The 44,912-nt window shown below is 72.3% G+C and carries 39 protein-coding genes and 1 tRNA gene; 25 read left to right on the plus strand and 15 right to left on the minus strand.

Features of this window, described 5'->3' with window-relative positions:
- Positions 1–25: 25 nt before the first annotated feature.
- The 5 genes from VFZ92_RS38715 to VFZ92_RS38735 are packed head-to-tail and all read right to left on the minus strand — an operon-like array spanning position 26 to position 4,767.
- Entirely contained in the window at positions 26–883 is an 858-nt protein-coding gene (locus tag VFZ92_RS38715) for an amidohydrolase family protein (protein ID WP_414720110.1), read from the minus strand.
- On the minus strand, positions 883–1,842 hold the full coding sequence (locus tag VFZ92_RS38720; RefSeq protein ID WP_330882440.1) for an aldo/keto reductase: 960 nt from the start codon (positions 1,840–1,842) through the stop codon (positions 883–885). The genes VFZ92_RS38715 and VFZ92_RS38720 overlap by 1 nt, the downstream gene beginning before the upstream one ends.
- A gap of 11 nt (positions 1,843–1,853) precedes the next feature.
- Complete coding sequence (locus VFZ92_RS38725; protein WP_330882442.1) at positions 1,854–2,606, minus strand: SDR family oxidoreductase; 753 nt, start codon at positions 2,604–2,606, stop codon at positions 1,854–1,856.
- Positions 2,603–3,913, minus strand: coding sequence for an enolase C-terminal domain-like protein (locus VFZ92_RS38730; protein WP_330882444.1), 1,311 nt, complete (start codon positions 3,911–3,913; stop codon positions 2,603–2,605). Before VFZ92_RS38730 ends, VFZ92_RS38725 begins: the two co-directional genes overlap by 4 nt.
- A gap of 2 nt (positions 3,914–3,915) precedes the next feature.
- The gene (locus VFZ92_RS38735) at positions 3,916–4,767 is read right to left on the minus strand and encodes a fumarylacetoacetate hydrolase family protein (protein ID WP_330882446.1); all 852 of its coding nucleotides are present in this window, start codon (positions 4,765–4,767) and stop codon (positions 3,916–3,918) included.
- Positions 4,768–4,987: 220 nt separating this feature from the next.
- On the opposite strand from VFZ92_RS38735, the gene VFZ92_RS38740 reads away from it, so the two are divergent.
- Positions 4,988–8,326, plus strand: a complete 3,339-nt coding sequence (locus tag VFZ92_RS38740) for a S8 family peptidase (protein WP_330882448.1) — start codon at positions 4,988–4,990, stop codon at positions 8,324–8,326.
- A 74-nt stretch (positions 8,327–8,400) separates the two neighbouring features.
- Positions 8,401–9,342: an N-acetylglucosamine kinase gene (locus tag VFZ92_RS38745; RefSeq protein WP_330882450.1), complete on the plus strand. Its 942-nt coding sequence runs from the start codon at positions 8,401–8,403 to the stop codon at positions 9,340–9,342.
- Between the two features lie 4 nt (positions 9,343–9,346).
- Here the strand turns inward: VFZ92_RS38745 and VFZ92_RS38750 are convergent, their stop codons facing one another.
- Entirely contained in the window at positions 9,347–9,985 is a 639-nt protein-coding gene (locus VFZ92_RS38750) for a DUF3159 domain-containing protein (protein WP_330882452.1), read from the minus strand.
- Between the two features lie 135 nt (positions 9,986–10,120).
- Between VFZ92_RS38750 and VFZ92_RS38755 the strand changes: the two genes are divergently transcribed.
- Genes VFZ92_RS38755 through VFZ92_RS38780 form a run of 6 tightly spaced genes read left to right on the plus strand, consistent with a single transcriptional unit; the run spans position 10,121 to position 16,958 of the window.
- Entirely contained in the window at positions 10,121–11,365 is a 1,245-nt protein-coding gene (locus VFZ92_RS38755) for an ROK family transcriptional regulator (RefSeq protein ID WP_330882454.1), read from the plus strand.
- Positions 11,366–11,382: 17 nt separating this feature from the next.
- Positions 11,383–12,723, plus strand: coding sequence for an ABC transporter substrate-binding protein (locus tag VFZ92_RS38760; protein WP_330882456.1), 1,341 nt, complete (start codon positions 11,383–11,385; stop codon positions 12,721–12,723).
- Between the two features lie 10 nt (positions 12,724–12,733).
- Positions 12,734–13,732, plus strand: a complete 999-nt coding sequence (locus VFZ92_RS38765) for a sugar ABC transporter permease (RefSeq protein ID WP_330882458.1) — start codon at positions 12,734–12,736, stop codon at positions 13,730–13,732.
- Positions 13,732–14,625: a carbohydrate ABC transporter permease gene (locus VFZ92_RS38770; protein ID WP_330882461.1), complete on the plus strand. Its 894-nt coding sequence runs from the start codon at positions 13,732–13,734 to the stop codon at positions 14,623–14,625. The genes VFZ92_RS38765 and VFZ92_RS38770 overlap by 1 nt, the downstream gene beginning before the upstream one ends.
- Positions 14,622–15,893: a 6-phospho-beta-glucosidase gene (locus VFZ92_RS38775; protein ID WP_330882463.1), complete on the plus strand. Its 1,272-nt coding sequence runs from the start codon at positions 14,622–14,624 to the stop codon at positions 15,891–15,893. Before VFZ92_RS38770 ends, VFZ92_RS38775 begins: the two co-directional genes overlap by 4 nt.
- Positions 15,894–15,944: 51 nt before the next feature.
- Positions 15,945–16,958 (plus strand): N-acetylglucosamine kinase, encoded by a 1,014-nt coding sequence (locus VFZ92_RS38780; protein ID WP_330882465.1) that lies wholly within the window; start codon positions 15,945–15,947, stop codon positions 16,956–16,958.
- 130 nt (positions 16,959–17,088) lie between these two features.
- Here the strand turns inward: VFZ92_RS38780 and VFZ92_RS38785 are convergent, their stop codons facing one another.
- Complete coding sequence (locus VFZ92_RS38785) at positions 17,089–17,514, minus strand: hypothetical protein (protein WP_330882467.1); 426 nt, start codon at positions 17,512–17,514, stop codon at positions 17,089–17,091.
- A gap of 286 nt (positions 17,515–17,800) precedes the next feature.
- Between VFZ92_RS38785 and VFZ92_RS38790 the strand changes: the two genes are divergently transcribed.
- Positions 17,801–18,568: an SGNH/GDSL hydrolase family protein gene (locus VFZ92_RS38790; RefSeq protein WP_330882469.1), complete on the plus strand. Its 768-nt coding sequence runs from the start codon at positions 17,801–17,803 to the stop codon at positions 18,566–18,568.
- Between the two features lie 644 nt (positions 18,569–19,212).
- On the opposite strand, the gene VFZ92_RS38795 is transcribed toward VFZ92_RS38790, so the two are convergent.
- Positions 19,213–22,029, minus strand: a complete 2,817-nt coding sequence (locus VFZ92_RS38795) for an AfsR/SARP family transcriptional regulator (protein WP_330882471.1) — start codon at positions 22,027–22,029, stop codon at positions 19,213–19,215.
- A gap of 188 nt (positions 22,030–22,217) precedes the next feature.
- On the opposite strand from VFZ92_RS38795, the gene VFZ92_RS38800 reads away from it, so the two are divergent.
- From VFZ92_RS38800 to VFZ92_RS38810, 3 genes are all read left to right on the plus strand, one after another.
- Complete coding sequence (locus VFZ92_RS38800) at positions 22,218–23,237, plus strand: ADP-ribosylglycohydrolase family protein (protein WP_330882473.1); 1,020 nt, start codon at positions 22,218–22,220, stop codon at positions 23,235–23,237.
- Between the two features lie 261 nt (positions 23,238–23,498).
- Positions 23,499–24,104 carry a TetR/AcrR family transcriptional regulator C-terminal domain-containing protein gene (locus VFZ92_RS38805; protein WP_330882475.1) on the plus strand — a complete coding sequence of 202 codons (606 nt, stop codon included), beginning with the start codon at positions 23,499–23,501 and terminating at the stop codon, positions 24,102–24,104.
- Positions 24,105–24,158: 54 nt separating this feature from the next.
- A complete protein-coding gene (locus VFZ92_RS38810) occupies positions 24,159–24,731 on the plus strand; it encodes a TetR/AcrR family transcriptional regulator (RefSeq protein WP_330882477.1) in 573 nt (190 codons plus the stop codon).
- On the opposite strand, the gene VFZ92_RS38815 is transcribed toward VFZ92_RS38810, so the two are convergent.
- The 3 genes from VFZ92_RS38815 to VFZ92_RS38825 are packed head-to-tail and all read right to left on the minus strand — an operon-like array spanning position 24,728 to position 27,356.
- The gene (locus VFZ92_RS38815; RefSeq protein WP_330882479.1) at positions 24,728–25,480 is read right to left on the minus strand and encodes an FAD:protein FMN transferase; all 753 of its coding nucleotides are present in this window, start codon (positions 25,478–25,480) and stop codon (positions 24,728–24,730) included. The two genes, VFZ92_RS38810 and VFZ92_RS38815, sit on opposite strands and share 4 nt — an antisense overlap.
- A 2-nt stretch (positions 25,481–25,482) precedes the next feature.
- Entirely contained in the window at positions 25,483–25,977 is a 495-nt protein-coding gene (locus VFZ92_RS38820) for an FMN-binding protein (protein ID WP_330882482.1), read from the minus strand.
- A gap of 11 nt (positions 25,978–25,988) precedes the next feature.
- Positions 25,989–27,356: a ferredoxin reductase family protein gene (locus VFZ92_RS38825; RefSeq protein ID WP_414720109.1), complete on the minus strand. Its 1,368-nt coding sequence runs from the start codon at positions 27,354–27,356 to the stop codon at positions 25,989–25,991.
- 147 nt (positions 27,357–27,503) lie between these two features.
- Between VFZ92_RS38825 and VFZ92_RS38830 the strand changes: the two genes are divergently transcribed.
- Positions 27,504–28,202, plus strand: coding sequence for a response regulator transcription factor (locus tag VFZ92_RS38830; protein ID WP_330882484.1), 699 nt, complete (start codon positions 27,504–27,506; stop codon positions 28,200–28,202).
- Positions 28,199–29,593 carry a sensor histidine kinase gene (locus tag VFZ92_RS38835; protein ID WP_330882486.1) on the plus strand — a complete coding sequence of 465 codons (1,395 nt, stop codon included), beginning with the start codon at positions 28,199–28,201 and terminating at the stop codon, positions 29,591–29,593. The genes VFZ92_RS38830 and VFZ92_RS38835 overlap by 4 nt, the downstream gene beginning before the upstream one ends.
- Here VFZ92_RS38835 and mgrA read toward each other — a convergent pair.
- Together mgrA and VFZ92_RS38845 are read right to left on the minus strand one after the other, a co-directional pair.
- A complete protein-coding gene (gene mgrA / locus VFZ92_RS38840) occupies positions 29,579–30,604 on the minus strand; it encodes an L-glyceraldehyde 3-phosphate reductase (protein ID WP_330882488.1) in 1,026 nt (341 codons plus the stop codon). The two genes, VFZ92_RS38835 and mgrA, sit on opposite strands and share 15 nt — an antisense overlap.
- Before the next feature lie 289 nt (positions 30,605–30,893).
- Positions 30,894–30,969 (minus strand) — tRNA-Thr (locus VFZ92_RS38845).
- Between the two features lie 386 nt (positions 30,970–31,355).
- On the opposite strand from VFZ92_RS38845, the gene VFZ92_RS38850 reads away from it, so the two are divergent.
- From VFZ92_RS38850 to VFZ92_RS38865, 4 genes are all read left to right on the plus strand, one after another.
- Entirely contained in the window at positions 31,356–32,678 is a 1,323-nt protein-coding gene (locus tag VFZ92_RS38850; RefSeq protein WP_330882490.1) for a threonine/serine ThrE exporter family protein, read from the plus strand.
- An 83-nt stretch (positions 32,679–32,761) separates the two neighbouring features.
- Complete coding sequence (locus VFZ92_RS38855) at positions 32,762–34,198, plus strand: trehalose-6-phosphate synthase (RefSeq protein ID WP_330882492.1); 1,437 nt, start codon at positions 32,762–32,764, stop codon at positions 34,196–34,198.
- A gap of 50 nt (positions 34,199–34,248) precedes the next feature.
- Positions 34,249–36,780 carry a trehalose-phosphatase gene (gene otsB, locus VFZ92_RS38860; protein WP_330882494.1) on the plus strand — a complete coding sequence of 844 codons (2,532 nt, stop codon included), beginning with the start codon at positions 34,249–34,251 and terminating at the stop codon, positions 36,778–36,780.
- Between the two features lie 129 nt (positions 36,781–36,909).
- Entirely contained in the window at positions 36,910–37,041 is a 132-nt protein-coding gene (locus tag VFZ92_RS38865) for a hypothetical protein (protein ID WP_330882496.1), read from the plus strand.
- A gap of 6 nt (positions 37,042–37,047) precedes the next feature.
- Here VFZ92_RS38865 and radA read toward each other — a convergent pair whose 3' ends face one another.
- Entirely contained in the window at positions 37,048–38,421 is a 1,374-nt protein-coding gene (gene radA / locus VFZ92_RS38870) for a DNA repair protein RadA (RefSeq protein ID WP_330882498.1), read from the minus strand.
- A gap of 202 nt (positions 38,422–38,623) precedes the next feature.
- Positions 38,624–39,391, minus strand: coding sequence for a hypothetical protein (locus VFZ92_RS38875; RefSeq protein WP_330882500.1), 768 nt, complete (start codon positions 39,389–39,391; stop codon positions 38,624–38,626).
- A gap of 294 nt (positions 39,392–39,685) precedes the next feature.
- Between VFZ92_RS38875 and VFZ92_RS38880 the strand changes: the two genes are divergently transcribed.
- The 7 genes from VFZ92_RS38880 (at position 39,686) to rlmB (ending at position 44,872) form a co-directional block, all read left to right on the plus strand.
- The gene (locus VFZ92_RS38880; RefSeq protein ID WP_012782996.1) at positions 39,686–40,174 is read left to right on the plus strand and encodes a CarD family transcriptional regulator; all 489 of its coding nucleotides are present in this window, start codon (positions 39,686–39,688) and stop codon (positions 40,172–40,174) included.
- Positions 40,175–40,202: 28 nt separating this feature from the next.
- Positions 40,203–40,895 (plus strand): 2-C-methyl-D-erythritol 4-phosphate cytidylyltransferase, encoded by a 693-nt coding sequence (gene ispD, locus VFZ92_RS38885; RefSeq protein WP_330882505.1) that lies wholly within the window; start codon positions 40,203–40,205, stop codon positions 40,893–40,895.
- Positions 40,892–41,356, plus strand: a complete 465-nt coding sequence (gene ispF / locus VFZ92_RS38890; RefSeq protein WP_330882507.1) for a 2-C-methyl-D-erythritol 2,4-cyclodiphosphate synthase — start codon at positions 40,892–40,894, stop codon at positions 41,354–41,356. Before ispD ends, ispF begins: the two co-directional genes overlap by 4 nt.
- The gene (locus VFZ92_RS38895) at positions 41,356–41,742 is read left to right on the plus strand and encodes a PPOX class F420-dependent oxidoreductase (RefSeq protein ID WP_330882517.1); all 387 of its coding nucleotides are present in this window, start codon (positions 41,356–41,358) and stop codon (positions 41,740–41,742) included. The genes ispF and VFZ92_RS38895 overlap by 1 nt, the downstream gene beginning before the upstream one ends.
- Before the next feature lie 65 nt (positions 41,743–41,807).
- Entirely contained in the window at positions 41,808–42,455 is a 648-nt protein-coding gene (locus VFZ92_RS38900) for an HAD-IA family hydrolase (RefSeq protein WP_330882509.1), read from the plus strand.
- Positions 42,456–42,501: 46 nt separating this feature from the next.
- Complete coding sequence (gene cysS / locus VFZ92_RS38905) at positions 42,502–43,896, plus strand: cysteine--tRNA ligase (protein ID WP_330882511.1); 1,395 nt, start codon at positions 42,502–42,504, stop codon at positions 43,894–43,896.
- A gap of 4 nt (positions 43,897–43,900) precedes the next feature.
- Positions 43,901–44,872 carry a 23S rRNA (guanosine(2251)-2'-O)-methyltransferase RlmB gene (gene rlmB, locus VFZ92_RS38910; protein ID WP_330882513.1) on the plus strand — a complete coding sequence of 324 codons (972 nt, stop codon included), beginning with the start codon at positions 43,901–43,903 and terminating at the stop codon, positions 44,870–44,872.
- Positions 44,873–44,912 lie beyond the last annotated feature (40 nt).

Here is a 44,912-nt window from a genome sequence, read left to right on the forward strand (position 1 = left end):
GGGCCCGCCCCCCCACGACCCCGCGTCAGCCGGTCCCGTCCTGCGGTGCCAAGCCGTAGACCCCGGTCGCGGTGCCCGCGAAGACCATCGCGCGCTCGGCCCCCGACAGCTCGCCGGTCAGCTCCCGCGCCGCCGCCACGACGTCGGCGTACTCCGCCGCCAGCAGGCACACCGGCCAGTCCGACCCGAACATCAGCCGCTCCGGCCCGAACGCGTCCAGCACGACCTCGAAGCACGGCCGCAGGTCGTCCACCGTCCACCGGGCCCAGTCGGCCTCCGTGACCAGCCCGGACACCTTGCACGTCACGTTGTCGTGCGCCGCGAGCGACCTGATCGGCTCGATCCAGCCCTCCAGGTCGCCGGACGCGATCGGCGGCTTCGAGCAGTGGTCCACCACGAACCGCACGTCCGGCAGCGCGGCGGCGGTCCGCCGCGCCGCGGTGAGCTGGCCCGGCAGCGTCAGCAGCTCGTACACCAACCCGGCCCGGCCCACGGCGGCCAGCCCGCGCCGGACGTCCCCGCGGCACAACCACTCCGGGTCCGGCTCGCCCTGCACCTGGTGCCGGACGCCCCGCAGCCACGACCCGCCGCGCGCCTCCGCCAGCCCGGCGAGGGCGTCCGCCACGTCCGGCGCGGTCAGGTCCGTCCAGCCGACCACCGCGCCGACCAGCTCGGAGTCCTCGGCGACGGCCAGGAGCTCCGGCGTCTCCTCCGGCACGGTGACGGTCTGCACCAGCACCGTCCGCGTGACGCCGGAGGCCTTCGCCCGCTCGTCGAGGTCGGCCACGCCGAAGCTGCGGCGCAGGACCCCCATCGGCGGATCGGTGATCCACCCCTGGTCCCGCACGTCCAGGTCCCACAGGTGGTGGTGCGCGTCGACGATCACGGAACCGGCACCTCCGCGCCGAGCAGCCCCTCGTCCCGCAACGACGTCCACAGCTCGGCCGGGATCGGCGCGGCGAAGCTCGCCGCGTTCGACCGCATCTGCTCCGCCGTCCGCGCCCCGATCACGACGCTCGCGACGGCCGGGTGCCCGAGCGCGAACCGGATCGCCACCCGCGGCAGCGCGACCCCGTGCCCGTCGCACACCGCGGCGATCCTCCGGGCCCGGTCCAGCACCTCGGCGGGCGCGTCGGCGTAGTCGTACTTGGCGCCGTCGGGCACCGAGGGGCGCGACAGCAGGCCGGAGTTGAAGACGCCCGCGGCCACCACGGGCACCCCGCGCTCCAGGCACAGCGGCAGGAACTCCGGCAGCGCGGTCTGCTCCAGCAGCGTGTACCGGCCCGCCAGCATCACCACGTCGACGTCGGTCTCGCGGATGAACCGGGCGGGCATCCGCCACTGGTTCATGCCGACCCCGATCGCCCCGACCACACCCTGCTCGCGCAGCTCGACCAGCGCGGGCACCCCCTCGCGGGACGCCTGCTCCCAGTGGTCGTCCGGGTCGTGCAGGTACACGACGTCGACGTGGTCGGTGCCCAGCCGCTCCAGCGACGACTCCAGCGACCGCCGCACGCCGTCCGCGCTGAAGTCCCACACCCGCCGGGACGTCGCGGGCACGGCGAACCCCTCGGCCAGGTCGTCGCCGCCGCCGTCGAACGGCTCCAGCAGCCGCCCGACCTTGGTGGAGACCACGTACTCCGACCGCGGCCGACCGGCGAGGGCCTCGCCGAGCCGCCGTTCGGACAGCCCGAGCCCGTAGTGCGGGGCGGTGTCGAAGTACCGGACCCCGCTGTCCCACGCCGCGTCCACGGCCGCGTGCGCCTGGTCGTCGGAGACCTCGCGGTACAGGTTGCCGATCGGTGCGGCACCGAACCCCAAGCGCGACAACGAAACCTTCACGGTGAACTCCTTCAGGGCGTGGGCCTCAGCCGCAGTCCGTGCATGCCGCCGTCGACGGCGAGGATCGTGCCCGTCGTCGACCCCGACAGCGGCGAGGCCAGGTACGCCACGGCACCGGCGACCTCGTCGGCCGACACGAGCCGACCGTGCGGCTGGCGGGCCTCCAGCGAGGCGCGCTCGGCGTCCGGGTCCGGCGCGGCGTCGAGCAGCCGCCCGATCCACGGGGTGTCGGCGGTGCCGGGGGCGACCGCGTTGACCCGGATGCCCTCGCGCACGTGGTCCGCGGCCATGGCCAGCGTCAACGCGTGCACCGCGCCCTTGCTGGCCGAGTACAGCGCGCGCTGCGGCAGCCCGGCCCACGCCGCGACGGAGCAGGTGTTCACGATCGCCGCGGACGGCGACTCGCGCAGGTGCGGCAGCGCCGCCCGCGACACCCTGACCATGCCGAGCACGTTCACGTCGAGCACCCTGCGCCACTCGTCGTCGGAGTTCGCCGCCACGTCGCCCTGCGCGCCGATGCCCGCGTTGTTCACCACGACGTCGATGCGGCCGAACTCCTCGACGACGGCGGCCACGGCGGCCCGCACGCCCTCGTCGTCGGTCACGTCCGCGGTGAGGCCGAGCAGCGGGGCCCCGACGCCGTCGGCGTCGAGGTCCAGGCAGGCCACCCGCGCGCCGCGCGAGGCGAGCAGCGTCGCGGTCGCCAGGCCGATCCCGGACGCGCCACCGGTCACCACGGCGACCAGGTCGGTGAAGTCGGTCATGACGCCTCCGTTGCCAGGGCCGTCCACACCGGACCGTCGGGGTAGCGGTAGGCGGCCAGCGTCTCGTCCTTGAGCCGTGCGGAGAACCCCGGCAGGGTCGGTGCGAGGTACCGGCCGTCGCGCACCACGGCCGGGTCCAGGAAGTGGTCGTGCAGGTGGTCGACCCACTCGATCACGCGGTCGTCCATCGTCCCGGACACCGCCGCGTAGTCGAACATCGACAGGTGCCTGACCAGTTCGCACAGCCCGACCCCGCCCGCGTGCGGGCACACCGGGACGCCGAACTTCTTGGCCAGCAGCAGGATCGCGACGTTCTCGTTCACGCCCGCGACCCGGCACGCGTCGAGCTGGAGCACGTCGAGCGCTCCGGCCTGGAGCAGTTGCTTGAACACCACGCGGTTCTGCACGTGCTCGCCGGTCGCGACCTTGATCGGCGCGACCGCCCGAGCGACGGCCCGGTGGCCGAGGACGTCGTCCGGCGAGGTCGGCTCCTCGATCCAGTACGGGTCGTACGGCGCCAGCTCGCGCATCCAGTCGACGGCCGTGCCGACGTCCCAGCGCTGGTTGGCGTCGACCGCGACGCGGACGTCCGGGCCGACGACCTCGCGGGCGAGCTTCATCCGCCGCACGTCGTCGCCGAGGTCGCCGCCGACCTTGAGCTTGATCATCGAGAAGCCGTCGGCGACGGCCTGCCTGGCCAGCCCGGCCAGCTTGTCGTCGGAGTACCCGAGCCAGCCGGGCGAGGTCGTGTAGGCCGGGTAGCCGTCGCGCTCCAGCAGCGCGATCCGCTCGTCCCGCCCCTCCTGACCGGCGCGGAGCAGCTCCAGCGCCTCGGCGGGCGTGAGCGCGTCGGAGAGGTAGCGGAAGTCGACCAGCCCGACGACCTCCTCCGGCGTCATCGCCGCCAGGAACCGCCACAGCGGCAGTCCGGCCCGGCGCGAGGCCAGGTCCCACGCGGCGTTGACCACCGCGCCGACGGCCATGTGCACGACGCCCTTCTCCGGGCCGAGCCAGCGCAGCTGCGAGTCGCCGATCAGCTCGGCGGACAGGGCGGCGAGCGCGGCGGCGTCCTCGGGGACGGGCCTGCCGACGACGTGCGGGGCGAGCGCGCGGATCGCGGCGGCCTGCACGTCGTTGCCCCGGCCGATCGTGAACGCGAGGCCGTAGCCGTCCGGGCCGTCGTCGGTGCGCAGCACCACGTAGGCGGCCGAGTAGTCCGGGTCCGGGTTCATCGCGTCCGAGCCGTCCAGCTCGCGGGAGGTCGGGAACCGGATGTCGAGCACGTCGAGCCCGACGACGGCGGCCATGCTCAGGCCTGCCCGAACGTTTGCTTCTGCCTGCCCAGTCCCTCGATCTCCAGCTCCACCACGTCGCCCTCCCGCAGGTACGGCTTCGGGTCCGGCTGGCCGAGCGCCACGCCCGCGGGCGTGCCGGTGTTGATGAGGTCACCCGGTCGAAGGACCATGAACCGGCTCAGGTAGCGCACGACCTCGGCCACCGGGAAGATCATGTTCTTGGTGGAGGAGTCCTGCCTCGGCTCGCCGTTCACCCACAGCCGCAGGTCCAGCCGCTGGGGGTCGGCGACCTCGTCGGCGGGCACGAGGAAGGGGCCGAGCGGGTTGAACGTCTCGCAGTTCTTGCCCTTGTCCCACGTGCCGCCGCGCTCGATCTGGAACTCCCGCTCGGACACGTCGTGCGACAGCACGTACCCGGCGACGCAGGCCAGCGCGTCGGCGTCGGACTCCACGTACCGCGCGGTCCGGCCGATCACGACGCCCAGCTCGACCTCCCAGTCGGTCTTGACCGACCCGCGCGGGATGAGCACCTCGTCGTACGGGCCCACGATCGTGTCGGCCGTCTTGAGGAACACGACGGGTTCGGCGGGGATGGCCGCGCCGGTCTCCTCCGCGTGGTCGCGGTAGTTGAGGCCGATGCAGACCACCTTGCCGGGGGCCGCGATCGGCGGCCCGACGCGCAGGCCCGCCTCGTCCAGCACGGGCAGCTCACCCGCCGCCAGCGCGGCCCTCGTGGCGCCGACGCCACCCGCTTCGAGGAACCGGCCGTCGACGTCCGCGGTGAGCGGCGCGAGGTCGTACGTGCTGCCGTCGTGGCGGACCGCGGGACGTTCGGATCCCGGTTCTCCGAGACGCAAGAACTGCACGGCTGTTCCTCCTCGTCGTGACGCAATACATCGGATGTATAGCTCGCAGGGACGGTTCCCGTCTAGACCAGAGCGGCGAAGTCGTCCGATGAATGGTCCTCCAGCACGGTCACCTGCACAGGACCAGAGGCCCATCAACCCCCCGTTGGGAGGAACACCGTGCGACTGAAGGCCGGAGCGGTGCCCTCCAGTCCGCCCCGCCGCCTGACGAAGGAAGGTCATGAACAACCACCGGACCCCCCGGTCCGCCGGAGCGCTCGCGACCTCGGCGCTGCTGGTGGCGGCCCTCCTGCACACCACGCAGGTCGCGTCGGCCGCCCCACCGGCCCCGACGGCCGTGTCCGTGCCCGCCGCCACGGGCGAACCCCGGCCGGGGGGCACGTCCGAGCAGGTCGGCGGGTCGCTGACCACCGCGACGGGCACCGTGACCGCGTTCGTCGAGCTGACCGAGGCCCCGGCGGTCGACACCTCCAACGCCGCCAGGGCCAGGGGTGAGAGCGGCGAGCAGGCGGGCACCGCCGCGAAGGAGGCGAGGCGGCGCAGCGACGCCGCCGCCGACCGTGTCGTCGACGTGCTCCGCGGCCGGGACGCGGCGGCGAAGCGGGTCGCCAGGACGTCCAACGCCGTCTCCGGCGTGGTCGTCACGGCCGACGCCGCCGAGATCCGCGAGCTGGTCGCCCTTCCCGAGGTGAGGTCCGTCAGGCTGACCGTGCCGAAGGTCGTGCAGAACTCCGCCGCCGTCCAGCTCACCGGGGCGCTGGAGGTGTGGCGGCGGACCGGCCGCCTCGGCGACGGCGTGCGCATCGGCGTGATCGACACCGGCATCGACTACACGCACGCCGACTTCGGCGGTCCCGGCACCGTCGAGGCCTACGACGCGGTCGACCGCACGACCGTGGTCCCCGGCGTCTTCCCCACCGCGAAGGTGGTGGGCGGCAAGGACTTCGCGGGCGACGACTACGACGCCCGCGATCCGGAGAAGTCCACGCCGAAGCCGGACGGCAACCCGCTCGACTGCGGCAGCCACGGCACCCACGTCGCGGGCACGGCCGCGGGCTACGGCGAGAACGCCGACGGCTCCACGTTCACCGGCGACTACGCGGCGCTCGACGCCGACGCGCTCGCCACGATGAAGATCGGGCCCGGCACCGCACCGAGGGCGTCCCTCTACGCGCTGAAGGTCTTCGGCTGCGAGGGCAGCACGAACCTCACCACGGAGGCGATGGACTGGTCGCTCGACCCGAACGGCGACGGCGACTTCTCCGACCACCTCGACGTGCTCAACATGTCGCTCGGCAGCGACTACACCAGCCAGGACGACCCGGACTCCCTGTTCGTCCGCAAGGTCACCCAGGCGGGCGTGCTGGTCGTCGCCTCGGCGGGCAACGGCGGCGACTTCTACGACGTGGGCGGCTCGCCCGCCAACACCCCGGAAGCGCTGGCCGTGGCGAACACGAGGGACGCCTTCGCGGTCTTCGACGGGATCGAGGTGGCCGGTGCCACCCGGCCCGGCCAGTACAGCCAGAACTTCACCGGCTACGACGCGCTCGACCTGACCGCCGAGACCGTCGCGCCGACCGACCCGGCCAACACCGACGGCTGCGACCCGTTCTCCGACGCCGACAGGGCGGTCGTGGCGGGCAGGGTCGCCTGGCTGGAGTGGGACGACGACGAGTCGACCCGCGAGTGCGGCTCGGCGGTGCGCACCGACAACGCGCACGCCGCGGGCGCGACCGGTGTCGTCCTGACCTCCAGCCGCGACAACTTCGTCGCGAGCATCGCGGGCAACGAGGAGATCCCGGTCTTCCAGCTGACCAGCACCGCGACCGACGCGGTGCGGCCCGCGCTCGCGGACGGCACCCCGCGGGTGCGGATGACCGGCGCGCTGCGCGACAACGTGCCCACCACCACCCCGAAGCTCGCGGACACCATCACCCCGACCTCGTCCAGGGGCTCGCGCGGGGCGACGGCGGCCAAGCCGGACGTCGCGGCACCCGGCGACACGATCCTGTCGGCGGACGTCGGCACCGGCTCGGGCGCGGTGAGCAAGGGCGGCACCTCCATGTCGGCCCCGCACGTCTCGGGCATCGCGGCGATGGTCCGCGAGGCCCACCCGGACTGGTCGCCGGAGGAGGTCAAGGCCGCGGTGGTGAACACCGCGGGCGCGACCGTGACGTCCGGCGACGACAACACGACGGGCACCACCGAGGCCCCCATGCGGGTCGGCGCGGGCCGGGTCGACGCCCGCGCGGCCCTCGACACCGAGGTGCTGGCCATGGTCGAGGACGACCCCGGCTCGGTCGGCGTGTCCTTCGGCCCGGTGGAGGTGGGCGGCCCGGTCGCGCTGACCAAGACGGTGAAGGTCGTCAACAAGAGCACCCGGCCCCGCACCGCGCGGATCTCCTACCGGGCGACGACGTCCGTCCCCGGCGTCGCCGTCGAGGTCTCGACTCCGCTGGTGCTGCTCAAGCCGCTCGACGTGGCCCGCGTCGGGGTGACCCTGCGCGTCGCCGACCCGACCGAGCTGCGCAGGACCGCCGACCCGACCCTGGTGAGGGAGCAGGCCGACCAGGCCCGGCAGTACCTGGCGGAGGCGTCCGGGGTCCTGCTCGTCGACCCCGCCGCGAGCTCCACGACCCTGCGCGTCCCGGTCTACGCGGCCCCCAAGCCCGTGGCCGACCTCACCGACGCGGTCGCGTTCACCGGTGACCAGGGCGTCCTGACCACCAGCGGTCGTGGTCTCGACCAGGGCGAGGCCGACCTCGCCTACCGCTCGCTGCTCAGCGCCTTCGAGCTCCAGGGCACCAGCGAGCAGATGCCCGACTGCGGGACCGACCGGAAGACCGACTGCGCCGTCAACGCGACCGCCAGGGGCGGTGACCTCCGCTACGTGGGCGCCGCCTCCACCGCGCCCCTGGCGAGGGAGCAGGGCACGTCCGCCGACGCTCTGCTCGCGTTCGGCGTCGCCACGTGGGGGAACTGGACCACGCTCGGCAGCGGCAACACCCCGGAGGTCTCGATCGACACGACCGGCGACGGCGAGGCCGACTTCACCACGTCGGTCGCCAAGCCCGAGGACTCCGCCGGGAACGTCACGGCGGACGTGTGGCTGGCGCGCACGCGGTCCGCCGACGGGACCGTTGTGGACGAACAGCCGGTCAACGGCCAGTACGGCGACGTCGACACCAACGTCATGGACTCGAACGTCGTGGTGCTGCCGGTGGCGCTGACCGCGCTGGGCATCGACCCCGCCGGGGCGTCGCACCGCATCAGCTACACCGTGGGCACCGACGGCGACTACCCCGCGCCGGACAGCGAGGACGGTTTCGTCGACCGCATCGCCACCCCGATGTCGTTCGACCCGCTCAAGCCGGGCCTGTGGTTCCGGGGCAGCGGGGCCGCGGCGCTGTCCTACGAGGTCGGTGACGGCACCGCGCTGGCCGTCACCCGCGACCCCGCCGCGCTGGCCGCCGACGGGGCGGACGCGCTGCTGGTCCTCCAGCACCACAACGCGACCGGCGAGCGCGCCCGGCCGCTGAAGGTCACCGACGGCGACTGACCACTCCGGATCGTGGGCCCGGCGTACCCGGTTGGGTGTGCCGGGCCCGTCCCGTTCTGGGCATACTCGGTCGAATGGGCTTCGTGGTGGGACTGGACGCCGGCGGCACCTCGACCAGGGCGGTCGTGCTGGACCTGGACGGCACGAGGCTCGGAGCGGGTGTGGCGGGCGGCGCGAACCCCAACTCCCACCCGCCCGCGAGGGCCGCCGCCCAGGTCCGCGACGCGCTGCGCGCCGCGCTGGACGGCCTGGACGTCCGCAAGGTCAGGTCCGGGGTGCTGGGCATGGCGGGCTCCAGCAAGCTGACGGACCCGGCGGTGGCCACCCTCTTCGAGGAGGCGTGGACGGGCGCGGGCCTGCGGTGCCCGATGCGCGTGGTGAGCGACAGCGAGGCGGCGTTCGCGGCGGGCTCGGCCTCCCCGGACGGCACGGTGCTGGTGGCGGGCACCGGCTCGATCGCGGCCAGGATCGTCGGTCACCGGATGGAGCGGACCAGCGGCGGCTACGGCTGGCTGCTGGGCGACGAGGGCTCGGCGTTCTGGATGGGCCGCTCGGCGGTCCGGGACACGCTGGGCCAGCTGGAGACCGACGAGCCGCTGTCGGCGCTGGCGGAGGCCGTGCTGGGCATGTCTCTGGTGGAGACCACCGACCGGCGCCGCATGTGGTCGAGGCTGATCACCGTGGTGAACGGCGCCCCGCCGATCGGCCTGGCGAGGTACGCGCCCCTGGTCAGCGCCATGGCGGCCGACCACGACCCGCACGCGCGGGAGATCGTGGAGGCGGCGGCGGGCCACCTGGCGGACACCGCGATGGCCGCGAGGAACCCCGGCGAGACCACGCCGATCGTGCTGGTGGGCAGCCTGGTGGGTCCGTCGAGCCCGGTCGGCGACCGCCTGCGGGCCATGCTCAGGACGCGGTCGGGGGCGACGGTGCGGGTCGCGACCGAGGGTGCGGCGGGCGCGGCGTGGCTGGCCGCGGTCGCCCTGCTGGGCCCGACGGCGCCCAGGCCGGTCTGACCGGTCAGTCCTCGACCCTGGGGTGCCGCAGCCCTGGGTGGTCCTCCGGCAGCGCCCGGCGCAGCAGCCACCACGACGCGGCCAGGCACACCGCCTGCAACGGCCAGGTCAGCGCGGCGCGGGCGATCCCGAGGGCCACGACCTGCCCGGTCAGCCACAGCGATCCGAAGACGACGACGCGGAGCACGTACTGCCCGACCCAGGCCCAGCTGGCGATCCCGTAGGCCCGCAGCAGGTCGGGGTCCTTCCGCCACCGGGTCCGCTGGCCGACCACGATCCCGACGACGACGCCGAGCAGCGGCCACCGCACCACGATGCTCGCGGCCCACAGCAAGGCGCTCGCCACGTTGGACAGCAGTTGGACGAGGAAGAAGTCCTCGGCCCGACCGGTGTAGAGCGCGACCAGCGCGGCGACCACGACCATCAGCACGCTCACGACGGCGGCGCGGGGGCGTTCGCCCCGAGCCAGCCGGACGGCCCCCACCAGCACGCCGCACAGCACGGCGGCCCAGGCCCCGACGACCACGGACTGCCCGGCGACCAGCCAACCGACCACGAAGGCGACGGGCGGGAGCGAGGCGTCCACCGCCCCGCCGCGGCCTCCGAGCAGTTCGGCCAGCGACTCCTGACGGGTCTCGGTCATGGCTCCAGCTTGCCTTAGGCAAACCTTACCCAGGTAACGGACCCGCATCAGCGTTCGGCAAGAGCATTGACGAATGTGACGCCCCTTACTACGGTTGCCCGAAATCGTCTGGAAAGTTAACAGACAGGAGAACCGATGCGAGCCGGAAGCCCACGACTGCTGCGCGAGATCAACGACCGCGCCGCCATCGAGGCGCTGCTCCGCAACGGCCCCCTCACCAGAGCCGAGCTGGAAGGGCTGATCGGGCTCTCCAAGCCCGCGACCGCGCAGCTGCTGACCCGGCTGGAGGAGTCGAACACCGTCCTGCGCAACGGTTTGCGCGGCGGCGGCCGGGGTCCGAGGGCCCAGCTCTGGTCGGTCAACGGCGCCCTGGCGCACGTGGCCGCGGTGGACCTGACGCCGGACGACGTCGACGTCGCCATCGCCGACATCTCCGGCGCGCTGCTCACCGAGCACAGCGCGCCGATGCCGAAGGCGGGCAAGGCCGAGGTGCTGGAGGCCTTCCACAGCGCCATCAGCAAGGCCACGGGCCAGGCGGGACTCACCCCGGACGCGCTCCACCACGTCGTGGTGGGCAGCCCCGGCGCGGTGGACCCGGCCACCGGCAAGCTCGCCTACGCGCCGCACATGCCGGGCTGGGGCGGGTTCGACCTGCCGGCCGAGCTGCACGCCCTGCTGGGCACCACGGTGACCGTCGAGAACGACGTCAACCTCGTGGCCGTGGAGGAGATGATCGCGGGCCGGGCCACCGAGGTCCGCGACTTCGTCCTCATCTGGCCCGCCGACGCGGTGGGTGCCGCGGTCGTCGTCAACGGCGTCCTGCTGCGCGGCGCCACGGGCGGCGCGGGCGAGATCGACGGCCTCCAGATCCCCGACCGGGCCGTGGCGGAGACCGGCACGGACCGCTCCGGCGGCACCTTCGGCGAACTCATGGACAACGGCGCGCTGGTCCGCCTGGCCCGCGCCCACGGCGTGGCGGCCCGCACCGGCGAGGGCGCGGTCCGCAAGGCCCTCAGCTCAGGCCCCGCGGGCCGCGAGTTCCTGGTCGACCTGGCCCGCCGCATCGCCACCGGCGTCGCGGGCGTGATCAGCGTCCTGGACCCCGAACTCGTCCTCCTCTCCGGCGACGTCGCCCAGGCGGGCGGCACGACCCTCGTCGACCTCGTCTCGGCGGAGATCCGCCGACTGGTGGTGCCCCGCACCCCCGTCCAGCTCGCGCTGGTCACCGGGAAGCCGGTGCGCTCCGGCGCACTGCACACGGCTCTCTCGGTCGCCAGGGAACAGGTGTTCGGCCTACCCGCCGCCACGACCGAACCCTTCCGAGGACAGCACCACGGCGCCGCCGCCGCCGTGGACTTCGCCCACCCCACCCACCGTTGATCTCCCCAGGAGGGCCAATGCGCACCAAGCCAGGCCGTTCGCGGCTCCGCTTCCGGTCAGCTCTTGCCGTCGCCGCGGCAGGCGCCGTGGCCGCCGCGTGCACCGCGGGCGGCGGCGCCGCTTCCGGTCCCGCCGAGGCACCCGGCGCGGACCAGGCGGTGACGGTCCAGGTCTGGAGCAACTTCTCCGACCGCGAGCTGGGGATCCTCAAGGAAGCGCTGGACAAGTACCACGGCAAGCACACGAACATCACCATCGAGAACCAGGGCAGCCAGGACGACGACAAGATCACCCAGTCGATCCGCAGCGGCAACCCGCCGGACGTGGCGATCTCGTTCACCACGGACAACATCGGCCAGTTCGCGTCCAGCGGCGCGTGGCAGGACCTCAAGCCCTACATCGAGCGCGACGAGTACGACCTGGACGACATCCCGCAGGCGGTGCGCGACTACACCGAGTACGACGGGAAGCGCGTCGCGCTGCCGATGCTGGCCGACGTCTACGGCCTGTACTACAACAAGGACCTGCTCGCCGCGGCCGGTCTGACGGCCCCGCCGAAGACCACGGCCGAGCTGCTGGACTACGCGAAGAGGACGACCGTCAAGAACCCCGACGGCTCCATCGCGGTCGCGGGTTTCCTGCCGCAGATGGGTTTCTACGCGTTCAAGCCGCAGATCGTGGCGACCATGTTCGACGCGAAGTGGATCGACAAGGACGGCAGGTCCATCCTCGGCCAGGACCAGGGCTGGAAGGACATGTTCACCTGGCAGAAGGAGCTCATCGACTTCTACGGCTGGGAGAACCTCCAGAAGTTCACCGCCGGCCTCGGCCAGGAGTACAGCGCCGACAACGGCTTCCACGCGGGCAAGGTCGCGATGGCGATCGACGGCGAGTACCGCACGGCGTTCATCGCGGACCAGACCCCCGCGCTGAACTACGGCACGGCGACGATCCCGACGTCGAAGCCCGAGAACCACGGCGGCGGCTACACGACCGGCACGATCATCGGCATCCCGAAGGGCGCCAAGAACCCCGGTGCCGCGTGGGACCTGGTCAAGTTCCTGACCTCGGACACCGACGCGCTGGTCGGCCTGGCCAACGGCCTGCACAACGTGCCGAGCACCAAGACGTCGCTGAGCAGCCCGGACCTGAAGCTGGGCGAGACGTTCAAGCCGTTCCTGGACGCCTTCCAGAACGAGAACCTGACGTCCAACCCCGCCAGCACCATCGGCGACCAGTACCTCAAGATCGTGTCGGACTTCAGCGAGTCCTGGCAGTCCGGCTCGGTCCCCGACCTCGGTGCGGGCCTGACGACGCTGGACAAGCAGATCGACGACGCCAAGGCACTCGGCAAGTGAGGTCGGCACCGTGACCGCGACCCTGCCCGGCCGGACGGCGGAGCCCGCGACCTCCCGTCCCGCCCCCGCTCGGGGGCGGGCGGGGGTCCGCGCCCGCAACCGCAAGTGGGTGATCCTCTTCCTGGCGCCGTGGGCCATCGGCGTCTCGGTGTTCTTCATCTACCCGCTGCTGGCCACCGCCTACTTCTCGCTGACCAACTACAACGGGCTCGACACGGCCGACTTCGTCGGCTTCCGCAACTTCGTCTACCTGTTCACCGGCGACCCGGTGGTCAAGACAGCGGCGGCGAACACGCTGTGGCTCGTCGTGGTGATCACGACGCTGCGGGTGGCGTTCGGGCTCGGCGTCGCGTCGATCCTGGCGCGCGTCACCACCGGCAACAGCCTGCTCCGCACCCTCTGCTACCTGCCGTCGCTGGTCCCGCCGGTCGCGGCCACGCTGACGTTCGTCTTCGTGTTCAACCCCGGCACCGGCCCGGTGAACACCGTGCTCGGCTGGTTCGGCGTCGACGGTCCGCTGTGGTTCAACGACCCGGCCACGTCGAAGCCCGCGCTGACGCTGCTCACGCTGTGGGGCTCGGGTGAGATCATGATCATCATCCTGGCCGCGATCCTGGACGTGCCCAAGGAGCTGTACGAGGCCGCGCAGCTCGACGGCGCGGGCCCGGTCATGCGGTTCCGCAAGATCACCCTGCCGACGATCGCGCCCGTGCTGCTGTTCGGGGTGGTCAACTCGGTGATCTTCGCCCTCCAGTACTTCACCCAGGCCGTCGTCGCCGGGTCGGTGGCGTCGGGTTCGGCGGGCATGGTCGGCAACAGCCAGGTCATGGGGTACCCCAACAACTCGACGCTGACGTTCCCGATCTGGCTCTACCAGCAGGGCTTCCGGGCCTACCACATGGGTTACGCGTCGGCGATGGCCGTGGTGCTGTTCATCGTGTCCTTCGCCTTCACCGCGATCCTCATCCGCCAGCTGCGCGCCGCGAACTCCGAGGAGGCGAGGAGCTGATGACCGCTCTGCTCAGCGAACCCCGCGAGGTCGCGCCCGCGCCGCGGGTACCCAAGCGGCGCAGGAACAAGGTCCAGGTCCTGAACTGGATCGCGGTGCACAGCATCGCGCTCGTCATGGGCGTGGTCTTCACCGTGCCGCTGCTGTTCGTGTTCCTCACGTCGGTGATGTCCGACCAGCAGGCCCTCACGGCGAACACGTGGCCGACCGAGTGGCACTTCGACAACTTCGCGTCGGTGTTCGAGCGGGCGCCGATGCTGAGCTACCTCGGCAACTCGCTGGTGTACTCGGGGGTCGCGACGCTCGGGATGCTGGTCTCCAGCATCCCGGCGGCGTACGCCATGGCGCGCTTCAGGTTCCGCGGCAGCGGCGCCGCGTTCATGCTCCTGATCGCCGCCATGATGCTGCCGCCGCAGGTCGTCGCCGTCCCGCTGTACAGCATGTGGGCGGGCGTGGGCCTGACCGGCACGCTGTGGCCGCTGATCGTGCCCTACCTGGTCGGCGACGCGTTCAGCATCTTCCTGCTGCGCCAGTTCTTCCTGACCATCCCGGAGGACTACCTCGACGCCGCCAGGATCGACGGCTGCAACGAGTTCCAGATCCTCTACCGCGTCCTGCTGCCCATGACCAGGCCGGGCATCGCCGCCGCGTCGCTGTTCACGTTCCTCTACACGTGGAACGACTACTTCGGCCCGCTGCTCTACGTCGGCGAGCGCCAGGACAGCTGGCCGCTGTCCATCGCGCTCGCGTCGTTCCGCGGCATGCACCGGACGACCCAGTGGAACCTCACGATGGCCGCGACCGTCCTGGTCCTGGTCCCGGTCCTGGTGCTGTTCCTCTTCGCGCAGAAGTCGTTCGTGCGGGGAATCACCTTCACAGGAGTCAAAGGATGAAGCTCACCGTTGTCGGAGGCGGTTCGACCTACACGCCGGAGCTGATCGACGGCATCGCAGGCCGCCGCACCAGCCTGGACGTGGACGAGATCGTCCTGGTCGACCCGGACGCGCACCGCCTGTCGGTCATCGGCCCGTTCGCCCAGCGGCTGCTGGCGCACGCGGGCCACCCGGCCAGGATCACCACCACCGCGAACCTGGAGGAGGGTGTCGACGGTGCCGCCGCCGTGCTGCTGCAACTGCGCGTCGGCGGCCAGGCGGCGCGGCGGACCGACGAGACGTTCCCGCTGACCTGCGGCTGCGTCGGCCAGGAGACCACCGGGGCAGGCGGGCTCGCGAAGGCGTTGCGGACCGTGCCGGTGGTGCTGGACATCGCGGACCGGGTGCGGGCCGTCGCCGGGCCGGACACGTGGATCGTCAACTTCACCAACCCCGTCGGCATCGTGACGCGGGCGCTCCAGCAGGCGGGCCACCGGGCCGTGGGGCTGTGCAACGTGGCCATCGGGTTCCAGCGGTGGGCCGCCTCGGTGCTGGGGGTCGAGGCGGACGCCGTGGAGCTGGGCCACGTCGGGCTCAACCACCTGACGTGGGAGCGGAGCGTGGTCGTCGACGGCGTCGACCGGCTGCCGGAGCTGCTGGGCGAGCACGGCGACGCGCTGGCGGAGCACATGCGGCTGCCGCTGCCGCTGATGCGGCGCATCGGCGCCGTGCCGTCGTACTACCTCAACTACTTCTACAACCACGACGAGGTCGTGGAGAAGCAGCGGGTGGAGGTGCCGCGCGCGGACACCGTGGCGGCGGTGGAGGAGGAGCTGATGGACATCTACGCGGACCCCGCGGTGGTGACCAAGCCCGAGCAGCTCGCCCAGCGCGGCGGTGCCTTCTACTCGGAGGCGGCGGTGCAGCTCGTGCACTCCCTCACCGGGGGCACCGGCGCGGAGCGGCACGTGGTGAACGTGCGCAACGACGGCACGCTGCCGTTCCTGCCGGACGACGCCGTGGTGGAGGTGCCCGCCGCGGTCACCTCGGACGGTGCGGTGCCGCTGCCGGTGGAGCCGGTGGAACCGCTGTTCTCCGGGTTGATCGCGAACGTGACGGGGTACGAGTACCTGGCGCTGGAGGCGGCCGTCCACGGCGGTCGGGAGCGGGTGGCGAACGCGCTGCTCGCCCACCCGCTGATCGGGCAGTACGCCACCGCGGAACGGCTGGCCGACGAGTTGGTCGCGCAGAACCAGGACTTCCTGCCGTGGGCGAGGAACTCCTCCTGACCGGAGCCGACCGCCCTTGATCGACCACAGGTGTACGAGGAGCCAGAACGCATGACCGACCGGGTGCTCGCCATCGACGGCGGGAACAGCAAGACAGCCGTGTTGCTGGTCGACGCGGACGGGCAGGTGCTCGCGCAGGTGCGCGGGCCGGGTGCCTCTCCGCAGAACGTCGGCCTGCGGCGCAGCCTGGAGGTGTTCGACGGGCTCGTCCGCGAGGCGGCCCGGCAGGCAGGGCTGTCCCCGGACGAACGGGTGGCGAGGCACACCGCGGCCTACCTCGCCGGGGCCGACCTGCCGCGCGAGGAGCAGGAGCTGACGGCGGAGGTCGAGCGGCACGGCTGGTCGGAGACGTCGGTCGTCGGCAACGACACGTTCGCGCTGCTGCGGGCGGGCACCACCGACGGCATCGGCGTCGCCGTGGTGTGCGGCGCGGGCATCAACTGCGTCGGCGTCGCCGAGGACGGTCGCACGCACCGCTTCCCCGCGCTGGGCCGGATCTCCGGCGACTGGGGCGGTGGCGGCCACATCGGCAGCGAGGCGCTGTGGCTGGCCGTGCGGGCGGAGGACGGCAGGGGGGCGTCCACCGCGCTGCTGCCCGCCGTGGTCGCGCACTTCGGCACGACGACCGCCGCGGAGGCCGTGGAGCGGATCCACTTCGGCGAGGCGGAGGCGGACGAGCACGCGCTGTGCCAGGTGCTGTTCGACGTGGCCGCCTCCGGTGACCGGGTGGCGCAGGAGGTCGTGGAGCGGCTGGTCGAGGAGGTCAGCGTGCTCGCCGAGGTGTCCCTGCGGCGGCTCGACCTGCTGGCCGAGCCGGTGGACGTCGTGCTCGGCGGCGGTGTGCTGACCGGCACGGGTGACGTCGTCGTCGGCGCGGTGCGCGAGCGCCTGGCCCGGTCGGCGCCGCTGGCCCGCATCCGCGTGGTCGACCTGCCGCCGGTCGTGGGAGCCGCGCTGCTGGGCCTCGACGCCATCGGCACGAGCCCGGCCGCCGAGCTGCGGCTGCGCTCGGCGTACGCCGACCTGCCCGTCGAACCGGCGCTCGACGCCGTGGCGGGCGGCTGATCCCGGCCGGGGCACCGGCCCCCAGAACACCGGCGCGGGGGAGATGATCGGCGGCGGCGCTCCCCCGCGCCGGCCCAGACCCCGGTGCGGAGGAGTTGATCGGCGGCGGCGCTCCTCCGCACCGGGCCTTTCAGGTGCCGATCGACACCGAGGACGACGGCGGCCCGACGATCGAGCTGGCCGCGACCTCCGGGATCGACGGCAGGGTGGGCGGTTCCGGCGTGGGCGTGACCCCGACCGCGCTGCTCGCCGCGGGGGTGGGCTCGGCCGAGGACGACTCGACGGCCGACGACTCCGCCACCGCTGACGGCCGGGCCGTCGTGGACGCCTTCGACGGGCGCGGGGTCGTGGTCTGCACCCGGCCCTCGAAGTCCATCGGGGGCAGGTCGCCGCCGCTCTGGCGGACCTCGGGGTCGCCGCTGCTGCTCGGGTCCGCGCCGCCGCTCTCGCCGCGGGGGTGCTCCGCGGACGCTCCGAGCCACAGGCCGAACGCGAGCCCCGTGAACACGGCGACGGCCCCGACGGAGATGACGGGCAGGGGTGGACGAACAGGCAAGACCTCTCCAGGCGCGATCGGTGTGCGGAACGGCAAATCCTAGGGTGTGAATTGCGATAAACCGCCCAATGCGCGCATCCCTCCCTCGAAAGAGTGATCAAGGGACACGACCGCACCACGAACTCGGGTGCGCGGGAATCCATTCCCGACCAATTGGGTTTACCTTTGCGCGGATCGCGAACTACGGTTCCATCACCTCGGTAGCGCGGTCGCACGGGCCGGGGGCATGCTGTTCGCGCGACCTTGGAGGGGATCTGGGCCGGTCGCGCAGAGGGAGGGATCGCAGGTGCAGGAATTGAGCAGCTTCGTCGCGCTCGGGGACAGCTTCACCGAGGGCATGGACGACCCCGGCCCCGACGGTCACTTCATGGGGTGGGCCGACCGGTTCGCGGCGCTGATCTCCACCCACCACAGCGGTTTGCGCTACGCCAACCTCGCCATCCGCGGCAAGACGCTGCACGAGATCGTCGAGGAGCAGTTGCCGCTGGCCACGGCGTTGAAGCCGAACCTCGTCGCGTTCTGCGCGGGTGGCAACGACATCCTCACCCCCGGCACGGACCCGGACGCGCTGGCCGAGGTCTACGAGATCGCCGTCGCCGACCTGCGCGCCGCGGGCAGCGAGGTCATCGTCTTCACCGGCTTCGACACCAAGACCACCCCGCTGCTGCGCTCGCTGCGCGGCAAGATCGCCATCTACAACACCCACCTGTGGTCGGTCGCGGACCGCTACCACTGCCACGTCGTCGACCTGTGGGCGATGTCCGTCCTGCACGACCCGAGGGCGTGGAGCGAGGACCGCCTCCACCTGTCCCCGGAGGGCCACCGCCGTGTGGCGTTGCGCACCGCCGAAGTGCTCGGCTACAAGACCGAAGAGGCGTGGGACACACCGTGGCCGCCTTCGGAGGAGTCCCGCTGGATGACGCAGCGCCGCCGCGACCTGAAATGGGCGCGCGAACACGTCGTGCCGTTCGTGGGCAGGCTCGTCAGGGGCGAGTCCGCCGGCGACGGCCTGGCCCCGAAACGCCCCGAGTTGCTCCCGGTGTGCGCGGACTAGGAAATTCCAAGATCGATTCAAATTCTGTGTCGGTACCGCGTTGTAGCGTTCGATGTCGGGGGCCTCGCACGCAGGGGGACCCCCGATTTCGCGCGACGACCGGCTGTTCCGAACCGCGGCGGCCGGGTGGGGCGGCTGGCGCAGGGGGCGGCCTGGACGCGACTGGATCCGGGTGGTGCGGCTGAGCTGGCCACCAGACCCGCCGCGGGTCACCAGGAGCGGATCACCGGGCCGAGCGGGCCAGGCCTGACCGGGACACCGACCGGACCACCGAGGCCGACCGGACCAGGAGCGACCGGGGACACCGAACGGACCACCGGGCCAAGCGGGCCAAGCGAGCCAGGACCGAGGAGAACACCCACCGGACCACCCGGACCGCCGGGCCGAGCGGCCCGGTCGGGCCGTTCACGCGGTGGAGGCGGGCGGGTGGTCGTCACGCGCGGCACGAACCGCCGCGGGACCACCGGAGTCGGCTGGATGCGGCACCGGTCGGCCGGCACTCTCCCCCGAATGCCGGCCGACCGGTTGGGTGGCGCCCCCCTTGAGTTCCCCCCTCAAGTGCCACCCAGGCGCTGAGCAGCCGATGCTTGATCAGCGCCCACGACCAAATTGCCAGATCAGGCCCCCCGAGGGCTAAACAGCCGCTAAACCTCGGAGGTCAAGAGCTCCAGTGCCGTCCTGACCGACACCGCACGCGGTGAGCCCACCTGCTCGAAGAGCCGGAGCGACTCGGTCAGCTCGGCCTGCGCGGCGACCCGTTCGGCCCGCCTGGCGAGGACCGCGCCGAGCACCTGCCGCCCGAACGCCTCCTCGAACGGCATGGCGCCCGAGTGGGCGAGTTCGACGCCCTGCCGGGCGTACTCCTCGGCCTCGCGGAGCCGTCCCAGCTCGACGTACAGCTCCGCGAGGTTGTTCACGGCCAGCACGTAGGCGCGCTCGTCACCGGCGCGGTGGTAGATCTCCATCGCCTGGAACTGGTGGGCGGCGGCGACCTCGCGGCGGCCGAGCGACTGCTCGACCTGGGCCACGTTGTTGAGCCCGGTCGCCTGGCCGAGCACGTCGTCCTCGCGCTTGGCGAGGTCGATCGACGCCCAGTGGTGCAGCAGGGCTTCCTCGTGCTCGCCGACGGCGGCGAGCGCGTTGGCGAGCTGGCCCAGGGTGAGCACCTGGTAGCGGGGGTCGCCGAGGGCGACGGCGATCCGGTGCGCGCGCCGGGCCTCGGGTAACGACGACGCCAGCATCCCGAGCCGGGCGCTGGTGGCGTTGACGGCGTGCAGCAGCAGCATCTCGCCCAGTTCGTCGCCGCTGACCCGTGCGGAGGCCAGCCCGAAGCCGACGAGCGCGACCCACTCGCGCACGACGGTCCTGGCCAGGCAGTAGGTGTGGACCAGCCGGACGAGCTGCCAGACCTGCTGGTGCAGTCCGGCTTCCGACCCGGCGTGCACCAGCGCCACGACGTTCGGCCACTCGCGGTCGAACCAGGCCAGGGCCTCGGCGGACGTGCCGGGCCCGTCGCGCGCGGAGTCGGTGGCGAAGGCCAGCCCGTCCTTGCTGGGCCGGATGAGCCTGCGGGCGTGGTCGCACGCCGCCAGGTAGTGCCGCATGAGCGCTCTCAGCGCGGCGGTCCGCGACGCCGGGTCGCCCGCGACCTCGCGGACGAACAGCCGGACCAGGTCGTGCAGCACGAACCCGCCCGGCCACCGCTCCTCCAGCAGGTGCGCGGAAGCGAGGTCGGCCAGCCGCGACCCGGCGGTCCGCACGTCGACGTCGCAGATCGCGGCGACGGCGTGCGGGCTCACCCAGCGGCCCGGTACCAGTCCCGCCGCCCGCAGCGCGTCCGTCAGCTCCGGTGCCAGGGTGCGGTAGGAGACCTCCAGGGCGCGCCGGACGCCCACGCCCGCGTCGGGCAGGTCGAGCAGGCTCAGCCGGTTGTCGTCGTCGGAGAGCTGGGCGACCAGCTCCTCGAGCGTCCACTCCGGACTCAGCGCCAGCCTGGCCGCCGCGATGCGCAGCGCCAGCGGCAGGTACCCGCACAGCTCCACGAGCTTGCGCGCCGCCGCCGGGTCCCGTTCCGACACGGGCTCGCCGACGACCTCGTCGACCAGCCTGATCGACTCGGCGGCGCTGAGCGCCCCCACCGTCAGCATCCGGGCGCTGTTGCTGACCACGAGGCCTTCGAGCCTGCGGCGGCAGGTGATCAGCACGAGGGAGCCCGCGCCGGGCGGCAGCAGCAGCCGGACGTGGTCGGGGTCCCACGCGTCGTCCAGCACGACCAGCACGCGGCGGCGGGCCAGCAGCGAGCGGTAGAGGCCGACGCGGTCGGGCAGGTCGTCGGGCACGGCGTCCGGCGGCACGCCGAGGGCGTGCAGGAACCGGGCCAGCACCTCGGAGGGCTCGACCGGCCTGCGGTCGCCCTCGAAGCCGTGCATCGGCACGAACAGCGCCCCGCCGGGGAACAGCTCGGCGTTGCGGTGGCCCCAGGTCACGGCCAGCTCGGTCTTGCCGATGCCCGCGGCGCCGTCGACCACCGCGATCGTGGTGGCGGACGGGTCGCGCTGGGCGCACAGCCGGTCGAGCCAGCCGAGTTCGGCGGCGCGGCCGACGAACCCGCCCGCGGCGGCGGGCAGCTGCTGCGGCACGACCACGCCCGGCCGCGGTTCCACGACCCGCCGGTCGGTGCCGCCGGGGTCGCTGAGCACCGGGTCGTCGCGCAGCACCTGCTCGTGCAGCTGCCGCAGGTCGGGGCCGGGGTCGATGCCCAGCTCCTCCACGGCGCGCCGGTGGAACCGCTGGTAGGCCTCCAGCGCGTCGGCCCGCTGGCCGGAGCGGTAGAGGGCGCGCATCGAGTGCGCGACGAGCCGTTCGCGGAACGGGTGCTCGGTGACGAGCTGCCGCAGTTCCCCGACGAGTTCGAGGTGGCGGCCCAGCTCCAGCTCGGCGTCGATGCGGTCCTCGACGGCCGACATCCGCAGTTCGTCCAGGTCGGTGGTGATCGGGTTGCCCGGCACGTCGGCCAGCACCTGGCCCCGCCACAGCCCCAGGGCCTCGCGCAGCAGCCCGGCCCTCGTCGGCGCGGGCTTCCCGCGCGCCGACGAGATCAGCTGGCGGGCCCGGTGCAGGTCCAGCCGCCACGGGTCGACCGACAGCTGGTAGCCGGGCGGGCTGGTCAGGATGGCCGCCGACCCGGACGGGTCGGCCTCCTCCAGCATCTTGCGGAGCTTCGACACGTACCCGTGCACGATGGTCCTGGCGGTGGCGGGCGGGTCGTCCGCCCAGATCCGGTCGACGATCTCGTCGATCGGCACGACCCGGTTCGCCTCCAGCACCAGCATGGCGAGCAGCCCGCGCATCCCCTTGCGCCCGAGCACCAGCGCACGGCCGTCGACGAGCACCTGGAGCGGCCCGAGCACCCCGAACTCCAGTCCGGTACCGCTGCGACCGCCGTGCTCCCCCTCCGCCATGCCCACCCCCGCCCTCGGTGTTCGAAACAGTCATTGGTTCAGGTGTGGCAAGACCCGTGTCAGATACCTGCCACACCAACTTGGTTCGGTAACGCACGACTCCGGTGACCGGACGTGGACGGGACGACTAGGGTTCTGGGCTCACGACCGGCAGAGCAGGAGGGCATGTGCCGCGCGACCCTTTGGCGGTGGTCGACCGTGGAGCCGCGTGCCTGCTCGGAGGGGCGCTCGGCGACGCGTTGGGCGCACCGGTGCAGTACCTGGGCTGGGCCGACATCCAGCGCGACCACGGCCCCGAAGGGGTGGTGGCGCCCCCGCGGCCCGCGCTGATCACGGACGACACGCAGCTCACCCTCTTCACGGCGGACGGGTACCTGCGGGCCTACGTGCACGGCCGCAAGACGGGTGGCTGGGAGCCGATCGAAACGGTTTGGCACAGCTACCGGCGGTGGCTGGTCACGCAGCAGATCGCCGCTCCCGAGCCGGGCGCGACGGGTCTGCTGGCGAACGAGCGGCTGTACTCCAGCCGGTCGCCGGGGCTCACGTGCCTGCGCGCGCTGGCGGCGGACGTGCCGCCGACGCCGGAGGCCCCGCACAACGAGTCGTCGGGCTGCAACGGCGTCACCCGCACCGCGCCCGCCGGGTTCGCCCCGAGCGCGGCCATCGCGTACGACCTCGGCTGCCGGTTCGCCGCGCTCACGCACGGCGGTACGGGCGGCTGGGTGTCGGGTGGGGCGCTGGCGCTGCTGGTGCACCTGCTCGCGGTGCGCGGGCGGCCGGTGCGCGAGGCGGTGGACCAGGTGATCGGCCGGGTGCTGCGGGACGACCCGTACACCGCGAACGCGTTGAACCGGGCCGTCGTGTTCGCCGAGGAGCACCGCGAACTCGGGTTGGACTCGGTGCGCGTCGACCGGTTGGGCAGCGGGTGGACCGGGCCGGAGGCGTTGGCGATAGCCGTCCACACCGTCCTCGTGTACCCGAGGAAGTCGGAGTTCGTGGACGCGCTCCGCGCGGCGGCGAACCACTCGGGCGGCAGCGACGCGACGGCGGCGCTCACCGGCAACATCCTCGGCGCGCTGCACGGAACCGCTGCCCTGCCAAGGGATTGGCTCGTCGGGCTGGAGCTCGTGGACGAGCTGACCGAACTCGGCCGCGACCTCGGCAGGTCCGCGTCGGGCGAGGAGTTCGACGAGTCGCGGTACGTCTGACCGCGGCGGAGGGGTGGACGGCCCCGGCGCACAAGCTCCCGAAGACGAGTGCGCCGGGCCGCCCTTCCACGGGTTGGTCCACAGCAGTTCGGGTCTCGCCCCGAGCGCGAAACCCGACTTGCTCTTGATCAACATCCGTGGAGCGGGAGCAGAACTCCCTTGCACAGCAAGATAGCAGAGCCCTGTGCGTACCGTCACCCCCGGTCGACGCTCCGACACGTCCCGCGGTCCGATTCCCGTTGGCGCGCTTATGGTGTGGCGATGCGCCTGGACCGGACGGTGAGCGTGAGGACCGCGCTGGAGCAGCTCAACGAGGTCGGCCTGGACGACCTGACGCCGCGCCGGATCGCCGCGGATCTGGACGTCCGGGCGCCCGCGCCCCACTGGCACGTGAAGAACGAGCGCGAGCCGCTCGACGACATGGCGGCGACGATCTTCGCCGACGCACTGTCCGGTTTGGAGACTCCGCGCCGGGGCGGGTCGTGGGTGGAGTGGACCGCGGGGACCGCGCGCGGCCTCAGCACGACGATGCCCGCCTACCGCGACGGCGCCCGCGTCCCGTCCGGCACGCACCTGAGCAACGCCGTGCTGGGCCGTCCGGTGGAACTCGCGCTGCGGACCCCGTGCGACGCGGGCTTCACCGTCCGGGACGCGGCCCGCGGCATCACGTCCGTCCACTCCTGCGCCCAGGGTTTCACCGTCGAGGTGCAGGCGGAGCAGACCGACCGGTCCACACCGGACGCCGACGACCGCTTCCCCCTCACCGCTCGGGCCCGTGCGGAACTGGACACCGACCCGGAGGAGCGGTTCGAGCACGGCCTCCGGCTGATGCTGTCCGGGCTCCGGCCGTCCCGGTTCGCGGGCTAGCCGCCGGTAGGCTGGAAGCGGAGCGAACTCCGTCGAGCGGCCCGAGGAGGCGACGTGCCGGACAGCGAGGCGAAACCGCTGCGCGCGGACGCCCAGCGCAACCGCGACCGGCTGGTGGCGTCCGCGTTCCGCCTGTTCGTGGAGCAGGGGCTCGACGCCACCGTCGACACGATCGCCAAGGACGCGGGCGTCGGGATGGGCACGCTCTACCGGCACTTCCCGACCAGGGAGGCGCTCATCGAGGCCGCCTACCGCTCCCGGTTGGACGAGGTGTGCGACGCGGCGGCGGAACTCGTGGCGACGGTCTCCCCCGAGGAGGCGCTCCGGACGTGGATGGACCGGTTCCTCGACTACATCAGCACGAAGCGGGGGCTCAAGGACGCCCTGCACGCGGTGATCTCCTCCGGCGGCAACCCGTTCGCGCACAGCAGGCGGCGCCTCCACGACGCGCTCGCGACGCTGCTCGCCGCCACCGCGGCCGCGGGTGTGACCAAGCCGGGGGTGAACGCGGGCGACGTGCTGCTCAGCCTGAGCGGGGTGTCGCTCGCGGCGGGCGAGCCGGAGCAGCGCGAGCAGGCGGGCCGGATGCTCGACCTGCTGCTCGACGGCCTGCGCCCCCGCGCCTAGGCCGCCACCGGCAGGCCCGGCGTGCGGAACACCCGGCGCTGCGAGTCCACCGCGAACACCTCGCAGCCCGGCTGGGCCGCCGCCCAGGCGATGCCCTCCACGCCCATCGCGTACGCGGCCGTGGCCGCCGCGTCGGCCGTGGTCAGGTCCTTCGCCACGACGGTGATGCTGAGCAGGCCGCGGGCAGGCTCGCCGGTCCGGCCGTCGATGATGTGGTCGCCGCGCTCGTAGGACGCGGACGTGGCCGCGGCCCCGTCGCGCAGCTCCAGCACGACGCACAGCTGGTCCGCGCGCTCCGGGTGCCGAACGCCGACCCGCCACGGCACGCCGGGCTCGGACTCGCCGAACGTGACGACGTCGCCGCCCGCGTTCACGCAGAACCGGCGCGCGCCCGCGTCGTGCAGCATCTCGGCCGCGCCCTGCACCGCCCAGCCCTTGACGATGGCGCACGGGTCGAACCCCCGGCCGGGCAGCCACGACGTGAACGCGCCGCCGGTGCTCTCCTCGTAGAAGTCGCACAGGTCGATCACGTGCGCCAGCTCGTCGCTGAGGTCGGCGGGCTCCAGCTCGGCCCGGCTGAGGCGGGCGACCTCGCTGTCCTCGCGGAACGGGCTGAAGCGGGCGTCCACCTCGCGCAGCCAGGCGAACGCCCCCTCCACCGCGTCGTGCGACCGCTCGTCGCCGTCGCGCAGGTCCACCGAGATGGGGAACCCCATGATGTGCTCGACCCTGCGCACCCCCGCCAGCACGGCTAGTTCCCCCTGGCGTCGATGGCGGACTGGAGGGACTGGACGTACGCCTCGCTGGTCTGGGTCGCGCCCGACACGCTGTCGACGTCCGCGGTCCCGGCCTGGAGGGTCTCCTCGATCAGCGTCGGGACGGCCGACTTCGTCGGTCCGGTGTTGGGCTGCTTGAGCAGCTTGACCGCGGTGATCTTGTTGCCGGTGAAGGTGACCTGCACCTGGACGTCGCCGTGGACGGTCTTGACCAGCTTGCCGTTGACCGTCTTCGCGGCGGCCGTGGCGGGCGGCTTGGTCGTGGTGGTCGCGGGCGGCGTCCCGGTGCCGTAGCCCGAGCCGTCCGGCGCGGTGGCCGAGGGCGCCTCGGACGAGGTCTGCGCCTCCGGCACGACACCCGCCTCGGCGGCGACCTCGGTGGTGCTCGCGGTGTGCGCCTCGTACTGCCAGAGCGGCACGAGTCCGGCCACCGACAGCACGGCGACGGGGATTGCCCTGTGGATCTTCATGTCGTCCTCTCTCAACCGGCCATGCTGAAGCGTTCGGCGTGCACCTGCTGCTTGGGGACCTTCAGCTCGCGGAGGCTGTCCACCACCGCGCGGGTCATCGCGGGCGGGCCGCAGACGAACACGTCGCGGTCGCGGATGTCGGGGACCATCCCGACCAGGCTGTGCGGGCCGAGCATCGGACCGCGGGGCGTCGGCGCGCTGGACGGCCCGGTGAGCAGGTGCAGGATCGCGCCGCGGGCGTGGGCGAGGCTGCGCAGCTCGTTCATCAGCACGGCGTCGTTCGGGTTGCTCACCCGGTACAGCACGACCACGTGGCCGCGGATCTCCTCCAGCAGCGCCCGGATCGGGGTGATCCCGACGCCGCCCGCGACGAGCACGGTGTTCGGCCGCGTGCGGTGCATCGACGTGAACGCGCCGTACGGGCCCTCGGCGAACACGCGGGTGCCGACCCGGATGCCGCGCAGGCTCGCGCTGCCCTCGCCGAGCGCCTTGGCCGTGAGCCGCAGCGAACGGCCGTCCGGCGCGGCGGACAGCGAGAACGGGTTGGCCTTGTACCAGCGGTCGGGGGTCAGGAAGCGCCACAGGAAGAACTGGCCCGCCCTGGCCGGGATCTTGTCCAGGTCCTTGCCCGTGATGTAGATCGACACCACGTTGTGGGCCTCCGGCACGACGGCGGCGACCCGCAGCCGGTGGCGCAGGTTGCGCCACAGCGGCAGCCCGAACCGGCCGACCACGACGGAGCCCAGCGCGAACGCCCACAGCCCCCACCAGTAGGCCGTGGCGGCGGGCGACGAGATGAACGTCGAGCCGATCGCGACCTGGTGGGTGAACGCCAGCACCACGGCCACGTAGGCGTAGAAGTGGATGAAGTGCCAGGTCTCGTAGGCCATCCGGCGCCGGGCGAACCGGGCGGACGCGCCGCCGATCACGATGATCAGCACCAGCGCGACGACGGCCCGCAGCACGCCCTCGACCGTGGTCGCCAGGTCGACGAACTGGTCGACCGGCGACAGCTCGGACTGCTGGGCCAGGCCGAGGGTGATGAACACGGCGTGCGCGACCAGCGTCCACAGCAGCGTGAAGCCGGTCCAGCGGTGCCACGTCGTCAGCCGGTCCATCCCGATCCTGCGGTCGAACCACGGCAGCCTGGCGATCAGCAGGAACTGGAACGCCATCGTCAGCGCGGCGTACAGGCCCGTGACGCGGCCGAGCAGGAGGAGCGCGTTCGTGCCGAACCCGCTCTGGGCGAAGAAGTAGGTCACGGCGACGACGTTGGCGCCCATCAGTGCGTACAGGCCGGTCCTGGCCACGGTCGCGGGGCTGGTGGTGCCGCCCGCCTGGACCTGCGTCGCGCCTGGCGGTGTCTGAACGGTGGTCACGGGCGTGCTCCTCTTGGCCGTTGTCTCCTCGCAGCTTGGTCGGCCCAGCTAAGCGCCGACTGAGCGGATGCTGTCGACTAGCTGTTGATCGGCCTGGAGGGGTCCGATCGCCTCGCCCCCGGAAGGGCGGTGCCTCACCATGTGCACGTGGACAAGGCCGATTCGGTTCGATTGCTCGTCGTCGACGACGAGCCGCACATCGCAGACCTGGTCGCCACGGTGGCCCGCTACGAGGGCTGGCAGGCCGTCACCGCGGGTAGCGGCGAGGCGGCGGTCAAGGGGGCCGTGGACTTCCACCCCGACATCGTGGTGCTCGACCTGATGCTCCCGGACATCGACGGGTTCTCCGTCCTGGACCGGCTGCGCGCGTCCGGCACGATGGTGCCCGTGGTGTTCCTCACCGCGCGGGACGGCACGGCCGACCGCGTCGCGGGGCTCACCAGGGGTGGCGACGACTACCTCGTGAAGCCGTTCTCCGTCGAGGAGCTGATGGCGCGGCTGCGAGCCGTCCTGCGCCGCAGCACCGGTCCGGCGTGGCAGCGGTCGGTGCTGAAGGTGGCGGACCTGGCGCTGGACGAGGACACCCGCGAGGTGCGGCGCGGCGGCCGGGTCGTCACGCTCACCCCCACCGAGTACGAGCTGCTGCGCTACCTGATGCGCCGCTCCCCCGCCGTGCTGACCAAGGCCCAGATCCTCGACCACGTGTGGGAGTACGACTTCGGCGGGCGCTCCAACGTGGTCGAGCTGGTCGTGTCGCACCTGCGGCGCAAGCTCGACGACGGCGAGGAGCCGTTGATCCACACCGTCCGCGGCGTCGGCTACGTGCTGCGACAGGCGTCTCCGTGAGGAAGGGGCTCCGGCCGCGCAAGCTCACCCTGGGCACGCGGCTGGTGCTGAGCCTCGGCGCGCTGGCCCTGGTCGTGTTCGCGGCCGTGGGCACGGTCATGTGGACCAGCATGCGGAGCTACCTCGACGGCAAGCTCGACGAGCAGATGCGGCTCGCGCAGATCGCCGAGACCGAGACGGTGAAGAACTACGGCACGGTGAAGAAGGTCCCGCAGGGCTGGTACTCGATCGTCTACACCGTCCAGGACGGGAAGGCCGAGCCCAAGAGCGGTGACCGGCCGAACGACCTCGACGAGCTGACCGAGGTCGCCAAGGAGGCCAGGGGCGGCGACGTGTACCGCACCGTCCACCTCTACGGCGAAGGCACGTACCGGGTGCGGGCGTGCGGGGTCGTCGACGGCGTGGTGCTGGTCAGCGCCGCGCCGACCGGCGACCGCGACAGCATCCTGCGGGAGCTGATCAGCCTGGAGGCCGTGGTCTTCCTGGCGGCGCTGGTCGCGTTCGTGCTGATCGGTCGGGGCGTGCTGCGGCGCGGGCTGCGGCCGTTGAGCGACATGGCCGACACCGCGCACACCATCTCGACCCGCGACCTCACCGACTCCGGGCGGCTGCCGGTGCGCGCCTCCGGCGAGGGCGGCGGCGTCGAGGTCGAGGAGCTGCGGACCGCGTTCAACACGATGCTCGACCACATCGACTCGTCGCTGGCCGCCCGCACGGCCGCCGAGCAGCGGCTGCGCCGGTTCGTCGCGGACGCCTCGCACGAGCTGCGCACCCCGCTGACGTCGCTGCGCGGCTACGCCGACCTGTTCCGCTACGCCGCCGCCAACGAGCCCGCGGAACGCGAGGCGCACCTGGAGAGGATGCGCGGCGAGGCGTCCAGGATGAGCCTGCTGCTGGACGACCTGCTGCTGCTCGCGCGCCTGGACTCCGCCGAGGTCGAGACGCCGCTGCGGCTCCAGGACGTGGACCTGGCCGAGCTGGCGTCGGACGCCGCGAGCGCGTTCACCGCCGCGTACCCCGACCACCCGCTGAGCACGGACCTCGGCACCGGTCGGGTCCGGCTGAGGGCCGACCCGATGCGGCTGCGGCAGGTGCTCGACAACCTGCTCACCAACGCCGCCGTGCACACGCCGCCGGGCACCGCCGTGTCGCTGGCGGTGTTCCGGACCGGCGTGGTCGTGGCCGACTCCGGCCCCGGCATCCCCGAGGCCGACCAGTCCCGCATCTTCGACCGCTTCTACCGCGTCGACGACTCCCGGACCCGCCAGCGCGGCGGCAGCGGGCTCGGGCTCGCCGTCGTGCACTCCCTGGTCGCCGCGCACGGCGGCACCGTCGAGCTGAGCGGCGAGCCCGGCCGCACCGCGTTCACCGTGCGACTAGACGGCGTGTGAGGGCGCCCAGAGGTCGATCCCGGACTCGACGGCGTGCTCGTCGATCGCCGTGATCTCGTCGTCGGTCAGCGGCGGCGCGTCCAGCGCCGCGACGTTGGCCTCCAGCTGCTCCACCGAGCTGGCGCCGATCAGCGCCGAGGTGACCCGCTGGTCCCGCAGCGCCCACGTGAGCGCGAGCTGAGCCAGCGACTGCCCGCGGCCTGCCGCGATCTCGTTCAGCGCCCGCACCCGCGCCAGGTTCTCGTCCGACAGCAGGTCCGTCGACAGCGACTTGCCCTGCGTGGCCCGCGACCCCTCCGGCACGCCGCCGAGGTACTTGTCGGTCAGCATCCCCTGGCCGAGCGGCGAGAACGCGATGCAGCCCGCGCCGATCTCCTCCAGCGCGTCCAGCAGCTCCGGCTCGATCCAGCGGTTCAGCATCGAGTACGACGGCTGGTGGATCAGCAGCGGCACACCGGCCTGCCGCAGCAGTTCAGCGGCTTCGCGGGTCTTCGTCGCCGAGTAGGACGAGATGCCGACGTAGAGCGCCTTGCCCTGCTGGACGGCGCTCACCAGCGCGCCGACGGTCTCCTCCAGCGGCGTCTCCGGGTCGAACCGGTGCGAGTAGAAGATGTCGACGTGGTCGAGCCCCATCCGCCCCAGCGACTGGTCCAGGGAGGACAGCAGGTACTTCCGCGAGCCGAAGTCGCCGTACGGACCGGGCCACATGTCGTAGCCGGCCTTCGTGGACACCACCAGCTCGTCCCGGTAGGGCCGCAGGTCGTCGACCAGCAGCCTGCCGAAGTTCGTCTCGGCCGACCCGTACGGCGGGCCGTAGTTGTTCGCCAGGTCGAAGTGCGTGATGCCGAGGTCGAACGCCCGCCGCACGATCGCCCGCCCCGACTCGTACGGCCGGTCGTCGCCGAAGTTGTGCCACAGGCCGAGCGAGATGGCGGGCAGCTTCAGTCCGCTGCGTCCGGACCTGCGGTAGGACATGCGGTCGTAGCGCGACTCTTCCGGGAGGTAGGCCATGCGTCCACGATGTCACGTCCACCGCGGACGAGCAGTCCTCGGGCTGACGCGGACGTGCCGCTCCTCCGCGGGACGTGCGGGAGGGACGGCCCAGGCGGTTCGCGACCGGGCGGGGTTGCCCGCACCCGGACGGTCCACCGGCACGGCGCAGGGCCGCGGTCGTGACTCGTCGGGCTCCACGACCAGGCGTTCGACCACCCCCGCGAAGCCCCGCGTGCCGCAGGCCGCGTGGGAGGGGGCCGATCCGGTCGTCGGTCCGGGACGGCCCGCGGAGGACGCTGGCCAGGGGTGGAGCCGGTGAGGGGACTTGAACCCCTAACCTTTCGCTTACAAGGCGAGTGCTCTGCCAATTGAGCTACACCGGCGCGGCCATGAGGCCTGGGACATCCTAAGCGCCCATAGGGGCTGTCACCTGCGGCGAACGTCGTGGACCAGGTGCGTGTCGACTGCTCCGAATGGAGTCACGGGCCACGTTCGGAGGTCTCCCGAAGAACGTGAAATCCCTGCACAGACCCCCTGACCACTACCACTCCATGATCAACTCTGCGTGACCGGATCCCCCTGCCTGGGTAATCCGTTCAGGGGTGTCCGACGACACAGACCGAAATGTGCAACGGTCGGGCGTGGCGACTCGATCCCCCACGGGACGAATCAGAGGAGGTGGCTCCGGGTGGGCCTCGGCAGTGCACGCCCCGCCTGGCTGCGCCGAACTCGGAAAATCGGCACTGACCAGCACGAACAGCGCACGGCGGTGTTCGGCCCCGAGCCGTTGGACGAGGCGACGGTGCACCTGGTGCTGGACCTGGCGCTGCGGGTCGGTGAGGCGCAGCTGGCCAGTGGCGTCGGAGCGGCGGACGTCACGGCCACCATCATCGACGTGACCGGCGCGTATGGCCTTCCCCACACCGAGGTGGATGTGACCTTCACCGCGATCACGGTGTGCTGCCACCGGGGCACCGAGGCCGCGCCGATCACCACCCTGCGGGTGGTGCGCTCGCGGAGCCTGGACTTCACCCGGCTCGCGGAGCTGGAGCACCTGATCGGCCGGATGAAGGCGGGCTCGGCGACGGCCCGCGACGCCTACGCCGAGCTTGACCGGATCACGACCGCGCCGCACCCGTACCCGCGCTGGGTCGCCACGGCGGCGTGGGCGGGCATGGCGGCGGCGGTCGCGGTGCTCGTGGGCGGCGGGCTGCTGCTGGCGCTGCTGGCCGCGGTCGTGACCGCGGTGATCGACCGGGTCGGGCGGCTGCTGAACCGGCGGAACCTGCCGTTCTTCTTCCAGCAGGTGGTCGGCGGCGGGCTGGCGACCGCGGTGGCGCTGGTGATGTACGCGACGGACCTGCTGCCGACCGTGCGGCCGTCGTTGCTGGTGGCGGTGGGCATCGTGGTGCTGCTGTCCGGCCTGTCGCTGGTCAGCACCGTGCAGGACGCGATCAGCGGCTACAACGTCACCGCGGCAGGCCGGACGATGGAGATCGTCCTGCTCACCGCGGGCCTGATCTCCGGGGTCGCGCTCGCGCTGCGGGCGGGCGTCCAGTTCGGCGTGCGGACCTCGATCGCCGAACCGCTGCCCGCGCTGATCACCGACGTGCCGGTGCAGTTCGCGGCGGGCTCGGCGACGTCGTTCTTCTTCGCGATGGCGAGCTACGCCCAGCCGAGGGCGCTGCTGGTGGCGGCCGTCGCGGGCGCGGTGGGCACGACGTCGTTCGGCCTGCTGGCGGTGACGGGGACCAACGCGATCACCAGCTCGGCGGTCGCGGCCACGCTCGTCGGGTTCGGCGGCGCGGTCCTGTCGCGGCGGCTGAGGATCCCGACGCTGGTCGTCTCGGTCGCGGGGATAACGCCGCTGCTGCCCGGCTGGACGGTCTACCGGGGGCTGTACCAGCTCACGGCCGAAGGTGACTCCGAAGGCCTGTCGACGCTCGTGCTGGCGACCGGCGTCGCACTGGCCCTGGCGGGTGGCGTCGTGCTCGGCGAGCACCTCGCCCGGCCCGTGCGCAGCGGGCTGAGCCTGCTCGAACGGCGGTTCGTGACGACGCGCACCGCGTCGAGTCGGGTGAACTCGGTGTGACGGCCGCGACGGGAGGGCATTCCCCGAGGTACCGGCCCTCTACCCTCGGGCTGGGCGAATCGAGCACAGGAGGCGCGTTTCCGGTGAGCGGCATTGGCGAGAACGGGGCGGATTTCCTGGTAGTGGCGAACCGCCTCCCGGTCGACCTCGAACGGCTTCCCGACGGCACCGAGCGGTGGAAGCACAGCCCCGGCGGACTGGTCAGCGCGCTGGAACCGTTCCTGCGCACGCACAGCGGCGCGTGGATCGGCTGGCCCGGTGTCGCGGACGCCGAGGTCGAGGCGTTCGAGGAGGCAGGCCTCCAGCTCCACCCGGTGCGGTTGAGCGCCGACGAGGTCCAGGACTACTACGAGGGTTTCTCCAACGGCACCCTCTGGCCCCTCTACCACGACGTGGTCGCGCCCCCGGCGTTCCACCGGCACTGGTGGAACGCCTACACGCGGGTCAACCAGCGCTTCGCCGACGCGACCGCGAAGGTCGCCGCCCAGGGCGCGACGGTGTGGGTGCAGGACTACCAGCTGCAACTCGTCCCGGCGATGCTGCGCGAGCAGCGACCCGACCTGAAGATCGGCTTCTTCCTGCACATCCCGTTCCCCCCGGTCGAGCTGTTCATGCAGCTCCCGTGGCGCACGGAGATCATCCGCGGGCTCCTCGGCGCGGACCTGGTCGGCTTCCACCGGCCCGGCGGCGCGCAGAACTTCCTCTGGCTGGCCCGCCGCCTCGTCGGCCTGGAGCCCAGCCGCGGCGCGGTCGGCGTGCGCACCCGGCCCGGTGTCGTGCAGGTCGGCGACCGCACGGTGCGGGTGGGCGCGTTCCCGATCTCGATCGACTCGGCCGGGCTGGACTCGCTGGCGCGCCGCAAGGACGTGCAGGCGAGGGCCAAGCAGATCCGGTCCGACCTCGGGAACCCGAAGAAGATCTTGCTCGGGGTGGACCGCCTCGACTACACCAAGGGCATCGACGTCCGGCTGCGGGCGCTGCACGAGCTGCTGGAGAACGGCCGGATCGACCCGGAGGACGTGGCGATGGTGCAGCTCGCCACCCCGAGCCGCGAGCGCGTCGAGCACTACAAGCAGATGCGGGGCGACATCGAGCAGATCGTGGGCAGGATCAACGGGGAGTTCGCCAGGGTGGGGAGGCCGGTCGTGCACTACCTGCACCAGTCGGTCGACCGCGAGGAGCTGGCCGCGTTCTTCAGCGCGGCCGACGTCATGGTGGTGACCCCGGTGCGCGACGGCATGAACCTCGTCTGCAAGGAGTACGTGGCGACGAGGTACGACCTCGGTGGTTCACTGGTGCTCAGCGAGTTCGCCGGAGCAGCCGCGGAACTGACGAGCGCGTACCTGGTCAACCCCCACGACCTGGACGGGGTCAAGAACGCCCTGGAGTCCGCCCTCACCATCGACCCCGCCGAAGGCCGCCGTAGGATGCGCGCCCTGCGACGCCAAGTTCTGACCCATGACGTCGACCGTTGGGCGCGGTCGTTCCTCGAAGCTCTAGGCACGCAGACCGCGATCTGAACCACTTCAGACCACATGACCTGTCCCATCGAAGAGACTGAGGAGGGGCGTTGACCGCCGAGGCCCTCCCCGCGGACCTGCGCCGAGCGATCGTGCAGTTGGCTCGCACCCCACGACTGCTGGTGGCGTGCGACTACGACGGGACACTTGCACCGATCGTCGCCGATCCCGAACAGGCCCGCCCGCTGCCCGAGTCCGTGGGTGCGCTGCGCTCGCTGGCCGGGCTCCACGAGACCACCACGACAGTCATCTCCGGCCGCGCCCTGCGGGACCTCGCGACGCTCTCGCGGCTCCCGTCCGAGGTGCACCTGGTCGGATCCCACGGCTCCGAGTTCGACGTCGGCTTCGTGCACGCGCTCGACGCCGACGCCAAGGCGCTGCACCGCAGGCTCGAAGCGGAGCTGGAGCAGCTGGTAGCGGGCAACGAGGGCGTGGGCCTGGAGGTCAAGCCCGCCAGCATCGCCGTGCACGTCCGCCGCGCCGAGGCCTCGATCGGCCAGTCCGTGCTCGACGCGGTCCGCTCCGGGCCGTGCACGTGGGACGGCGTCCACGTCACCGAGGGCAAGGCCGTCGTCGAGCTGGCCGTCGTGCAGACCGACAAGGGCCACGCCCTCGACGTGCTGCGCCACCGGGTCGGCGCGACCGCCGCGGTCTTCGTCGGCGACGACGTGACCGACGAGAAGGCGTTCGCCCGGCTGTCCGGGCCGGACGTCGGCATCAAGGTCGGCGAGGGCGAGTCCCTGGCCGAGTACACGATCGACGACACGACCGACGTCGCCACGGTGCTGGCGTTCCTCCTGGAGGAGCGGCGGAACTGGCTGCACGGCGACCAGGCCGTGCCGATCGAGCGGCTGACGATGCTCGCCAACGAGCGGTCCGTCGCGCTGGTCACGCCCGACGCGCGGATCAACTGGCTGTGCCACCCGGAGCCGGACTCGGCCGCGGTCTTCGCGGACCTGCTCGGCGGCCCCGAGGCAGGCCACTTCTCGATCAAGCCCGAGCACGGCTCGCTGCCCCTGGGCCAGCGCTACGTGCCCGGAACCATGATCGTGGAGACCCGGTGGTCCCGACTGCTCGTGTCGGACTACCTGGACCACTTCAGCGCCTCGCACCGCACGGACCTGGTCCGGCGGATCAGCGGCTCCACCAACGCGGTGATCACGTTCGCGCCGCGGCCGGAGTTCGGCCAGGTGCCCGTGCGGCTGCTGCGCGAGCGCGACGGCCTGCGCGTGGTCGGCACGTCCGACCCGATGGTGCTGCGGTCCCCCGGCGTCGACTGGGAGATCACCTCGGACGGCCTCCAGGAGACCGCTCGCGCGGTCGTCCGGCCGCGCGAGGGCGCCCCGGTCCTCCTCGAACTGCGCTGCGGCACGGACGACCTGTCCGACGCCACGCTCAGCGAGGCCGACCGCCGGGAGCGCGCGGGCGCGTACTGGTCGGACTGGGCGGCGACGCTCAAGCTCCCGCCGTTGCAGACCGAACTGGTGTCGCGCTCGGCGCTGACGCTCAAGGGCCTCGTGCACGCCGACACCGGCGCCATCATGGCGGCCGCGACGACGTCGCTGCCCGAGGAGCTGGGCGGCATCCGCAACTGGGACTACCGCTACTGCTGGCTGCGGGACGCGGCGCTGACCGCCCAGGCGCTGGTGTCGGTGGGCTCCACGGTCGAGGCCGAGGCGTTCCTGGGCTGGGTGCACGGCGTCCTCGCCACGCTCCCCGGTCCGGAGCGGCTGCACCCGCTGTACACGTTGCAGGGCACGATGCTCGGTGCCGAAGCCGTGATCGACACCCTCCCCGGCTACGCCGGGTCCCGCCCGGTCCGCGTGGGCAACCTCGCGAACCAGCAGGTCCAGCTCGACGTGTTCGGCCCCGTGGTCGACCTCGTCGTGGCGCTGGCGGAGGCGCGCGGCTCGGTGACCGACCAGGACTGGCTGATGGTGCAGGCCATGGCCGAGGCCGTCGCCCGCCGCTGGCACGAGCCCGACCACGGCATCTGGGAGGAGCGGCACGCGCCGCGCCACCACGTGTACTCCAAGGTCATGTGCTGGGTCACGATCGACCGCGCGGTGAAGCTGGCGGAGGCCTACGGCCGCACGGTCGACCCGTCGTGGCCGGTCCTGCGGGACACGATCTCCACCGACGTGCTGAAGAACGGGTGGAAGGACGAGGCCCAGTCCTTCACCACCGCGTACGACGACTACGACCTCGACGCGGCGTCGTTGCACGTGGGTCTGTCGGGTCTGATCGACCCGGCGGACGAGCGCTTCCAGTCCACCGTGACGGCGATCGAGGCCGAGCTGCGCAGCGGCTCGACCGTCTACCGCTACCGGCGCGACGACGGCCTCCCCGGCGACGAGGGCGGCTTCCACCTGTGCGCGGCCTGGATGATCGAGGCCTACCTGCTCACCGGCAGGCGCACTGAGGCCGAGGAGCTGTTCGCGCAGATGGTCGACGCGGCGGGCCCCACCGGTCTGCTGCCCGAGGAGTACGACCCGGTCGCCGAGCGCTCGCTGGGCAACCACCCGCAGGCGTACAGCCACCTGGGCCTGATCCGCTGCGCCCAGCTGCTGTCGGCGGAGTAGGACCCGCTCGTCCCGAAGGCCCTCACGGCGACGCCGTGGGGGCCTTCGGCGTTTCCGTTGAACCGTTCTCGACGCCGGTCCGTGTGGGAGGTGCCCACCCCGACGCCGGAGAGCAAGCGAGGACCAGCGATGGACGACGACCGCCACGGCCACCAGCTCCGCCCCACCCGCGCCCGCCGCTCCTCCCGCTCGGCCACGGGCCGCTCCACGGGCCGCTCGACGACCCCCAAGGGCCGCCCGGACGCCACCAGCAGCCGGTAGGCCGCCTCACTTCCCCTTGTTCAGCCCCAGCACGTCCAGCGCCGTGAAGAGGTCGTGCGCCACCAGTGCCCGGACCCCGTCCGGCAGCGGTCCGGCGTCCGGCGGCACCAGCGCCTTGGTGAAGCCCAGCCTGAGCGCCTCCGCGAGCCGCTTGCCGACGCCGTTGACGCGGCGGATCTCACCCGCCAGGCCGACCTCCCCCAGCACCACCAGGTCGGCGGGCAGGGCGATCTCGCGTTCCGCGGACGCCACGGCGAGGACCACGGCCAGGTCGGCCGCGGGTTCGGTGAGCTTCATGCCGCCCACGGTCGCGGTGAACACGTCCTTCTGGAACAGGTTGACCTTGCCGCGCTTCTCCAGCACGGCCAGCGCCATCGCGATCCGGGCGGAGTCCAGGCCGCTGACCGCGCGGCGGGGCGCGGGGAGGTTCGTCTTCGCCACGAGGGCCTGCACCTCGCCGAGCATGGGCCGCTTGCCCTCCACGATGACCGTCACGGCCGTGCCCTCCACGGCCTGGTCGCGGCGGCTCAGGAACAGCCCTGACGGGTCGGGGACGCCCACGATGCCGTCGTCGCGCAGCTCGAAGCAGCCGACCTCGTCGGCCGCGCCGTAGCGGTTCTTGATGCCCCGCAGCAGCCGCAGCGTGGAGTGCCGGTCGCCCTCGAACTGGAGGACCACGTCGACCAGGTGCTCCAGCACCCTCGGCCCGGCCACGGAGCCGTCCTTGGTGACGTGGCCGACCAGCACGACCGGCAGGTTGCGCTCCTTGGCGAGCGCGATCAGGCCCGCGGCCACCGTCCGCACCTGGCTGACGCCGCCCGCGACGCCGTCGACGTTCATCGACGACATGGTCTGCACCGAGTCGATGATCAGCAGGCTGGGTTTGACCTCGTCGACCTGCCCGAGGACGGCGGACAGGTCGCTCTCGGCGGCCAGGTACATCTCGCCGTGCAGGTTGCCGGTCCGCTCGGCCCGCAGCCGCACCTGGCCCGCGGACTCCTCACCGGTCAGGTAGAGGCTCCGGCCGACCTTCGACGACCACTGGTAGGCGACCTCCAGCAGCAGCGTCGACTTGCCGACGCCCGGCTCGCCCGCCATGAGCACGACGGCGCCGGGCACGATGCCCCCGCCGAGCACCCGGTCCAGCTCGTCCACGCCGGTCTTCGTGGCCCGCGCCGACTCGATGTCGACCTCACCGATGGGCCGCGCCCTGGACGTGGGCGCCCCGGCCACGATCCGGGCCAGCGGTGTGGCCGACCCGCGCTCCTCGACGCTCCCCCAGGCCTGGCACTCGGAGCACCGACCGACCCACTTGGCGAACTCGAACCCGCACTCGGCACACCGGTACTGCGGACGCGCGGCACGAACCTTGTTTGGCACACCCGAGACGGTAGAACACCCCACCGACACGAAAACCCCGCCCACGAGGACGGGGCCCTCCAGCGCGAGGCCGCGTCGGTAGGTCGGTTCCCATTTTTTTCGAGCAGGGCAGGGACGAAGTCTCTGCCCTGCTCGAAAAAGATCGGGGCCGACGTGCCGACTGATGGCGGCCGAGCCGCCGCGACGTAGTCGCGGCCAAGTCTCAGTGCTCGGTCTTGCCCTCGGGCCGGGGCTTGGGGTCGGCGCCGATGGGCAGGTCGAGGGTGATCGGACCGGCCTTCTCGAACAGCAGCGTCACCTTCGCGGTGTGGCCGGGGCGGAGTTCCTTGGTCAGCTTGACCACGATCTGGACCTTGCCGAGCACCGTGGGCTCGGCGGAGGAGGTCGGCCGGTTGGAGGCCGGGGTCGACACGCCGCTGGTCGGGGAGCTGCTGCCCGTGACCGACGAGGTGGCGGAGGACGGCGATCCGGTGGTCGACGGCGCCCCGGTCGTCGACGAGGAGTCGGACGAGGAGGACGGAGCCGAGGAGGACGGAGCCGACGAGCTGCCCGAGGGGGCGGAGGTCGCGGTCACCGAGGGCGTGGAGTGGGCGCTGCCGCTGCGGTCGAGGTCGGCGAACAGGGACGCGACGGAGGTCTGCGGCTCCAGGTCGACGTCGCCGCTCAGCTCGGCCGTGCCGACCTCGCCGGAGACGGAGAGGAGCTTGTCCGCGTCGGTGCCGTTGTTCACGATCGTCACGACGACGGGGGCCTCGTCGCCCGCCTGGTAGTCGTGGCCCGAGACCGGGAAGGCGAACTGCGCGTCGCGCACCGCGATGGAGCCGACGTTGCCCGAGGCGCCGTCGACCGTGGCGACCTGGGTGTCGGTCTGCGTGACCTGCCCCGCGCTGCACCCGGCGAGCGCGAGCCCGAGGCCCGTTGCGAGCGCGACCACGACGGCGAGACGGGACTTCTGCTCTGCGCGACCCACGGCTGCAGGATCCTTCCTGGTGTACGGCGAGAGGGTCCGCCCTGGAAACCGGGCCGACCACCGGTGCAGGAGCCTAACGGGGTGGCGTCGGACGGGCCGAACGTGGTGCCCCGGAGGGCGCGTTCGGCCCCACCTGGGACGTGAGCGGAGAGCGTCCGACCATAGGTGTGGCACGTCAACAGGTGGTTTGTCAACCCCCCGCATGGCCCTGACCAGCCATTACCCAACTCCGGAGGCCGGTGAGGGGATTGCCCGGCGTGTTAGGATGGGGGTAGCGAAAGGGGCAGAGGACACATGGTTTTCAAGGTCGGAGAGACCGTCGTCTACCCGCACCACGGTGCCGCTCTCATCGAAGCGATCGAGACCCGTGTGATCAAGGGCGAGGAGAAGAAGTACCTCGTCCTGAAGGTCGCACAAGGCGACCTCACGGTTCGCGTGCCCGCTGACAACGCCGAGATCGTAGGCGTGCGCGACGTTGTCGGCCAAGAGGGTCTCGACAAAGTCTTCGAGGTCTTGCGTGCTCCCCACACCGAGGAGCCGACCAACTGGTCGCGGCGGTACAAGGCAAACCTTGAGAAGCTCGCCTCCGGCGACGTGAACAAGGTGGCCGAAGTGGTGCGTGATCTCTGGCGGCGCGAGAAGGATCGCGGTCTGTCCGCGGGCGAGAAGCGGATGCTGGCGAAGGCTCGGCAGATACTGGTTAGCGAACTGGCGCTGGCCGAGGGCACCGACGAGGACAAGGCTGAGGTCCTCCTCGACGAGGTCCTCGCTACCGCGTCCTGATCGCACGAACTCCACTCGGACCGCGGACGTGAGTGTTGTCGCGCTCGTGCCCGCGGCCGGTCGGGGTGAGCGTCTCGGCTACGGCATGGCCAAGGCGCTCGTGCCGGTCAACGGGGTTCCGCTTCTGGTTCGTGCCGTGCGCGGCCTGCTCGACGCGGGGTGCGTGCAACACGTGGTAGTCGCTGCCCCACCGTCCGATGTGGACACGATGTGCACCGTGACCGCCTCGCTGGCTTCGGCCGGCGGGGCGGTGCACGTGCTTGCGGGGGGTGCCGAGCGCACCGACTCCGTTCGTCTCGCGTTGGAGTACGCACTCCGTGAGATCCCCGACACCCGGATCGTGCTCGTCCACGACGCCGCCCGCGCGTTCACGCCCGGCGAGGTCGTCCGGCGGGTCGTCGAGGCCGTCGAGGCGGGTCGTCCCGCCGTCATCCCGGTGCTGCCGATGGCCGACACCGTCAAGCAGGTCGACGCGGGCGGCGTGGTCGTCGCCACCCCGGACCGCTCGGCGCTGCGGATCGTGCAGACCCCCCAGGGCTTCACCGCCGACGTGCTGCTGCGCGCCCACGCGTCGGGCGTGCGGGCCACCGATGACGCCGGCCTCGTGGAACGCCTCGGTGTGGCGGTCACCACCGTCGCGGGGCACCCGAACGCCATGAAGATCACCACACCGTTCGACCTCGCTGTCGCCGAGGCGCTGCTCACCGGAGGAACCACTTGAGGGTCGGCATCGGCACCGACGTGCACCCCGTCGAGGCGGGTCGCGACTGCTGGGTCGCGGGGCTGCTCTGGGAGGGCGTCGACGGCTGCGAGGGCCACTCCGACGGCGACGTGGCCGCGCACGCCCTGTGCGACGCGCTCCTGTCCGCCGCGGGGCTGGGCGACCTGGGCGCCGTGTTCGGCACCAGCGACCCCCGCTGGTCCGGCGCGCGCGGTGTGACGCTCCTCAAGGAGGTCCGCAGGCTCGTCGAGGAGTCCGGCTACCGCGTCGGCAACGCCGCCGTGCAGGTCATCGGCAACAACCCGAAGATCGGCAAGCGGCGCGCCGAGGCCGAGTCGACCCTCTCGGAGGCCGTCGGCGGCCCGGTCTCGGTGTCCGGCACCACGACCGACGGCCTCGGTCTCACCGGTCGCGGCGAGGGCATCGCCGCCATCGCGACCGCGCTGGTCGTGGTCGCGTGATCCTCAACGACGCCGTCCGCGCCCTCCTGGACGCCCGGAACTACGCCGTGCTCTGCACCACGAACCCCGACGGCAGCCCGCAGTCGTCCGTGATCTGGGTCATCCGCGACGGTGACGACCTGCTGTTCTCCACCCTCGAGGACCGCCGCAAGGAGCGGAACCTCCGCCGCGACCCCAGGGCCAGCGTCAGCGTCTTCGACCTCGCCGACCCCGAGGTGTACGCCGAGGTCCGCGGCACGGTCACCATCACCGAGGACGAGGGCCTGGTCGTCGGCCACGCCCTGTCCCGGAAGTACACCGGTCAGGACCACGAGCCGGCCCCCGAGGGCCACGTCCGCGTCGTCCTCCGCCTGACGCCCACGAAGGTCACCGGCCACGTCGCGTAGGTCGCCCTGCCGAAGCCGTCACAAACGCTCCCCAACATGGTCCAGACCAACATAGGTTGAGGGGCATGGCCCTCCGCGCGGTGCTCTTCGACTTCTCCGGCACGCTCTTCCGCCTCGAACACGACGCGCTGGAGGAGCACGGCGACCTGATGCGCGCGCTCACCGCGCCGGTCGGCGTGGCCGAGGGGCTGACGCCGGAGATGGAGGAGCTCTGGCTGCGGCGCGACCTCGACGCCGAGGTGCACCGGGACGTCCACGTCGTCGCGCTCCGGGCCGCCGGGCTGACCGAGCCGGGCGCGGCGCTCGCGTTCTACGAGCGGCTGGTCAGCGCGGCCTACTGGCGGGCGTACCCGGACACCGTCGAGGCGCTGCGCACGGTGTCCGAGGCAGGCCTGCGGGTGGCCGTGGTGAGCAACACGGGCTGGAACGTCCGGGCCGTGCTGGACCGCTTCGGGGTCAGCCACCTGGTCGACGAGGTCGTCCTCTCCTACGAGGAGGGGCTGATCAAACCGGACCCGAAGATCTTCCTGCTGGCGTGCGAGCGGCTGCGGGTCGACCCGTCCGAGGTGCTGATGGTCGGCGACAGCGAGGAGGCCGACGGCGGGGCCGCCGCGGTGGGGAGCAGGGTGGCGATCGTCGAGCCGCTGCGGACGGCCGAGCGGCCTACCGCGCTGGTCGACTCGCTGCGGAAGCACGGCATTATCCCCGTTTGAGCGGTCGATTCACCCCGCTCACGCCTTCGCCCGTACCATTCGTGATGTGAGCCTCCACCTGTACGACACCGCGACCCGGTCCATGCGGGAGTTCCACCCGCTGGTCAACGGTACGGCGTCGATCTACGTGTGTGGGGCGACCGTGCAGGGCGTACCCCACATCGGCCACGTGCGCAGCGGTCTGAACTTCGACGTGCTGCGCCGCTGGCTCGCGCGCGGCGGCGCCGACGTGCGGCTGGTGCGCAACGTCACGGACATCGACGACAAGATCCTCGCCAAGGCAGCCGAGCACGGCAGGCCGTGGTGGGAGTGGGCGCTCACGCACGAGCGCGCGTTCGAGGACGCCTACGACGCGCTCGGCTGCCTGCCGCCGTCGTACGCGCCGCGCGCGACCGGCCACGTGACGCAGATGGTCGACCTGATGCGGCGGCTCATCGACGGGGGGCACGCGTACGCGGCGGGCGGCGACGTCTACTTCGCGGTGCGCTCGTTCCCCGAGTACGGGGCGCTGTCGGGGCAGAAGCTCGACGAGGTGTTCCAGGGCGAGGGCGAGGTGCGCGGCAAGCGCGACCCCCGCGACTTCACCCTGTGGAAGGGCGCGAAGCCCGGCGAGCCGTCGTGGCCGACGCCGTGGGGCGCGGGCCGTCCCGGCTGGCACCTCGAGTGCTCGGCGATGGCGACGGAGTACCTCGGCAGCGAGTTCGACATCCACGGCGGCGGCATCGACCTGGTCTTCCCGCACCACGAGAACGAGCAGGCGCAGTCGCGGGCGGTCGGCGACGGCTTCGCCCGGTACTGGATGCACAACGCCTGGGTCACCATGAGCGGCGAGAAGATGTCCAAGTCTCTCGGCAACGTGGTGTCGATCCCGGAGATGCTGAACCGGGTGCGCGCGCCCGAGCTGCGCTACTACCTCGTGACGCCGCACTACCGGTCGACCATCGAGTACTCCGAGGGCGCGCTGGAGGAGTCGGTGTCGGCGTACCGCCGCATCGAGTCGTTCCTGCGCCGCGTCGTCCAGCGGACCGGCGTCGTCTCGCTCAGCGGGGAGCTGTGCCCGGAGTTCGTCACCGCGATGGACTCCGACCTCGGCACCCCGCTCGCGGTCGGCGCGCTGCACAACAAGGTCCGCGAGGGCAACTCGGCGCTGGACGCGGGTGACGACGAGGCCGCGCGGGAAGCCGCGGGCTGCGTGCGCGGAATGGCCGACCTCCTGGGGCTGGACCCGTTGTCCCCCAAGTGGAACGAGGCCACCAGCACGGACACCGGTGCCCGCCAGGCCCTCGTGGCGCTGGTGGCGCACGTCTTGGAAGAACGCCTGCAGGCCCGCAAGGACCGGGACTTCGCCAGGGCGGACGCGTTGCGCGACCGCTTGAAGGCCGCAGGGATCGCCGTCGAGGACAACCCCGACGGTTCGCAGTGGACATTGAGGGACGACTGAGCTCGTGGCTGGTAACTCCAAGCGCAAGGGCGCGATGCGCAACCCCGGTTCGAAGAAGGGTGCCGTCGTCGGCTCCGGCGGGCAGAAGTCCAAGGGCCTCCAGGGTCGTGGCCCGACCCCGAAGGCCGTAGAGCGCCCGAACCACCCGGCCTACCGCCGGGCGACGAACGCGGCCAAGGCGGCGAACACCGAAAAGGCCAGGGCCCGCCGCAAGAACGAGGGCCAGGCCGAAACCGTCGCGGGCCGCAACCCGGTCGTGGAGTGCCTGCGCGCGGGCATCCCCGCGACGGCGCTGTACGTCGCCATCGGCATCGACTCCGACGACCGCGTGGCCGAGTCGGTCGCCCTGGCGGCGGACCGCGGCATCTCCGTGCTGGAGGTGACCCGCGGTGAACTGGACCGCATCACCGGCGGCGCCCTCCACCAGGGCCTGGGCCTCCAGGTCCCGCCGTTCAGCTACGCCCACCCGGACGACCTGCTGGAGTTCACCCGCCAAACCCGCGACCAGCCGCTGCTGGTCGCCTTGGACGGCGTCACGGACCCCCGCAACCTGGGCGCGGTCGTCCGCTCCGCGGCGGCCTTCGGCGCACAGGGCGTCCTGCTGCCGCAACGGCGCTCGGCCAGCATCACCGCGGTCGCCTGGCGCTCCAGCGCGGGCACGGCGGCCAAGGTGCCGATCGCCATGGCGACGAACCTGACCCGCACCCTCCGCGACTGGGCGGACGAGGGCTTCATGATCGTCGGCCTCGACGCGGACGGCGACGTGGACGTGGACGGCCTGGAACTGGCAACGGGCCCGCTGGTGGTGGTCGTCGGCTCAGAGGGCCGAGGCCTCTCCCGCCTGGTCAAGGAGACCTGCGACCAAACGGTCTCGATCCCCATGGCGGCAGGAGTCGAGTCCCTCAACGCCTCGGTGGCGGCGGGCGTGGTACTGGCGGAAGTAGCCCGCAGGCGCCGAGCAGCCACCAAGGCCTAACAGCACAACCACAACAGACGCACAGCCGGGCGGTCGCCCG

The organism is Umezawaea sp. (assembly GCF_036375055.1).
Taxonomy (GTDB): domain Bacteria; phylum Actinomycetota; class Actinomycetes; order Mycobacteriales; family Pseudonocardiaceae; genus Umezawaea.

Bases quoted from the DNA above. Each gene is read 5' to 3' on its own strand.
- VFZ92_RS38725 (WP_330882442.1), bottom strand. From the start codon at position 2,606: ATGACCGACTTCACCGACCTGGTCGCCGTGGTGACCGGTGGCGCGTCC.
- VFZ92_RS38730 (WP_330882444.1), bottom strand. From the start codon at position 3,913: ATGGCCGCCGTCGTCGGGCTCGACGTGCTCGACATCCGGTTCCCGACC.
- VFZ92_RS38740 (WP_330882448.1), top strand. From the start codon at position 4,988: ATGAACAACCACCGGACCCCCCGGTCCGCCGGAGCGCTCGCGACCTCG.
- VFZ92_RS38745 (WP_330882450.1), top strand. From the start codon at position 8,401: ATGGGCTTCGTGGTGGGACTGGACGCCGGCGGCACCTCGACCAGGGCG.
- VFZ92_RS38750 (WP_330882452.1), bottom strand. From the start codon at position 9,985: ATGACCGAGACCCGTCAGGAGTCGCTGGCCGAACTGCTCGGAGGCCGC.
- VFZ92_RS38755 (WP_330882454.1), top strand. From the start codon at position 10,121: ATGCGAGCCGGAAGCCCACGACTGCTGCGCGAGATCAACGACCGCGCC.
- VFZ92_RS38760 (WP_330882456.1), top strand. From the start codon at position 11,383: ATGCGCACCAAGCCAGGCCGTTCGCGGCTCCGCTTCCGGTCAGCTCTT.
- VFZ92_RS38770 (WP_330882461.1), top strand. From the start codon at position 13,732: ATGACCGCTCTGCTCAGCGAACCCCGCGAGGTCGCGCCCGCGCCGCGG.
- VFZ92_RS38775 (WP_330882463.1), top strand. From the start codon at position 14,622: ATGAAGCTCACCGTTGTCGGAGGCGGTTCGACCTACACGCCGGAGCTG.
- VFZ92_RS38780 (WP_330882465.1), top strand. From the start codon at position 15,945: ATGACCGACCGGGTGCTCGCCATCGACGGCGGGAACAGCAAGACAGCC.
- VFZ92_RS38795 (WP_330882471.1), bottom strand. From the start codon at position 22,029: ATGGCGGAGGGGGAGCACGGCGGTCGCAGCGGTACCGGACTGGAGTTC.
- VFZ92_RS38805 (WP_330882475.1), top strand. From the start codon at position 23,499: ATGCGCCTGGACCGGACGGTGAGCGTGAGGACCGCGCTGGAGCAGCTC.
- VFZ92_RS38820 (WP_330882482.1), bottom strand. From the start codon at position 25,977: ATGAAGATCCACAGGGCAATCCCCGTCGCCGTGCTGTCGGTGGCCGGA.
- mgrA (WP_330882488.1), bottom strand. From the start codon at position 30,604: ATGGCCTACCTCCCGGAAGAGTCGCGCTACGACCGCATGTCCTACCGC.
- VFZ92_RS38865 (WP_330882496.1), top strand. From the start codon at position 36,910: ATGGACGACGACCGCCACGGCCACCAGCTCCGCCCCACCCGCGCCCGC.
- VFZ92_RS38880 (WP_012782996.1), top strand. From the start codon at position 39,686: ATGGTTTTCAAGGTCGGAGAGACCGTCGTCTACCCGCACCACGGTGCC.
- VFZ92_RS38900 (WP_330882509.1), top strand. From the start codon at position 41,808: ATGGCCCTCCGCGCGGTGCTCTTCGACTTCTCCGGCACGCTCTTCCGC.